The following is a 57671-nucleotide window of genomic DNA, read 5'->3' on the forward strand; positions in this document are numbered from 1 at the left end:
GTTAATTTAAATACTGCAACTCTTGCTGAAATTGAAGCACTACCTGGTATCGGTAAAAAAACAGCACAGCGAATTATTGACGCACGACAACTAAAACCTTTTACATCATTAAAAGATTTGGAACGAGTAAAGGGATTAAATTATAATAAATTACAAAGATTACAAGGTTATGTAAGTTGGTAATCTTTATAGGTACTGTCTTCAGGAACGTGACCCAACAAAAATCCCGCATACGACTTAGAGGATGTTTGAAAAGTTGGCTCAGGTATAAATTGTCATTCTGAGTGGAGTCTTACGGAACGTAATGCGGAGCATTTGCCGCAGGCTAGAATCTAGGGTTTTGAACATATACTGAGATGCTACCCTGCGGGAAAACTGCGTTAACGTTCCTCAGCATGACATTCACGGACACTTTTCAAACAACCTCTTAGAGTCGTATGCTAATAGCTTAAGTCCGTTAAAATGGACTTAGGATAAATTCGGTACAAGTATATTGTTTCATGTTATTAATTTTGTCAGTATAAAAATATCTGTAGGTTATCTGCTCCAAACCGTAATACAAGCAGGAGGGCGCCTATATAGTCATATATAAATTCCTAGAGGATAAATTGAATATAGATATATCCTCTAGGAAAATTTACCAAGCCAATAATTTTCTAGAGAAAATACAATACAAATATATTATTTATTCTGACAAGAAGTAAATATTGCTGCCTGATTTATTCAAAATTACGTATTTATCTCTTTAGGAGCGCCTTTTCATATCTAAAAAATGTCTCCAATAAGTTTTTTTATACATGATTAAGATTAATTACTTATATGAAACAACTCAGAGACTAAATTTCGCTCACAGCCAAATTCCTAGAGGATAAGTTGAATGTAAATATATCCTCTAGGAACTAGCAAGCCAATAATTTTCTAGAGAAAATACAATACAAATATATTGTTTATTCTGACAACAAGTAAATAATGTTGCCTGATTTATTCCAAATTACGTATTTGTCTTTTTAGGAGCGCCTTTTTATATCTAAAAAATGTGTCGAATATTTTTTTTTATACATGATTAAGATTAATTACTTATATGCAACTGCCCAGATACTAAATTTCTAAGCAGCCAAATTCCTAGAGGATAAGTTGAATGTAAATATATCCTCTAGGAAAATCTAGCAAGCCAATAATTTTTTAGAAAAATACAATACAAATATATTGTCGTTCTGACAACTTTTTTGATTTTTTGGATAAAGTTGGATTACAATAATTTTGTACAAGTTGAGTAAATTTGTAGAAAAATAAAAAATGGACTATCGTGCAGAAATACAAAAGGGCGGTAGAGTCACAATACCTTCTGTTCTCCGTAAAAAGTTGAATATGGCAGAAGGCGATATTGTGACTATTCGTGAGGAGAATGGCGATATCAAGCTTATTACGCAGCATCAAGCATTAGCAGAGGCGCGAGCGCTGGCGAATCAATATTTGACGAATGATAATACCGTTGATGATTTTCTGAGATGGCGTAAGGAAGAAGCTATTGCTGAAGAGGATAAAATGAATCGTATCTTTAAAACAAAATGACAGCAATTGTTTTTGATAGTTCGGTTCTTATTGCTATCCTCAAACAAGAAAGAGGATATGAGCAAGGTGAAGCTTTAATAAGTCAGGCTCTCGTGTTGACAATAAATTTGGCGGAGGTTGCAACATATTTAGCAAGGCAAGGGGCGCCGTTTGAAACAATTCAAGCAATCTTAGGAAAATTTCCTTGTCAAATCGTTGATTTTACTAATGAACTAGTTGCGATGTCTGGTTTTTTGTATCATCAGACAAAATCGTTCGGACTTTCGCTGGGAGACCGTTCTTGTCTTGCTTTAGCCATAACAAGAAATCTTCCTGTTCTTACAGCAGATACTGCTTGGACAAATCTATCGTTATCTGTCGATATTCAGACAATTCGTTGACCTTCCCAAAATGTCGGTCAGATAAATCACTCAAGACAATAAAAAATAAATTAATAAAAGCAAATATTTTCTATTCATTTTGCAATCCACTTATCATTTGCAAAATCGGTGTGTTGTAGAGACGCAATTTATTGCGTCTATATTGCGTATATATTGCGTCTCTACGTGAATATAATTTTTACGATTTCTCAAGAACTGCGATAAAAAAGCATAAATATGCTAATTGTGTTTTATTGTTTGAGTGAATCATCAGAGTGTATACTGCCCCCAAATTATTTAGAAACCTTGATATCCGACCAAGACTACTGATTTCTATTGTCGGCGCCGTCTTAGTTGCTACACTACTATTACCATCTTGGCTACATCTGTCTACACGTATTCTTTGTGGTTGGAATGCTGGAGTTGACGTTTTTTTAGTTTCAACTTTGTGGAATATGTTCAGGGCAACTCCAGAAAAAATGCGTCGTTATGCTTTAACTGAATATCAAGGTCGTTTGACACTGTTATTACTAGTCACTGCTGCTGCGAGTGCAAGTATCTTTGCCATTGGGTTTTTACTTTCGGATACCAAAGGACTTTCTATATCAATAGTAGTATTTCACGTTGTAGTCTCAGCTTTGACAATTGTTGGTTCTTGGTTACTGGTGCATACTATGTTTGCCTTAGAATATGCATATAGGTATTACCACGACACGAATATAACAAGCAAGCAATCTCCATGTTTAGATTTTCCTAACGAAACTGACCCAGACTATTGGGACTTTTTATACTTTTCGTTCGTTATTGGTATGACAAGTCAAGTTTCTGATGTTCAAACAACATCGCGCTTAATGCGGCGCCTTGCACTCTTACATGGCATAATATCTTTTTTCTTCAATACTTCTATTTTGGCGATGAGTATAAATATTATCGCTGCTCTGATTTAAAAACAAAATCACTCAGATGGCGCCACCTATTTACAAAAATCAAAATAATACTACTGTTCTTTATCGTCCCGTTGGGCAAAAAGAATTAGATTTGATTCAAGAAAGTGGTTATACAACCTTTCCAGCAAGACTTCCTCATCAACCTATTTTTTATCCTGTACTTAACGAAGAGTACGCTATTCAAATAGCTAGAGATTGGAATACTAAAGATAAAGCATCTGGTTACGTAGGATATGTGACTCGCTTTCAAGTTAAAAGTGATTTTTTACAAAGATATACTGTACAAACTGTAGGTGGTTTGCAACACCAAGAGTATTGGATACCTGCTGAAGATTTAGATAATTTTAATACTCACATTGTCGGTAAAATTGAGGTAATTGCTGAGTTTAGGAATGAAGAGTAGAAGAACGAAATATTTTTTCGTTAAAATAGTTTTTTAGCGTGATGTGATTATTATATGCTGCTAAAAACTGACGAAATTTCGATTCGTCTCATGCAAGATAATATGCATGACTATGAGTTGATGGCAAAGTGGTTAACTGATGAGAAGGTTTTGGAATTTTTTGAAGGTCGAGATAATCCTTTTCCACTTGAACGAGTTATTGAGACCTATCAACCAACTGTTTGTGGTGAAGATGCTGAAGTTGCTTGCTTTATCTACTACCAAAATCAGCCTATTGGTTACTTACAATATTGTGCTTTAGATGAATTAACACAAGCGGATAGGGAAACTTACAACTTGGAAGATACGAGTGGGGTGTATGCGATAGATTTGTTTATTGGCGAAACTGAGTATTGGAATCAAGGCATTGGTAGTAGAGTTATATCAAAGCTTGTTGACTATTTATTTAATGAACTCAACGTGCGAAGAGTTGTCGTAGACCCAGAAACTTGGAACACACGTGCTATTCATTGCTACGAAAAATGTGGGTTTGTAAAAGTGAAACTGCTACCCAAACATGAATTGCATGAAGGTGAGTATCGAGATTGCTGGTTAATGGCAATCAACAGGAATAAATAAGTACACTAAATAGTAGACCCATGCGCGCCCTTAACACCACATTTGACAAATGTCTGAACAATCTGCACGAATTTGTATACTAGGTGGAGGTTTTGGCGGTCTTTATACCGCTTTACGCCTCAGCCAGTTACCTTGGGATAATAACCAAAAGCCTGAAATTATCCTTGTTGACCAAAGCGACCGCTTTTTATTCTCTCCGTTATTGTACGAACTATTGACTGGAGAGTTACAAACTTGGGAAATTGCACCCCCTTTTGCTGAACTACTGCAAAATACAGGTGTACGTTTTTGCCAAGCTGCTGTATCTGGAATTGATGTTGACTCAAAAAGTATTCACTTACATGATGGTCCCGAAATTAAATGTGACCGTTTAGTTTTGGCATTAGGTGGTGAAACTCCGCTTGATATGGTACCAGGAGCAACATCTTATGCCTATTCATTCCGTACAATTACAGATGCATATCGTCTAGAAGAACGTTTACGCATTTTAGAAGAATCTGATAAAGATAAAATTCGTATCGCTATTGTCGGCGCCGGTTATAGCGGTGTGGAGTTAGCGTGTAAATTATCTGATAGACTTGGCGACCGAGGAAGATTTAGATTAGTTGAAGTCAGCGACCAAATTTTACGCACTTCTCCCGAATTTAACCGCGAAGCAGCGCAAAAAGCTTTAGAAAAACATGGAGTCTTTCTCGACCTCGACACCAAGGTAGAGTCTATTAGCCAAGATAGCATCACCCTTGAATATAAAAATCAACTTGATACTATTCCTGTTGATTTGGTAATTTGGACTGTAGGGACAAGAGTGGCGCCTGTAGTTCGTGGTCTTCCTTTAAAGCAAAACCAACGCGGTCAAATTATCGTTGAACCAACTTTACAGGCGCCTGACTATCCTGATATTTTTGCTTTGGGTGATTTAGCTGAATGTCACGATGCTCAAGGACAAAGAGTTCCAAGCACCGCTCAATCTGCTTTCCAACAAGCTGATTATACTGCGTGGAATATTTGGGCAAGTTTAACAAATCGTCCATTGTTACCTTTCCGTTACCAACCATTAGGCGAAATGATGACGTTGGGTGTTGATAATGCTACCCTCACAGGATTAGGTATTAAACTTTCTGGACCACTTGCTAATATTGCCCGTCGTGCAGCTTATTTATATCGAATGCCTACATTAGACCACCAGTTAAAAGTTGGTTTCAACTGGCTCGCTCGTCCTATTATTGAAGTACTTTCAAGTTAATCCCCCAACCTCCCGAATTTCGGGGGGTTATAAGGAGTAAAATTGCTATGCCTTCACCTTTTCCAGGGATGAATCCTTACTTAGAAAATCCCGCATTTTGGTCAGAATTTCATAACCTTTTAATTTCATCGATTTCTCAAACACTAAACCCAATATTAAGACCTAAATATCGAGTTGCTATAGAACAGCGAGTATATCAAACAACTGATGGAGATTCTCTTTTAGTTGGCGTTCCAGATGTAGCGGTGCAAAGTCACCAAACTGCAAATAATCAGGAAACAGGGAATGTTGCTGTTGCTTCTCCTCCTACTCAAGCGGTTACTGTAACTATCCCAATGCCAGAAAGAGTACGAGAGACTTACTTGGAAGTGCGGGATGTTGCAACAAAGGAAGTAGTAACAGTTATTGAAGTATTATCTCGTGACGACTCCACACGCTAACTGCTTGCAGTATAGCGTCGGCTTCTAGAAGGAAACTTTTAGAGGTTCGTCATTAGCCTCAGTATTCCGTAATGCAAGGGATACTACGTTTATTCAGAATGTATAGGCACTCCAGAATGTAAGGGGTAGCGCCCTGTCTTATAGTTTTGGACACTGCGGTTAGCGATTAAACATCCCTACTTGGTAGAGGGGAAGTGTTGCTGACAAGAAACCTGGGTAAACATTGGCGAAGAAGACCACCCACGAGGGATGAACTTTTTATTAGTTCAATTACAAACAACGAAAATGAAAGTATTAGTTATCAACAAACATGGGCAACCCTTAATGCCCACATCACCCCGGAAAGCAAGGTTACTTCTATCTTCAGGAAAAGCCAAAATTGTTGGACGTGACCCTTTTACAATCCAATTAATTTACGGTTCTAGTGGTTACAAGCAAGAAGTAACGCTTGGAATTGATGCTGGTTATCAACATATCGGATTTAGCGCGATTACTGAAAAGGAAGAATTAATCGGCGGAGAATTGGAATTATTAGATGGTGTATCAGAACGTATTACTGAACGTTTTAAGTACCGCAGACAAAGAAGAAATAGATTAAGACATCGCGCACCAAGATTCGATAACCGCACACGGGAGGAAGGATGGTTAACTCCATCAGTCCAACATAAACTTGATACCCACATCAAAATCGTCGAACGTATTAAATCAATATTGCCAGTAACGAAAATTATCATTGAAACAGCAAACTTTGATATTCAAAAAATAAAAAATCCCAAAATAGAAGGTAAGCAATATCAAGAAGGTGAGCAGTTAGGCTACTATAACTTAACATGTTACATTCGACATCGTGATGGTTATAAATGTCAAAATCCAAATTGTAAGGGAAAGTCAGAAGTTTTACAGATTCATCATATTGGTTACTGGAAAATTCCGCCAGACAGAAGTGATAGACCTGGCAATCTAATTACCCTATGTGAGAAATGCCATACACCTGCAAATCATGAAAAAGGTAAATTATTGTTTGGTTGGGAACCAAAAGTTAAATCATTTAAACCTGAAACTTTTATGTCTACGATTTATGGTAAACTTTTAAACATCCTAAATGCGGAACAAGCATATGGTTATGAAACCAAATTTAATCGCGAGCAATTACAATTACCAAAGACTCATCATAATGATGCCTTTGTAATAGCAGGTGGAAGTACTCAAATTAGAAGTACGCCATTAATACTAGAACAAATACGTCGGAATAAACGGTCGATGGAACAATTCTACGACGCGAAATATATTGATACCAAAACAAAAGAAAAAACATCAGGAAGCATCTTATCTTCTGGTAGACGCACTAGAAATAAAAATTTGAATAGTGAGAATTTAAGAGTTTATCGAGGTCACAAAGTGTCAAAAGGGCAGAGACGTATCAAGAAACAAAGATACCCCTATAATCCGAACGATTATATTGAGTTTGAAAACAACAAGTATAGAGTTATCGGTATGCAAAATCTTGGTACTGGTGTCAAGATAGCAAATTATCCGGGTGTAAATAATAAAGTAGTGAGCGTTTCCAAGGTTAAACCAATTAAACGAAGGTCTGGAATATGCACATCCACGTAATTCATCCCAACACCAACTACCTTGTGTATGGTGTGGGGCTTCTTACTGATTAAGCTAAAAATAAACGTGCTGGGGATGGGCGTCAAACTTATAACAAAAAACGCTTACGAGTACTAGGTAGTCTAAGTCACTTAGTTGAAATTGATTTATTGCGTCACGGCAAACCAATGGCAATTGTTCAAAATGATATTCAAAGTAGTTACCGTATATTAGTCAGTCGCAGTGACTTCCGTCCAAAGGCAGATTTATACGCTTTTAATCTTCAAAATTCAATCCCATCTTTTCCATTGCCTTTACGTGAGAAAGACTCGGAACCGATATTTGATTTACAAAATATATTGCACGATTTATATGACCGTGCTAGCTATGACTTAGTAATTGATTATACAAAAGACCCTGTACCTGCATTATCAAACACTGATAAAGATTGGCTTAATACCTTTTTGCGAGAAAATGGATTAAGATAAACGATTATTTTTTACATTTCCTTCATAATATTGGGTTTTATTTTTGATTCGCGTGTAAATACTTATGGAGAGCGTTTATTTATTGGGAAAGGCAGAATATAATAATCAGTATTTACTCTGACCATAAGAAAAAACTTTATATGCCGAAACCGAGAGTTTTATTTCTCGATGCTGTTGGTACCTTATTCTCTGTCAAAGGCAGCGTTGGTGAAGTATATAGCCAAATAGCTAGTGAGTTTGGGGTTCATATATCATCGTCCGCTTTAAACCAAGCGTTTCTCCAAAGCTTCAAAGCTTCACCATCTCCCACATTCCCAGATGCGGAAGTTCACGATGTGCCCGACCTTGAGTATAAATGGTGGTTTGCTATTGTGCGCGAAACGTTTAACAAAGCAGGCGCCTTACACAAATTTACAGACTTTGATACATTCTTTGGCGAATTATATATCCATTTTGGTACTGCTCAACCTTGGTTTGTTTACCCTGATGTTATTCCAGCTTTAAAAAATTGGCGCAGCAAAGGAATAGAGCTAGGTATAATATCTAATTTCGACTCCCGTATTTTCTCGGTACTACGAGCTTTAGAACTACAAGATTATTTTGATTCTATAACCATTTCTACTCAAGTCGGCGCCGCGAAACCTGAAGCCAAAATATTTGGTATAGCTTTAGCCAAGCACAACTGCCCTGCAGAGGAAGCTTGGCATGTTGGTGATAGTAAAAACGATGATTATTATGGTGCTTCTTCTGTTGGAATGCGCGGTGTACTAATAACACGACCAAGTGAGCAAAAAGTCTTAGTTGGCGCCAATTGATGCTTCATTTATACAATTTTTGAACAGTAATACCCGTAAGGATATAGGATAAGGAAAGGTAAAGAATCGGAATCTCAATTATGCTCTCTGACTCTTCTTCGCCGATTCTGTGTCATTCACCGCGCGTTAGTATTATTGGCGCTGGTCGGGTAGGTAGTACGCTTGCTCAAAGAATCGTTGAGAAAAACCTTGCGGATGTGGTATTGCTTGACATTATTCCGAAAATGCCGCAAGCGATAGCGCTGGATTTGATGGAAGCACGCGCTTTAGAAAACCACACCCGCAGGATTATTGGTACCAACGATTATGCTGATATATATGGCTCAGAAATAGTAGTTATCGCAGCAGGTTTTCCGCGCAAAGCTGGTATGAGTCGCGATGACTTGCTGCAAAAAAATGCCGAAATAGTGAGAGAAGCTGCCACAAACGCAATTACTCACTCTCCACAAGCTATTTTTATTGTTGTCACAAATCCTTTGGATGTAATGACATATTTAGTTTGGCAAGCCACTAGTTTGTCAAGAGATAGAATTATGGGTATGGCTGGTGTGTTAGACTCTGCCCGCTTTGAAACTTATATTGCAATGGAATTAGGTGTTTCACCTCAAGATGTTAGCGCGATGGTTTTGGGAAGTCATGGTGATTCAATGCTACCTTTGCCCCGTTACTCTACAGTTAACGGTATTCCAATTACAGAATTAATGAATGCAGAAACTATTGAGCGTTTAGTAAACCGTACCCGTAAAGGTGGTACAGAAATAGTTGATTCTATTCAAACCGGTGGCGCCTTCTTTGCACCTGCTTCGGCTACTTGTATGATGATAGAAACAATACTGCGTAACCACTCACGAATGTTACCTGTATCAGCACTCCTACAAGGGGAATATGGTCTGAATGATTTATTTATTGGTGTACCTTGCCGTTTAGGTTGCGGGGGAATTGAGAAAGTTATTGAATTGAATTTAACTGACACAGAATTAGACACTTTGCGTATTTCCGCTACCTCTGTACGTCATAATATTGACAAAGTAAAAGATATATTAAACTTTGTTCAATAGATACATACATCTTGTGGAGCGGGCATCCCTGCCCGCCCTTCATAAAAATTAAATTCAAAAACTTATCTTCTTTTACCTTTAATAAACGGACGGGCAAGGATGCCCATCCCACAAGATGTATAATTTAATTTTTCAAAATTCCTAGAGGATAAATTAAATATTTCTACTAACGATAACCTTCGTCATCGGCAGGGTCGCCATATGGGTCTTCACTAGCTGGACGAACATCACCATATTGTCCATAACCAGCACTACCATATTGGTCACCGGGGTCGCCATATGGGTCTTCACTAGCTGGACGAAGATCACCATATTGTCCATAACCAGCACTGCCATATTGGTCGGCAGGGTCGCCATATGGGTCTTCACTAGCTGGACGAACGTCTCCATATTGTTCGTAACCCGCGCGCTCACCATAATATTGTTGGTCGGCAGGGTCGCCATATGGGTCTTCACTAGCTGGACGAACGTTTTCACCGTACTCGCGTTCCTCATCCCTGTCGCTTTCAACACCGCTTGCTAAAAAATCTTTCGCTTTGCGGAAAAAATCGCCTACCATAACTTCTCTCCTTATTAAATTAGCCTTAAAAACTTTGGTTAAAACGTAGACCCTTGTGGCGCCAGTTCTCTTAAATCACGTCCTGTAGAGCGTCCGTTGTATCCTTGAAAATCACGGTATCTTTCTGCTTCTTCCGCTGGTACTTGAATACCTCCAGATGGTGGTGTTACCCATACTGGACGACCTTGGGCATCACGATAATAAACTCTTCCATTTTTAGAAAGATAATGTTTTCCCTGTGCCCCCTCACCTTTGGCATTTTTGCGCTGGTTGTAGAGATAGTAAAGTGCTGCGGCGCCTGCTAAGGTAATTAATACTTTATTGCGCGTTGAAAGTCCCGGTTTATTTTGAGCTTGTTGGTTCGCATTCGTTGGATAATTTACCTGTCTACCTGCTGCATCATTTATAGGAGGAGCTTCGGTTCGTGTCCCACCACCACAACCATGTAACACTGGTGCTGCTAGTAAAGCTGAAAGAAAAATCGCTATCGGTAACGAGGCTCTTTTATTGTGTGTAATTATTTGGCTCATCACATTCCACTACCCTGAAAAGCTTTATGCGCTGTAGTTATGCTCCAGCACAAGTCTTACAAAGGTAATAATGATTGAATACCTGCTTCTGTTACATCTTGCCTTTGAAGGAAACGCACTCTTTCTTTGGTGATATATATTAAAACCCAGAAACCGGGTTTCTGGGTTTTTGATTTTACTTACGTAATGGAATTCCTGGTGCGTAAGCTTCTATGACTCTGGCAGTACGAGTACACATAATCATTAAATAATCACAAGCTGGACACTGCGTCCTTTGTATTTGACTTTCTGAAATATAATGTCTTTCACCTTCACTACCGCAGTTAGGACAGCGTACTTTTTGTATAATTTGCATCTTAAAGCCCCTTTTAATAATCGTTTTAGTTTCTTAAAGTTTTACAAATTCGGTAGTTTTCAGGCAAGCAATTACGTAAATTAAGTGCGGAATTAGATTCTATTTATCGAGTTTTATTATCTAAGTCGTATTCATCAAATTCACTAAGTTAATAGGATGACTTCTCAATAAAGGAGTAAGCAAATTATCCTAACTTACCTAGCTTTCAAATCAGTTTCTTGCGATATTGCATTGAAACAAGTCAATCAACGCAAGTCGCTTTACATAAATACACAATCGGTGCCAACTGTTTTCCTGATACCTGCCTTCTGTAAAACTTATAGATATGTTTTTCTATTATGCTCAATAAAATTACAATTGCCTATATAACTTCAGACATATTAACTAATCATTGTTACTTATGACCTCAAAGGTTTTACGATGATCCCTAATGCGTAACCCTTGAGAACAACCTATTTTCAATCGCACCTCTACCTGTGAAATATTATACTTTATATGAGTTTAGTTAAAAAAACAACTGATATTTTGTATCAAAATTTACTATTTATCCAGTTTACATAGCTGACATGGGAGATATCGGGACTATTTTCACAAAAAAATAGATTCTGACTTGAAATACGTACTGAAAGCTTCAATACATTACAAGAAAGAATCATTATGCGTTAAAAAGCTAAAATATTGTAAAAATCAGTACAGAAATTTTTAATAAACTTAAAAAAAGCAAGCTTAACCTAGGTATATTTTATCGATGCGACTATACAAAACTTAATAATTAATTAATATTTTGTTAATTATGAGTAAAAATATTATTTTGTAAGAAAATTTAATCAAAAATTCCAATGTTAGACATTAACAGTCTTTGAGAGATTTGCTAAGGTAGTGGTTGGTAATGGGTAATGGGTAATCGGTAATGGGTAATCGAGAGTGGAATTTTCCAACTGTCAATTACCCATCATTTCTTTTGTGAAAGCTGCATTTTTAAATACTATCCATCAATTTGACGGGTGGAAATAATCGTAAATTTCTTGAGCTAAACGCTGACCAATACCTGGAACTTCACCCAGTTGTGCTGGTGTTGCTAAACGAATATAATCTACCGAGCGGAAGTGAGCCAACAGTTGTTTTTGACGGTGACTTCCTAAACCTGGTATTTCGTCTAAACGTGACCGCTTCAATTTATCACTTCGTTGTTGACGGTGGAAGGTAACGGCAAAACGGTGTGCTTCATCGCGTAAGCGTCGTAAAAGTTGCACTCCTGGTTGTTCCGCGTCGGTTTCTACTGGTAAACTGGCGCCAGGTAAAAATATTTCTTCACGCTTTTTCGCCAAACTGACAACACGCACGTCTTCCATTAAATTCATTTCTTCTAAAACAGCGACAACGGCAGAAAGTTGTCCTTTACCACCATCTATCATTACTAAGTCAGGAAAATCAGGATTTCCCAAACGCTGTAATTGTGGGTCTTCGATGAATTTACGAAATCTTCGCTGTATAACCTCCGCAAGTGAGGCAAAGTCATCTGAGTGACCTGCTGTAACTGTAGGATTTTTAATTTTGTAATGACGGTAATGCTGTTTTGCAGGTAAACCATCGATAAATACCACCTGCGAAGCAACTGCATTAGAACCTTGAATATGGGAAATATCGTAACCTTCGATGCGGTGGGGTAAGTCGGGTAAGTCTATTATTGCCGCTAAATCTTGCATTGCCTCCGAATTACGGTCTCCCAATTTTTGCATTCGTTCTAACTCGTACTGAGCATTACGCTCTACCATATCGAGTAATTCTGCTTTGAGTTGACGTTGTGGCGCCACAATAGTAACTTTACGACCTTTACGTTGACTCAAAGCCGCAGCCAATATATCAGTATCGGGTAACTCGTGCTGTACCAATATTTCGGTAGGAATTTCTACATCATCAGCAGTTTGATAATGCTCTTCTAACACCCGTTGTATTATAGCTCCCGATTCTGCACTTCCATCCGCAACAAATGCTAGGCGCCCAACAAGCTGACCTGCACGAATCTGAAATAATTGAATACAAGCATGACTATCATTTTTGGCCAAAGCAATGGCATCACGGGAAACAGTATCATCGGGAAGCGATACCTTTTGGTCTGCTGTTAACGACTTTAACCCATTAATTTGGTCGCGATAACGTGCGGCAGATTCAAAGTTTAACGCTTCTGCCTGCTTACACATCGCCTCAGTTAATATATCTACCAACTCATGTCCACGTCCCTGAAACACCATCGCGACTTTTTGCACTGTCTTACGATATTCTTCTGGAGTCTCAAGTTTTTGACATACCCCAGGACAACGACCTAAATCGTAATTCAAACAAGGACGGTCTTTAAATAAAGGTTGCGGACGCTGACGTAAAGGAAAAATACGCTTACAAATGCGTAATATCTCTCTTAACAACCGCGAATCTGTGTAAGGTCCATAAAATTTATCTTTCCCCTTACCAAGCTGTCGTTTGCGTGTGATAAAAATACGCGGATAATCTTCTGACCAAGTAATACAAACGTATGGATACTTTTTATCGTCTTTGAGCAGAACGTTAAAATAAGGCAAATGCTGCTTAATTAAGTTTGCTTCGAGTGCGAGTGCTTCGGTTTCGGTATCGGTGACAATAAACTCAATATCAGTTACTTGCTTAACCATTGTCGCGATGCGCTCAGTCAAACGCTGCGAGTCACGAAAATACGAACGAACTCTAGACCGCAGCTTGCGAGACTTACCAATGTACATAATGCGGTCACTAGCATCGCGCATGAAATATACCCCAGGTTGCGGGGGAATTTCTTTGAGGCGATTTTCTAACCGTTCGGGGTCTTTTACGAGCGGTAATACTTTACCAGATATTGTCACAGTTAAAATTGCTTATTTTATAATATATCTATATATATTTTAATTTTTTGATGAACTATGGCGTATAGCGATACTACCCAATTAGATGTAGAGACGTTACATGTAACGTCTCTACATAAATCGTTTTAAAATAGCTATACTCCAAAGTGATACTCTATTGTACTGATTTATTCTGGGGCTGGATATATGACATCCTATGCAACCTCTTCTGCGAAGGCAGAAATGAGCGAATTACGTCGATTAAAAGGTTTATTGCCACCTGAATTACAAAGTTGGGTCACGGTCGAAGGAACGACAGAAGTCAATCCACCCCTTGTTAGATGCGAAGAAATTGGTAAAGACCAAGTTGAAATTCAAATCGATTTGGTGAAATGGGATTCTCTCGCTATCGACCAACGCAACTTGTTATTCTGGCATGAAGTCGCTCGCGTTCAAAATGATACTATTCCCAAAGATGGGTGGGAAATGGCGGCACTTGCTATTGGTTTAGGTGGCGCCGTTGGTGAACTTTGGGTACAAGATGGATTATTATTAATCCTCGCTTTAGCATTATGCGGTGTTTCTGGTTGGCGCCTGTATCAAAAAAATAGTGGCGAAAAAATCGCACGCGAACTAATTGAAGCAGATGAAAAGGCAATTGGACTTGCACAGCGTTTCGGTTACACTGTTCCCAACGCTTATAAAAGTCTTGGTAGTGCCCTAAAAACTTTGATTGATACCACTAACAGTAAGCGTGAACGCTCTAAATATGAAGCGCGTCTTTCAGCACTAAAACGCAGTGCCAATAAAGTTCGTGGCAAATCCCCTAGAAACGCCGATGACGATATGTAAAAACGTGATAAATCTGTAGAGACGTGATTCATCACGTCTACAAATATCACGTCTCTACAAAAGTTTTGTGGTGTAGTTTTGAAAATACTGTAAAGCTGTAGAGACTTAGCGAGAAAGTCTCTACAATATGGAAAATTCGCTCGATATCGAGTAAATCTAGCTTTACAACTGGTTTAACATCTTATGGGTTTGAGGAACTACTCGCACATGCTTAACTATTCGCTTCATCATGGCTTGCCATACCAAAACTTGGTCGGGTTCTGGCGCCATTATTTCTTTTTCCGCATGTGTTGGCGATATTAACGGTGTTACAGGCTGCAAAAATATTGGAATTGATGGATTTATGTCCGCGACTATTTGCGCTGCTTGCTTTAACTCCTCTACATCCGTCGAACTTGAAACAATAATCTTGACAAAAACTTCTACTTGTGAATCATAACAAAGTTGTAAAAAGCGTGCGTGTTCAACTAAACGCTTTTCACCACTGACGCTTTCAAGTTTAAAATCCATACCCACTGAGTCAAGATATGGTAACACCATTGCGAGTTGTTCGCTTCGATGTCCACCAGTCTCTAAATATATGGGTAATTTAGTTGCACTACGGACTTGCGGTAAAAATTCAACAAGGAAAGAGGCATGAAGAAGTGGTTCGCCACCTGTCAAGCTAATGCTATCGTGTAGCTGAGGTATATTTTGTCGCTCAACCCATTCGACTAACATAGATAATGTTACAGGGTTTGAATATACTTCAAAATCGCGTAAACCAGGGTAGCGTTCAATTCGACATGTTGTTGGTGCATTCCATGTATTGGAGCTATCGCAAAAGTGACAGCGCAGGTCACACAGTGCGAACCGGATAAAAATCTGACGAGTTCCAACGTTTAGTCCTTCCCCTTGGATGGCTGAAAACACCTCAACTAAGCGTGCATTAGTTGTAGCAGTTGTGACAGTTGTTTTTGCGGTCATACTATCGATATATCAAAGAACGTGACTAAAAACACAGCTAAGATAAGACTGTAATAAAATTGACATTGTAGTATCGAATATGTTTTAACTTTGAGCAAAACTACATGAACCAATATTAAGTACAGGAGGCGCCATAGTAAAAAAACTATAGTTATAGACAAGAGCATGTGAACGAATGATTATGATGCCATCGTAGTAGTTATATATTAAGTACACTAAGAACGGTAAAGTATTTATTACAACATAATCATGTTTAGGAAAATTAATAATTACAGCAAGTTTCAGTACAAAGTTTCATGACAAGCCAACCCACAGAGGCAGATTTTTCCGTTAAATACCAAGCGGATACCGCAATAATTCAGGTTCCTGCAAGGTTGAGCGTACTTGAAGCTATAGCTTTCAAGCAAACCTGCCAAGACCTAACCCAAAAAGATAACGTATTGAAACAAATTATTATTGCTTTTGACAATACTATTTTTATGGATAGTAGTGGGTTAGGTGCTTTGGTGAGTAATTTCAAAATTGCTCAACAACAAGGAATTTCGATGACGTTGCGGAATGTCACACCACAGGTGATGGCAGTATTAAATTTGACCGGATTAGATCAAGTTTTCCCAATTGAATCAAAGTCCGAACCTGTATCGCGAGTAGATCAGTTAGAAGAAAACTTACCCACAACTCATCTAAGCGTCAAATCTTGGATGAAGCGCTTTATCGATATCGTTGGAGCTATTGTAGGTTTGGTAATTACCGCTATCTTGGCAATTCCCATTATAATTGCTATCCAAATCGATGACCCAGGTCCAATTTTCTTTGCTCAAACGCGCTGTGGTTGGATGGGTAAACATTTCCGAATGTGGAAATTTCGTTCGATGTGCGTTGATGCAGAAGCCAAAAAGGCTGAACTACTAAAGCAAAACCAAGTCCAAGGTGCATTTTTTAAAATTGATAACGACCCGCGAGTTACAAGAGTCGGACGTTTTTTACGACGAACTTCGCTTGACGAACTGCCACAATTTTTAAATGTACTCAAAGGCGAAATGAGTTTGGTTGGTACTAGACCTCCTACACCCGATGAAGTTGCACGTTACGAAGTGCCCGAATGGCAACGTTTAGACGTGAAACCAGGGATGACTGGAGAGTGGCAAGTAAACGGTCGCTCTAGTATACGCAGTTTCGAGGATGTAATTCGTCTCGACTTGCAATACCAAAAAAATTGGACTTTGCTATACGACCTCAAGCTGATTTTCAGAACCATCACAATTTTGTTCAAGAAAAACAGCGGCGCCGTCTAAAATACAACTAATCATCACTCAAAAACCTGGTTTCGTAGAAGTTACCAGGTTTTTTTTTACGTAGAAACCTTAAAGTCATTTTAGCTTGTTAATGGGGGAATTTGTTAAAGATGTCTCGGTTAATACCAATAATTTAGATTCGATTTGCAATTTGCAATTACTAATTTAAACAGCAAATAATGACGATTACAAGCGTAAATACTGAATATTATGTTTGTATAGCTTAGTTATATAAATATTTTCGCCTCTAAAAGCGAGGGTATTCACGGAGATAAATTACTCTAAGTAAACATAAAATAAACAAGTGCAAGTAAAAAAAGTATTACGCACTATGTAAAGAGTTGACTTCAAGTTTACTCAATCTTCAACGAAAAAAAACGGACATTAATAAACTCTGAAGAGAAAATTAATAGTAACCAGCGTTTTTTAGGTAAGGGATAACAAAATAAAACTTGCCTTTAAATCACCGACCAGGGCTGTTCAAACTTACTATATTTATGAGAATTTTAATTTACTCTTACAACTATCACCCCGAACCCATTGGTATTGCTCCGCTAATGACCGAGCTAGCAGAGGGTTTAGTAAAGCGTGGACATGAGGTGCGTGTAGTTACAGCAATGCCTAATTATCCTCAGCGTCAAATTTATAAAGAGTATCGTGGTAAATTTTTTGTTACAGAAGAGAAAAACGGCGTTAAGATTCAACGTAGTTTCGTTTGGATACGTCCTCAGCCAAACTTACTCGACCGGATTTTGCTCGACGCTAGTTTTGCACTTACCAGTTTTGTCCCAGCATTATCTGGCTGGCGCCCAGATGTTATACTAACAACCTCACCATCGCTTCCCTGCTGTGTACCCGCTGCTTTATTAGGATGGTGGAACCGTTGCCCAGTAGTTTTAAACCTTCAAGATATTCTTCCAGACGCTGCAATTCACGTTGGTTTACTCAAGAACAAATATTTAATCAAAGTTTTTCAGACGCTGGAAAAATTTGCTTACCGCACCGCAACCAAAATCAGCGTCATTGCTGATGGATTCGTTGATAATTTATTACAAAAGGGCGTTGCAGCCGATAAAATGGTCAAAATACCCAATTGGGTAGATGTAAATTTTATTCGTTCCTTGTCTAAAGAAGATAATGAATTTCGTCGTACCCACAACCTCAACGGTAAGTTTGTGGTGATGTACTCAGGGAATATTGCTTTAACTCAAGGTTTAGAGACTGTCGTCAAAGCCGCAAGTCAGGTGCGGCACATCCGTGATATTGTCGTAGTAATTGTTGGAGAAGCAAAAGGTTTACAGCGCTTGCAACTTGAATGCGACAAATACGGCGCCGACAATGTGATATTGCTACCATTTCAAAAACGTGAAACTTTACCAACAATGTTGGCTGCTGCAGATGTAAGCTTGGTAGTACAAAAGAAAAATGTTATTTCGTTCAATATGCCGTCTAAAATTCAGGTAGCGCTAGCAAGTGGACGTGCCATTATAGCATCAGTACCCGATACAGGCACAGCGGCAAAGGCAATATCTAGTAGTGGTGGTGGTATTGTCGTTCCTCCAGAAGACCCCGACGCATTAGCCAACTCTATTTTGCAATTGTACTCGGCGCCAGAACTTGTTAACTCACTTGGCTACAACAGTCGAAAGTACGCAGTAGAAAACTACTCGTTTGATAACGCCTTGAATCAATACGAGAACTTATTTTACGCAATTACAGAGCCAGCCACAAGCCCAGCTGTTCAAGCAGTTATTGATAAGAGCGTTCAACCAATAGTCCAACCTGTTGTGATTCAGCCAAGATACGAGCCTATATTTTATACCGTTAGTGAAAATGAAGTGACTCGAAAACCAAAAACAGTTTCTAAACGAACACTCACAGAGTAATTTAATCGACTTTAACAACGCGAAACCCCATCGCACACTGATACTGTTCGGGCTGCTCTGTTGTAATTTTATCAATAGCCCGACCACAGTACAGTTGTCCTTCGCGCCAACGCGGTTGACCACTTGCATCTGCCAGCATACATGACTGACAAACTTTAGACGGCGCCAAAATTTGGTTTTCTGTTAAAATCGCTGCTAACATACCATTCCCCTATTTTGAAATATCTTAGAAACCGGGTTTCTTTACCGATAACTTGTAATAAAAATCACGATTTGTCTGCGACAATGAACGGGTAGAAACCCGGTTTCTTTGCGATGATAAATTTTTCAAAAAACATTCCTAATTCTTACCCAGTAAGAATTAGTAGTATTCGTTATAACACATAGGTTATTATTTGTAATCATTTAATAATAAAAATTATTCTTAACAATCTTCTAATGTTAAATATATTAAGAATCTAATCCCTTTGTGACAATGAATACAGAAATTAATTAAACACATCAATACTTGACAACTCGATTTCACACCTAGTGGTTTGTGTCATTAAATTTGGTGTGATATATTTTTTACCACAGAGGCACAGAGAGACAGAGGTAAGAGTTAAGAGAGTGAGAGTTCGGCGCCTACACCCCAAAACTATTGACATGAACCACTAGGGTAGCAAAAGAACGTTATCATAGTTTACGCAATTGTAGATGGCTCGAATCCCTAGGATTTATAGTAGGGAGTCGAATAAAATAGCTACATGCTCAACTTAAAGACTATGACTAAGACAAATTCTGATTTTTTGGCAACTTCTGACCCAGCCGTTGCGGAGTTAATAGGTGACGAACTGCAACGTCAGCGTGACCACTTAGAGTTAATCGCAAGTGAGAACTTTACTTCAGCTGCGGTACTTGCTGCTCAAGGTTCGGTACTAACAAACAAATACGCTGAAGGTTTACCCGGCAAACGCTACTACGGTGGCTGTGAATATGTGGATAAAATTGAACAGTTAGCTATTGACCGCGTTAAAGAATTATTCGGCGCCGCACATGCTAACGTTCAACCTCACTCAGGCGCCCAAGCGAACTTTGCTGTTTTTCTAACTCTACTATCTCCTGGTGACAAAATCATGGGGATGGATTTATCGCATGGTGGACACCTAACTCATGGTTCACCAGTAAACGTCTCAGGTAAATGGTTTGAAGTTTCCCATTATGGTGTAGACCAACAAACCGAACAGTTGAACTACGACGCTATCCGTGAGCAGGCGCTTAGGGAGCGTCCTAAGCTCATCATTTGCGGTTATTCAGCATATCCAAGAATTATAGACTTTGAAAAATTCCGTAGCATTGCTTCGGAAGTCGGCGCCTACTTGCTAGCAGATATTGCTCATATCGCCGGATTAGTAGCAACTGGACACCACCCCAACCCTATCCCTTATTGTGATGTTGTCACAACAACAACTCACAAAACCTTACGCGGACCTCGTGGTGGTTTAATTATGACCCGTGACGCGGAACTAGGTAAAAAACTCGACAAATCAGTTTTTCCAGGTACCCAAGGCGGTCCATTAGAACATGTAATTGCGGGTAAAGCTGTTGCCTTTGGCGAAGCACTCAAACCTGAATTTAAAGCTTATTCTGCCCAAGTTATCGAAAACGCCCGTGCAATGGCTAACCAATTGCAACAGCGTGGTTTAAAAATTGTCTCCAATGGCACAGATAATCACTTAATGTTAGTAGATTTGCGTAGCGTTGGAATGACAGGAAAACAGGCAGACCAACTAGTTAGTACAGTGAATATAACTGCTAACAAAAATACAGTGCCATTTGACCCAGAGTCACCATTTGTAACCAGTGGTTTACGACTAGGTTCACCAGCAATGACGACACGTGGAATGGGAGCAGCAGAATTTGTTGAAATTGCCAATATTATTGCTGACTGCTTGACTAACCCTGAGTCTAATAGTGTAGCTGATGATTGTCGGCGCCGAGTAGCTTCTTTGTGCGCGCGCTTCCCATTGTATCCACATATTCAAATTCCTGTACCAGCTTTGGTATAAAAAGTCTTGTGGAATGGGCATCCTTGCCCGTTATAAATATAGAGGGAATATAGAGGGCGGGCAGGGATGCCCGCTCCACAAGACACAAGACAACAGGAAAAATTAAATTCTTTTAGTTTAAATATTAAGCCCAATATTATATCTAAATTAAGATTACGTAGATTAAAAACACTATACTGATTAGCATTTAAAGTTTAGTATATATATAAAGTTAAGAGTGTATCTGAAATAAAATTCAATTGAAAACTGTTGTATACATTACTAGTTAAATATACTAATGCTTGCCCAGATATATCATCTGATTGCTTTTCTTGTTGCCGCAGTAGTCGTTCTCTGGACTACACCAGATGTTAGAAATATTGGTATCAAAAGCGGAAAACTTGATAAGCCTGGAGAAAGAAAAGTCCATCAACGTCCAATGGTTCGTCTTGGAGGTGTGAGCATTTTTGCTGGCGCCATGCTTTCATTAATTATTGTGTGGTGGTTAGGTGGATTTGGAAATTTGCCTCCAGACAAAGAATGGCAAGTTATTGGTGTAATTTTAGGAGGAATAGGCTTTTTCTCAATTGGCTTTGCAGATGACTTATTAAACTTGTCACCATTTATACGTTTATTATTACAAGTAATTGTAGCTTCCTGTGTTTGGAAAGCTGGTGTAAGTATAGATTTTGTTACGATTCCAATGTTTGGTATCGTTCATCTTGGGTGGTTAAGTTTACCAATCACGGTTATTTGGCTGGCTGGAATGGTAAACGCCATTAACTGGATTGACGGATTAGATGGATTAGCAGCAGGTGTATCGGGAATTGCCGCTGTTGTACTACTTGTCGTTTCGTTATATATGAAGCAACCTGCTGCCGCATTAATTGCTGCCGCACTTGCTGGAGCTTCATTAGGATTTTTACGATATAACTTTAACCCGGCTCAAATTTTTATGGGTGACGGTGGCTCATATTTTATGGGCTTTACTCTTGCTGCCGTTAGTATTATTGGTCTAGTAAAAATTCCTGCTGTGACTGCGGTATTGCTGCCGTATGTAATTTTAGCAGTACCCATTTTTGATATGTCCGCTGTAATTCTTTTGCGTTTACGTCAAGGTAAATCACCTTTCAGTGCCGATAAACGTCATTTACATCACCGCTTACTCAATGCTGGACTCTCTCATCGCTGGGCAGTTTTATTTATTTACTCCTTAACATTGTGGTTGGGTAGTTTGGCGGTGGCAATTGTTGGAATTCCTAGTGGCGCCATTTTTGCCTGTGCTGCGACATCTTTACTCAGTTATACTTCTTGGAAAGTCTGGAAAAGATCAAGAGTTAGGAGTTAGGAGTTAGGAGAGGCGGGTTTACGAAATTTTTCTTTATAACTAGGATATGGGTTAACCCGCCCGTACTTAGGAGTTAATTTTTTAAAATGAGCGCAGAAATTATTTGTGTTGGTACTGAGCTATTACTAGGGGATATTCTTAATAGTAATTCTCAATACCTTGCCCAGGAATTAGCAAAATTAGGTATTCCTCATTACTATCAAACTGTTGTTGGTGACAATACAGAACGTTTACTTGATGTAATTAAAATTGCTTGTTCTCGTTCGCAAATTCTAATATTTACAGGTGGTTTAGGACCGACACCTGATGATTTAACGTGTGAAACAATTGCACATTATTTTGGCGCCCCCCTGATCGAACGGGCTGATATAATTGAGGACATAACCAAAAAATATACTGCTCGTAACCGGGTGATGACACCCAGCAACCGTAAGCAAGCTTTAATTCCCCAAGGTGCCGATATTCTACCAAATCCAACAGGCACGGCGCCTGGTATTATATGGCAGCCTAAACCAGGTTTAATAATTCTGACTTTTCCTGGTGTTCCGTATGAGATGCATCGAATGTGGCTTCAAAGTGCTGTTCCATACTTAAAAAGCCAAGGTTGGGGTCAAGAAATTATTTATAGTCGAATGTTAAGGTTTTGGGGTGTTGCAGAATCTGCTTTAGCCGAAAAAGTTAGTTCGTATTTGAACTTGCCCAACCCAACAGTGGCGCCATATGCTTCTAAAGGCGAAGTGAAATTAAGAGTTGCAGCAAAAGCAACATCTAATATCGAAGCACAAAAAATTATTGCTCCAGTCGAAAAACAACTCAAAGAAATCGCTGGACTTGATTATTACGGCGCCGATGATGATACCTTAGCTTCTGTAGTTGGTGAATTATTACGAACCACAAATCAAACCGTTTCTGTGGCAGAATCGTGTACTGGTGGCATGTTAGGACAAATGCTAACAGAAATGTCAGGAAGCTCTGACTATTTTTGGGGTGGTGTAATATCATACGACAACTCAGCAAAAATTAATTTACTAGGTGTTAATGCTTCTGACTTAGACAAGTATGGTGCAGTAAGTGCAATAGTTGCCGAACAAATGGCCCTTGGTGTCAAAGACCGTTTGGGGACAACTTGGGGAATAAGTATAACAGGTATTGCTGGGCCAACAGGCTCTACTGAGACCAAACCAGTAGGGTTGGTTTATATTGGAATTGCAGGGTCAAATGGCGTTGATGTTACTGAAAATAAATTTGGCGTCACACGTGGACGTAGTTTAATTCGTCATGTTAGTGCTTGTACAGCATTAGACCAGCTACGGCGTAAATTGCTTGCCCAATAATATTGTCGTTCGGCAATGTTGTATTGTATGTGCCTGCATTGAACCGCATATCGAGTTAGAATTAAATATTGAAAATGGTATCACCCGTTTCAAAATGAATCGCTTCATATCCTTGCCTACTCAAAACGAAAGTACAGTTACGATTTGTGTAACTGACATCCTCGGAGATAGATTCTGTGTAGTGTGTGAAGACGGAAAGCGGGTTTACGAACACGTAGCCACAGCTTTAAGAGCGGGTAAAAAGGTTCATCTCTCCTTTAGAGGTGGCGAAGACATTACCTCAGCGTTTTTGGCTGAAGCTTTTTCTCGGTTATACACAAATTTCTCAGAAGAATATATAGAGAACAGTTTAACTTTTACCGACATCGACCCTGATGATGCAGCCGATATTGAATGTGTCATCAAAGATGTGAAAGACTACCTTAATAATCCGCAACAATTTAAAAATGCGATTATTCAAGCTATGGGTGAAGATAGTATATGACCAAACAAGTGTACCCCATTGATACATATCATTTTAAATCCCATGATGGGGTACTGTTTGACGCGAATATTTGGATGTATATATATGGTCCTCCCAGTCATATATCGTCACAGTATAGATACGCTTATACTTCTGCCTTACGTCGAATACGTGGCGCCGGATGTCAAATTGTGTTAGATGCTTTAGTACTATCAGAATTTATAAACGCTTACGCCAGATTTTTTTATAATAAACTGCCATCTGAATTAAAACCGGGTGATTTTAAATTGTTCCGTAACAGTTCTAGTTTTAAACCTGTTGCCGAACAAATTGCTCGACGTGCGCGTAAAATTCTTGAAAAATCTGAACCAGCTAAAACCCGATTTGAATCAGCAGAAATTGTTTCAATACTAAGTGAATATGCAGGTGGAGAAGCTGATTTTAATGACCAAGTATTAGCAGAATTATGTCGGGTAAACAATTTAAAGTTAGTTACTCATGATGCTGATTTTAGCGGCACAAATTTAACTATTTTGACCGCAAATCCGAAATTATTACTATTAAAACAAGGACTACTGGCAACGGATGATGAACGGATGTAACGGATGGCTGATTTTATTTAACAAGTTTTCCCTTGTAAAAATAACTTATCCGTTACATCCGTTGCATCCGTTGCCAGCCAGCTAACCCTTAATAAGGAGGATACCCGAATTCATCATCATCCGCGTAGACGTAAGAAGCGCTTGCAACTCCTGCCATTGCCATTTTGTTGTTATGATTTTCTTTTTCTGCACGAACTTGTTCTTTACCGAACTCTTTATACTCTTCAAATGTTTTATTAATAATTTGAGATTCGGGAGAATCAGAGGCGATTAAGAATTGCGTTAAATTGGAAACTGTGGGATGTTTATAATCTATTGTGGAGGAAACTAGAACTGTATTTGGTTGAATTCCTCGTTCTTCACAGTCGATAATTGGGCAGAAAATGCCATGAGCGTGAAATAAAGGTCCTTTGGGTGTAAAAGGTAGTTTCCGAAAAGCTGCATATGACCGTTCGAGTTCTACTACAAACCCACCAGATGCTCTTCCTTGTTGATATTCGCAGTAAGTTTTACTAAAACTTGCACCTGCGGCGCCGTGAAGTGTTAATTGTAAGGGTTTTTCGTGCAAGAATTGTTTATTCTCACCGACTAAAAAAACAAGATAGCGGATAAAGGTTTTAAATTTTAGTTTATCTGCTAAAAATGCATCATAATTATCACGAAGTGTACCAAGCTTGTTTCCTGTTTCTCGGTCTTTAACCGACAACGGTCCGCGACGCACTATCACTATTTTTGGAGTTGTGGTTAGATACACCGTTTCGACCCCAGAAGTGAATTCATGTTCAATTTGCTGCCAATTTGAATCAGGTTCAAAGCCTACAGCTTGGGCATTATCGAGCTTTACTGCTAACCCATAGGCTTGCATACCATCGGTGCCATAGCGTGGATTTATCATTTGGCACCAAGGAATGACCTGAGACGGTGGTGCATTAAACTTCTCGTCTTCAAAGTCGAATTTTGCTGAAGCTTTCATTTTTAAGAGCTTTGGAAGGGTTGGATGAAAGGACTGTGCATTTTGGATGATAGATTAGGCGCCTCAGATACGTTGGCTGTTTGTTTTTGCTCCACATGTGAGATGCCCCATCAAAAAAATGCTGTTAGGTTTTTGTATTGAATAATAACTTTTTTACCACTTTGATTGGGCAATGAGTGTGACACTTAAGTACTTTTAACATCTTAAGTTTTACAAATTAAATTTTGTTCATTTAACCAATACTAGTTTACTATTATAAATTATTTATGGTTAGATTGTACTATGAAATATAGAATATATAGAATAAATATATAAATGTTAATGTAGGTGAGCTAGAATTTACCAACTCACCCCAGCCGACCGATAAATTTGTCAATAACGCTGCTACCGTAATTAAGCTAGTTACTCCTGCGGCGATAAGCGCTGCTCATAACAATCGATAATTTTGGCTGTGACATCAGAAATATCTAAACCATCGGTTTGAATTTCGACGGCATCGGGGGCTTTGCGTAGTGGAGAAACCTTACGGGTACTGTCTTTCCAGTCGCGTTCGGCAATGTCTTTTTCTAACTGCTCTAGGTTTATTTGTGGTAAACCTTGCTTTGTAAAGTCAGATTGGCGCCGACGTGCGCGCTCACTGACAGATGCAGTTAGGTAAATTTTGACTTCAGCATCAGGAAAAACTTGGGTACCAATATCACGACCTTCAGCGACTAACCCACCTTTTTTGCCCCAAACTTGTTGCTGTTTGACTAACGAAAGACGAACAGCAGTTTGTGCGGCAATCGCTGATACGTTTGACGTTACATCAGGAGTTCTGATTTTTTGGGTAACATCATGGCCATTGATGCATACCTGAACTGGGGAACTTAGATTTTGGCTTGGCGCCAGCTCAATAACGCACTGACTAACCAACTCAGCAATAGCGCATTCGTCCGAAATAGAAATACCTGATTGCTGCACTAACCATGTAACTGCTCGATACATAGCTCCAGTATCTAAATAAATCAAACCGAGATTAGCTGCCACTTGACGAGCAACAGTCGATTTTCCAGCACCAGCAGGACCATCGATAGCAATAATCGGTTTGCGATCGCGTAGTATGGTGTTGTCGATTAAGCGTGTAGAACCAAGACGAGCAGCGATCGCGAGCATTCCTTCCTCCTGAATTAATTCCAATGGCATCAAAGTAGTCGGTTCAACCAATTCAATATATTCGACTTTTACAGAACTAACTACCGCCAAACATTGCTTAACTAAAGCAATTAATTTGTTGGCGTCGCGAGTTCCTGCTTTAAATGCAGTTTGAGCGCGCTGTAAACTTTGGTATAAGATGGCAGCTTGTTCTTTTTCAGGTTCGCTCAAATATTTGTTGCGCGAACTCATCGCAAGACCAGATGCTTCTCGTACCGTAGAACAGGTAACAATCTCAACCGGCAAGTTCAGGTCACACGCGAGCTTTTTAATAACAGCTAACTGTTGACCGTCTTTTTGACCGAAATAAGCTCGGTCGGGCTGTACCAAATTAAAAAGTTTGGTAACAATTGTTGTCACACCCTGAAAGTGACCAAGCCGAGAACGACCACACAAGCCAGATATCATAGCAGATGGAGGGATAACCTGTGTTACTTTTGACTCTTGTATATTCTTCCCGATTATTCCCATCTGTTCCGGAGTTGGTGCAAAAATTGCATCGACTCCAGCCTCCTCGCACAATTTTCGGTCTTGGTCTAACGTCCGAGGATAGTGTTGGTAATCTTCCTCTGGACCAAATTGTAAGGGATTGACGAAAATGCTTACTATTACAGTGGCATTTTCCGCCCGTGCCCGTTGAATTAAGCTGAGATGCCCTTGATGTAAAGCTCCCATCGTTGGCACTAAACCTACTGCTGTTCGATGAGAGCTTGTTACTTCAAATTGTAGCGGCTCTGAATGGTTCAAATCATCTTGTTTATCACCGCATTTCTTTATATAGCAGCGCAAAGCTGCAATTGTCGTGATACAACGCACACAATACCCCTAATTTTATCAGTTCCCTGCCTACGTTAGTTTATCGTTCTTATTCGATGACGAGAAACCAGGTTTTTTGAAAAAACCTGGTTTCTATTAAAAATGATAAAGAGACCGTACATGTATGTACGGTCTCTACATTGTCGAATAAGTATTTATACTGATTCGATTGAAGTGAAAGCGGATGAAGTAAATTAAGATTTTATTGATGCGTGTAATAAGAAAGTTTTATGTTTTTCCAGCATCAACTTATTTGTTATTGGTGCGAAGGTAACTATCTGCCTAGTACCTCAATTTTGACAGGCGCCAAACCTTTGCCAAGCATACCAATAACACGAGCGGCGCCGTAGGAGAGGTCAATAACTCGACCGCGAATAAATGGTCCTCGGTCGTTGATTCGCACGACTACAGAACGACCATTACGAGTGTTAGTGACACGTACTCGTGTTCCAAACGGCAAACTGCGGTGGGCAGCGGTCATATGTTCAGGGTTAAACCGTTGTCCCGATGCGGTACGAGTGCCCGAACCATCGTAGCCATAGAACGAAGCTATTCCACGCATCGCTACTTTGACTGGCTCTACAATTTCGTTGGGCAATTTGGGTATTGACAATGATGGCGTACTGAGCGGGAAATTTGCGATTTCGTCTATTGGCGCCGCATTTCCGATTAGTCTCCGCAAACGATTAGTTGCCATCAGTGCATCAGCAGCGCGATTTTTTGTTGCATCTGGCGCCTGGGTTTCATTATCAATCGCTACAAGTTCTCGACCGTCAACTTTGATGACGTAGCGACCGTTGGATTCATTGTTAGACAAGCTTTTAGTTTGGGCAGTATCCGCACTCGCATCAACGGCTTGTTGCCAGCTTACCGTAATCTTCGACGCATCAACTTTTTGCCGAATTAAATCGTTCACGCGAGCAGCTACTACACTTGCTCTTTGAACTGGGTCGTTGCTTTTAACCTGGTTATCAGTAATGACAGTGGATTGTGGGTTGCTAGTAGCAATTGCACCAACTTTAGTTTCAGTACTAACGTTTGCTTGTTGACCCACAAAAGTCAAAACCGGAATATTACGAATGTAAAGCGTTGCTGCTTGTCGTCCAGATACATTATGGGTATGTATTTCTGTAGCCGCAGTTGTTTCTGGGTTACTTGTTTGATACTCTCCCACTTTCGTCACGGATGGTAATGTCCGTGAAGTTGTTTCTGGAGCTACTTGGTTGTTCGTTTGACTTCGAGCAATCGAAGGTGTGCTTAAAACAGCACAGAACATTGCAACAACGGTCAATATATATCTATGGTTCATGTTGTCCGAATTTAAAGCGACATAAGATAGAGTCAGAAACTGACATCTGGTACTGCACGAAGGCAGCGCAAAAAGCAGAGCATATCGAACTCATTCCGCTTTCACTTTTTGATTGTGACTGCAACAGACTAACACGAAATTTTGCACTTGGGGATCAGGGTTTTATCGTAAACTTTGGTAAATTTGGTAATTTCAAAAAAAAATGACAAAGGTCTAACTTAAGCACAAAGCGACTTTGGGCTATGTAACAATTTTTTTGCAAAGTCGTAAAATTTTTTTTCAAAACTTAACAGCTTTTGGGAACTAAAACAACACTCGCATCATCAATAATTATCCACTCTTCAAAGTCTCAAATCCTTTTCATTCATACACTTCAGTACACATCACCCAGTTAGTTATTTTGGCAAGATGGCTTGTAACAACCCTCTAAAACCAGAGGTGCCCAAGTGGGTTAAGTATGTGACACGGCGCCACAATAAACACAAGGCAAGCTGTAAACAATCATGTTAAGGGTAACACACACTTACGTAAGTGATATTACTAATACTTAAGTATATTTACTAACGAGAAAATAAATAATGTTTGATACTTAAGTTTATTTTATATAAGTAAAAATAATAAGCTCTAAAAAGTTAGTATTGAACGAGAATTTTTTGGCGCCAAGTGTGCATATAAATAGTAATAAAAGTATTGGCGCGCTTTGTATGTTTACCGTTCGAGCAGATAGTAAGGATACGTTAGATTCATAAATTGGCATCCAAACAGCCCGAATAATGGGACAATTGAATATCACATTTTTATGTTGTGAGTTTCCCGTTTTTCCTTTCGCCTTTTCCCTTCCAATAATGACAGACACGAAAAACACCGACATAAGTGCATCTTCGCTATCGGAATTTATGAATGATTTATATTCCAAATACAAATCATTGCGAACTGGTGCGGTAGCAGATTATATTCCAGAACTGGCAAAAGTAAACCCTGACTTATTTAGTATTTGCACCGTTACCGTTAACGGTGACGTGTTACAAGTGGGTGACTTTGAGCATTTATTTACAATTCAATCAATATCGAAAGTGTTTGTTCATGGACTTGCATTAGAAGACCACGGCAGGGACTATGTGTTAAAGCGGGTTGGAGTCGAGCCAACAGGAGATGCATTTAACTCAATTATTTTAGACGAGCAATCGAAGCGACCTTATAACCCGATGGTAAACGCAGGCGCCATTGCCACTACAGGTTTAATCAAAGGTAAAGGCGCCACCGAACGTTTGAACAGATTACTCGAAATGTTCCAACGTTATGTAGGTAAAGATGTATTTGTTGATATATCTGTATTTACATCAGAACGCAGCACAGGACATCGCAACAGAGCAATGGCGTATTTAATGCTCAACTTTGGCATGATAGATGGACAAATTGACGAATCATTAGATTTATATTTTCAACAATGTGCAGTCATGGTCAACTGTCGTGACTTAGCAGTAATGGCAGCAGCATTAGCAAACAAAGGTGTTAACCCACTCACAAAAGAGCAAGCAGTCGATAGTCAATATATAAAAGATATTTTAAGTGTGATGTACACCTGCGGAATGTATAACTTTGCCGGAGAATGGGCATATAAAGTTGGACTACCAGCAAAAAGTGGTGTTAGTGGTGGAATTATTGCCGTAGTTCCCGGTCAAATGGGAATAGCAGTGTTTTCTCCTTTATTAGACGCACGAGGTAACAGCATTCGTGGCGTCAAAGTTTGCGAAGAATTATCACAACAATTTGGTTTACATTTATTCGACTGCGTTGACAGGCGCCTTCCCCATGCCATGCTGAGGAACGAAGCATCTTAAAAACCCCCATTGTCATGCTGAGGAACGAAGCATCTTAAAAATCCCCCATGTCATGCTGAGGAACGAAGCATCTCAATAATTTTCACGCTCACAAATAAAGTTGAATGGCACAAACTTTGCGTAACTGTAGGTTGGGTGGAGGCTTTGCGTTTACGTAGTATGCCGAAGGCACAACCCAACGCAACGTTAAAATTTGTTGGGTTCCTTTAATTTTATTTACCAATTCTACAATTATGCCCATACCCGCCGTGCGTGTTAAAACCCGTAGGCGTTGGGGCTTAAGTTCATTTAAAATGAACTAAATTAATCAGTAATATAGTATTGTTCAACCAAGTAAGCTACAAATGAAGTTAATAAAACTCTTGTGGAACGGGCATCCCTGCCCGTCCGAAGTGTATTTAATTTGAATAAAAACCGCTATATTAAAAACATGCTTATATAAAATAAAGAATTTGGGTGCGGCTCTTTTAAGAAGACAATTTTTATCTTTGTATAAAGCCTAAACTTGATACAGGCTAATACTTATAGGTTTTAAGCATTCTTCAAATAGGTTGGCTAAAATTTCAAAAACGAAATCATAACTTTTCTGTAGTATTGTATTACATCTTGAAAGGGGGTTTTTACGTTTATTTTTTCTGCGACCACTTGATTATAACTTTTTAAGCTAGAAAATAAAGAAAACAGAAATCTAGATATAGCTTGAGTTCTAAGCATGTAATACGAATGCTACATTCTGTCTTTTGAGAAGAGCTGCACCCAAAGAATTTATACGTAGAGGCGCCTTATATGAGCTAGAGCGCGGAAAATAACGTAAAAAAATGCTCAAAACAAAGTAAAAACGACTAAGAGGCTAGATAGCTTATGACTCAAGCCCCACCGAAACTAGTAACCTTTGAACAATTTGCTGCATGGCGCCCAGAATTTCCGCGTTCTTGACCTAGTTTATTTGTCCATTGACCGTTAGGCAATTGCCTTGCAACATGTTTTGGTATTTTATTTGAATCAGTATATATATGATGGGTTCGCCAGAGAATGAGGATGAAGGAAGTGAAACAGAGCGTCCACAGCACCAAGTTACTGTTCCAAGCTTTTTTATTGGTAAGTTCGCCATTACTCAAGAACAATACCAAGTAATAACGGGCGAAAGTCCTTCTAAATTTTCAGGCATCAAACGACCCGTAGAAAGAGTAAGTTGGCATGATGCCTCTAACTTTTGCGCTAAAATTTCTCAAAAAACTGGCAAAAATTATCGTTTGCCAAGTGAAGCAGAGTGGGAATATGCTTGTAGGGCTGGGACAGTAACTCCATTTCACTTTGGCGAGACAATCACCACAGAGCTTGTAAATTATGACAGTAATTATACATATGGTTCCGCTCCCAAAGGAGAGTATTTTCAACAAACCACAAGAGTAGGAAGTTACCCTGCTAATCAATTTGGTTTATATGACATGCACGGTAATGTTTGGGAATGGTGCCAAGATTATTGGCATGAGAATTATAAGGGGGTGCCTTCAGATGGTAATGTATGCCTAAATAATGATAATCCTTATCGACTGCCGCGCGGTGGTGCGTGGAACAGTCTTTCGCAATAATATAGAATATATGTATATTTTACTTTTATATTATCTTAAAACGCCATGACCGAACTTCTTCAGCAAGTTATTACAGAAATTCAAAAACTTCCTGCCGACCAGCAAGATGCGATTGCTTCCCGTCTAATGGCTGAATTAAAAGATGAACAAAGATGGACGCAGCAGTTTGAATCAACGACTGATAAGCAATGGGATGATATAGCAAACATGGTGCGACAAGAAATCACTAGTGGCGAAACGGTTCCATTAGATGAGGTTTTCCCAATTAAGCCATGAAATCCAGTGTTACAAAAACATTCCGTAAAAAACTCGAAGAGCTTCCAGCATCAGTTCAAGAGCAGGCTGAAAAAGCCTATCAACTTTGGCGTGAAGATCCTTACCATAATAGTTTACAGTTTAAACAAGTGAGTCAACGTCAACCAATTTATTCTGCTCGTGTCAGCCTAAATTATAGAGTTTTGGGATTACTTGAGTCAGATAACCATATTTATTGGTTTTGGATTGGGGGACATGATGAATATGATGAGTTATTGAAAAGACTATAATTACGATTGCAATTTTTGTTAACATATATAACCTTTTGCTCTTCCCCATTCCAACCAAGCTTTAATCATCTCCGAAGTTTTTCCTCTATGTTCTAGGGGAACGGGATCTTCTCTTGTAATCGACTTTAGTGCCCAAAACCATTGTCCTGATTTTTTTTCAAGTTCTCTGAGTAATAAAGGTATTGCAGCTTCACCCATACCAATAATTTGTTGATACGCAGGGTGCATTGACATTTGATTAGTAGAAGAGACTCCATGATTTTCCTCACGCCACTGTTTAACCAGTTTTGTAAAAGTCGCTGTCTTATCCAACTGCTTTAAAGCAGGAGCTAATTTACTTTCTATATCCAATTTTTCTGACAAAAGAAAGCGCTCATCTTCAGAAAGAGATAAAATAGCTTGTGCTAAAGAATCAACTAATTTAGTATTCATAAATATTGATAAATCTTAAATTAGATGTAACGTACTTTAATTCAATTGTATCAGTTTAGGTGGAAGAAGAGGTGCCTCTTACATACCATTCTCGCGCTTTAGGGGTTAGATAGACTAATAGTCATTAACAACCAGTACCTAGAAATACGTGCGAAAAATATGCTACAACCAAACTAAAGTAATTATTATTATCAAAACTCCTCTAATTTCAAACTGCAAGCTTAAAAATGAAACTTTGGCAACCCGACCAACCACTTGATAATGGCAGGTTCATAGTTCAAAAATTCATTGCTCGCGGTGGTTATGGTGCTACCTATAGTGCAATCGAACTACGTACAAATAAATTAGTTGTAATCAAAACGCTTAACCTTGAACTACAAAGTAAACCAGATTTCCCACAGCAGCAGGTAAAGTTTGTCAACGAAGGACTGCGGTTAGCACAATGCAGTCACCCCAATGTTGTAAAAGTTCATGAACTGATACAGGAAGATGGACTTTGGGGAATGGTAATGGAATATATAGATGGGGAAGATTTAGGCAATTATGTCTCAGAACATGGAAAATTGCCTGAAGATGAAGCTTTGCAGTATATAACCCAAGTTGGGCAAGCGTTAGAATACGTTCATTCCAAAGGATTTTTACATCGCGATGTCAAACCGAATAACATTATTCTACGTCAGGAAACCAAAGAAGCTGTCTTAATTGATTTTGGTTTAACGAGAGAATATAGTATTGGTCAACTCGGAAGCATGACGAACGCGAAAACAGATGGTTATGCACCGATTGAACAGTATGAACGAAAGGGAGAATTTGCTCCTTATACTGATGTTTACGCTTTAGCTGCAACGTTATATAGTTTGCTAACTCAAGAAATACCATTCCCAGCAAATTTTAGAAAGACTGGTATTCCTTTACCACCACCGAAGCAATTTAATGACAAGATTAGCGATAGGGTGAATGATGCAATATTAGCAGGAATGGCACTGGAACCAAGTGGGCGCCCGCAAACTGTGCGTGAATGGTTAGAATTACTGTTAGCAATTATTGACAAGCCAACGCCAGACCTTGTTGAGGAAGAAAGCTCGCAGGAAAACTTAGAACCTACCATATTTGTTTCTCCTTCGGGCGGAATTGGTATAGGTGAATCAAAAAATTCAATTGTTTCAAAAAATTTATTTGTATTTGAATCTGTAAATTTAACGATTACAGCTAAAGGAAAAAGTTCGATTAAGCGTTATAAATGACAAGCAGAGTTTTTCAAAGAGCATCTGGGCAATAGCATAGTTTTAGAGATGGTAAAAATTCCAGGTGGTGTATTTATGATGGGTTCACCAGAAAATGAAGGAGAAAATAGTGAACGTCCACAACATCAAGTTACTGTTCCAGCTTTTTTCATGGCAAAGTTCCCCATCACCCAAGAACAATATCAAGCAGTTATGGGTAGTAATCCTTCGTGCTTCATAGGCGCCAAACGACCTGTAGAAAGTGTTATTTGGAATAATGCGGTAAACTTTTGTACGAAAATTTCCCGCATATCTGGGAAAAGCTATCGACTACCAACTGAAGCAGAATGGGAATATGCTTGCAGGGCTGGAACTATTACCCCATTTAACTTTGGCAAGACCATAACTACTGACTTAGTAAATTATGATGGTAATTATGTTTATGCATCTATTTTTAAAGGTCGTTATCGCCAACAAACTACAGATGTAGGTAGCTTTCCTGCTAATGACTTTGGTTTATATGACATGCATGGTAATGTTTGGGAATGGTGTCAAGATAAACGTCATGATAATTATGATGGGGTGCCTACCGATGGCAGTGCTTGGTTAGATTCAAATGCTTCATATGCCAACGAATATTCTCAAATACTGCGCGGTGGTTCGTGGAACAATAATCCTGGACTTTGCCGTTCTGCATATCGCAATTGGAACCACCCAGGCAACGACCTTAGCACTCTTGGTTTTCGGGTTGTGTGTAATATTTAGGAATATAAGCGACATTAAGCACCTAGTACCATATTGAAATGAAACTTTGGCAACCCAATCAACCACTTGATAATGGCAGGTTTGTAATTCAAAAATTTATTGCCCGTGGTGGTTATGGTGCTACCTACAGTGCAATTGAACTACGTACAAATAAATTAGTTGTTATCAAAACTCTCAACCTTGAGCAGCAAGGTAAACCAAATTTTAAGCAACACGAGGTAAAATTTGTCAACGAAGGGCTACGTTTAGCACAATGCAGTCACCCCCATGTAGTTAAAGTTCATGAACTGATACAAGAAGATGAACTGTGGGGAATGGTAATGGAATATATAGATGGACAAGACTTAGGCAGTTATGTCTCAGAACATGGGCAACTACCAGAAGATGAAGCTCTACAATACATAACCCAAGTTGGGCAAGCATTAGAATACGTTCATTCCAAGGGATTTTTACATCGCGATGTCAAGCCAAATAATATTATTCTACGCGCGGCAACAAAAGAAGGATTTTGCTGGTTTAAGCGGTCAAACTCTCAGTGGTACTCAAGCTGGTACTCCTGTTTTTATTCCTCGTCAACAACTATTAGATTTTAAATATACTCAACCTGATGTAGATATTTGGGCTATTGCGGCTTGTCTATATAATATGCTCACAGGGTGTTACCCACGGAATTTTATGGGTGGGGATCAATTTTTAGCAGTTTTACAAAATGACCCTGTACCCATTCGTCAGCGCGATTCAAGTATATCTCAAAGGTTGGCTGAGGTGATTGATTTGGCGTTGGTGGAGAAACCAGAGATTTATTTTAAGAGTGCGGCAGAGTTTAAGAAAGCTTTGTTGAGTGTTGTTTAAAGTTAGACTCTGTTTTTACATAGCTCACCGGAATGCTCCAACGTATTAATAGTTAATTTTTACATTTTCAATAAACATGCATTTTTATCAAAAATATGAAAAATTAGCGTTTTTAGCCTGCGTAGGCAGGCTTTGTTCGTATAGTCTCACCCTTCTAGGGTGTAGGTGTAAAATATAAGATAGGTCGCATTCTTAATTTTATCAAAAAGTTTCATGATTTCCTCAGTTAAGCATCTCGTAAATATTGAAATTTATCAGATTCTTCGCTGCGCTCAGAATGACAATTTATATTTTCGCTTATATGTACTATGTTTTAGGTATTGATGGTGGTGGGACTAAGACTATTTGTCTTGTCATGAATGAGCAAAGGCAAATATTGGGTCGCGGTGAAGCAGGCGCCTCAAATTACCAAAGTATCGGCGCTAATGCTGCTTTAATATCTATTGAGTCAGCAATTAAAGCAGCTATTGAACAAACAGGAAAAATTCAAGTTCAAGCAATATGTTTAGGATTAGCAGGCGCCGGACGTTCTAAGGATATCGAAGTTATACAAGGTATAATTAGAGATTTACAACAAAGTCCTAATTTACCGATTGAGTGGATATTACCTAATAATATAATTATTTGCCATGATGCTTTAACTGCATTGGTTGGTGGTATTGGTAATGATGTTGGTGTTGTTGTTGCTGCGGGTACTGGAACAATTGTATTTGGACGTAATCAACAAGGACAAACTAAGCGTGTTGGTGGATGGGGTTATATTTTAGGTGATGAAGGTGGCGCCTATAATATTGCTGTTGCTGGAATGAAAGCTGCGATGCGTGCGTATGATGGACGCGAACTCTCAACTTGTTTGGTTGAAGATTTTAAAAATCAACTTGGGTTAGAAAGTATTGAGGATTTAATTGAAGTTGTTTATCGACGTGGGTGGGGTGTAAGGGAAATTGCTAGTTTGGCGCCTGTCGTTGATAATGCAGCAGTAAATGGTGATGAGGTTGCAAGGGAAATTATTGATGAGGGTGTGCGAGAGTTGGTAAAGGCAACAAGAGTGGTGGTTACAGAATTAGTAGGCGATGATTTTGAAATTGTGACTGTGGGTAGTGTTTGGAAAGCAAAGTCTAATATACGTAAGAAGTTTATGGAATCTATTTGTGCTGAGTTTGGTAATGTAAGAGTTATTTTGCCACGGTATGAGCCTGCTTATGGCGCCTGTTTGTTAGCATTAAAACAACTGCATTTCTCATAAACTACTATATGAAAACTATATTTCATCTGGCTTTTCCAATTACTGATGTTGCCCAGGCTAAAGCTTACTATGTGGATGGTTTGGGCTGTATTCCTGGTCGCGAAAATAGACATGCGCTTATTCTTAATTTGTATGGTCATCAATTAGTGGCGCATACTACTAAGGAACCTTTAGAACCTCAACGCGGTATTTACCCAAGACATTTTGGGCTTGTGTTTACTGAGGAGAAGGATTGGGAAGAGTTGTTAGATAGGGCACTTCGGCGCCAGCTTTTGTTTCGAGAGGAGGCTAAGGAGCGTTTTGTTGGTAGTCCTTTGGAACACAAAACTTTCTTTTTGGAAGACCCTTTTTATAATTTGATGGAGTTTAAATTTTATCGTGACTCGGAGGCGATTTTTGGTAGTCCTGAGTTTGGTTTGATTGGTGAGAGGGGTTTGTAAGCACTGAAGTGCTTATTACGAGGTGCTGGGGGTGCTGGGGGTGTTGGGGGTGCTGGGGGTGTTGGGGGTGTTGGGGCGTTTGTAGTGCTTCGGCTACTGTTTTAATTGTTCGGATGTCGGTTAATATCCACGGGTGAGTTAATGCGGGTATTATTACTTCGTTTCCAAATGGCAGCACTGAACTGTTGGGTGGCACTATCATTAGGTCGTATGGTGTCCAGATGGAAGTGAAGCTGAGTTGTTTCAATATTTCAACGTCGCTGTTCAGGTCTTTGAGAAATAAAGTATCTGGACGCATTTGCACGCAACCAGGACGTTCTGACGCATAAGCAACTACGGTTCCGTTGTGTGGTGAGGAGATAGTTATAAACCTTTGTGTGCGAAAAATTCCTCCTAGTCGCTGGATGTAGTATCTGCTAACTAGTCCTCCCATACTAAAGCCAACTATATCTATGGGTTGGTCTGGTGCAAAGGTTGTTGATATGTATTTGGCTACTTGCCTAGCTAGGTTTTCTAGTACGACATCCCCGTTATTGGGAATCATATCGAGTGTGTATACTGACCACCCCTCTTTTTTCAGAAAGGTCGCCATTTTATTAAACACGGCGCCTGTATCATTGATTCCGTGTACTAGTATTACTGGGTTGCGTTTCATGTCAATAATTTTACTGCTGTTGCTAGGTAAAAAAGATAACACACTGGCTTATATAATATCTCAAGCGTAACTGGAAACTAATGTCTAAGAGCACTTTTGCTTGAGATATCATTAGATTCTCATGCTAATTCGAGGATAGAAATCGATTTACAGGATAAACTTATGTAAATTTTTGTAAAGAATAATGATAAAAATGATTGCCTTAAACAGAAATAAATCTCATAATAATCTCGTAGGGTATTGCGTATTTTGTGGAGGTTATATTCTGGTATTATTTTTAGTGTGAACTTTTTAGTGAAGAAACACTGTGCTTTTAAGAACTGGAGTTAACTAAGTACCTAGTTATAGGAAGTAAACTTAAGTCAAAGAGCAGTAACAATTTAACGAGCAAATTAAAAGTTAGGTAATTCCCCTAGTTTTATGAGTTAATTTTTATTAGAATAGAGGCAAAGTTGGTCAAATTAAATTTTGCCTGTTGTTTGTTAAGCTGAAGCTAGCAACATCAATTAATTATTCAAAAGGGTAAGAATTTACCTGATTTTTTACGGTTTTAATCGATTAGCAAATAGAGCAAACGGAGAGTTAATAATCATGTTCGGATTTATCAAAAATTTAGCAAAAAGAAGCGACAACAACTTTTTTCTAGAACTCAAGGAAGAAGTAGAAGAGAAAATTGCTGACGTAAAGGAAGAGGTAGGAAACAAAATTTCTGATGTCAAAGAAGATATCGGGAACAAAAAAGAAAAGGTTGCTGCAAAAGTAAAAGAAGTAAAACAAGAAACAAAACAAGAAGCAAAACAAGCAGCGACGAAACAAGAACCAAAACCCGCACCCGAAATGGCGCCTGCCGCTGCTTCATCAAATGGTAAAATGAGCAGAAAAGAAACAACGGCAGCAGCAGCTAAACCGAAAGACCCATCAGAACTAGCAGCAGCAGCAGTAGCGAAAAAGGCTGAAGTACAATTACCTAAAGAAACCAACTTTGCGACAAAATATTTGATGACTCCAAGTTCTAATGGTCGTCGTCGTCCAGGTCCAAACATGAACTCATTCTTGGAAATGGCAAGCAAAGTCAAAACACCAACCGAGAAGAAGTAATTAAAAGTTAGGAGTTAGGAGTTAGGAGTTAGGAGTTAGGACTCAGCACTCAGCACTCATCACTCAGCACTTTTAAAAAAACTAATCCACTATATAACTGAAATGCTGAGTCCCAGTTACTTGCTTCTTTACGAAAGAGATGCACATTAGACTGAATATGACTCAGCATTTCGTTTTGGTCTAACGCTGTTTCAGCAAATGGAGTAAAATCAGACCAAATTTTTACTTGTGGTAATTGTTCATCAAGCCAACTAGACAAATTATTCCAATTGATACGAACAGTATTTTGACTATTTGGTAGAGTAATTTCGATTCCTTTCTTCCACTCGTATCCACCATCAAAAATTCTTAAAATACATTTTCTACCAGGAATATGTAAATCAGAAAATTGTGCATAGTCTAGAGTTTGAGTTTTACGCTCAAGTTTTCCTCGTGCATTACGGTCTACAACTTCTTCAAATATAGGTAGTAACCCGGTAACACGTGCTTTTACTTCGTTCCATTCAAACGTCAGGGAACCAAGTTGTTTACTTTGGTTATGACAAACAACGGTAACTTCCCTACTATTTGACTCACTCTTCTGAAAATAATCTACTTGAAAAACCTGAATTTGCTGTAATGCTGCGAGCGTTGACCAAAAACAAGGAATCTCAGCTTGCTGTAATTGCTCCCCATAATATTTTAACTCCCCTATTGCCCCAGTTCGATACAGGCGCCAACCCCGACTAGGCAATAACAACCTCGCACTATAAGCATCCATCTGAGTAACTTTAGCAAATCTTTGTGCAGCTTGTGTTTTTAACTCGTTACTTATAGGTTCTAAAATCAACACACCAGCTTCATTACCGTGAGTATCTCCCATCGCTTCAGAAATACCGCGTTTACGTTCTTCCTCCTCAAACTCGCGCAGTCGCTGTAAACCTTGACGTGCTTGAGCCACTATTTTACTATTCGTTTCGTCGCGAAGCAGGCGCCGATAAATTTTTTCAGCATCTTGATATTTTCTCGATACCTCTTGGAGTCTTCCTACATAAAACTTAACCCAAGGGTCTTTTGGTGATTCTTGTAAAAGCTGTTTAAGTAATTTACCAGCAGTTTTATAATCTTGTTGTTCAAAGGCAGCTGCAACAGATTCAATCATATATATAGTATGTTACGTTACATCACGTTGTAAGCACTTTAGTGCTTTTCCCCCCAAAACTAAAACGTAGAAATTTCGGATATTTATTTAGAGGTGCTGATGGTAAGGACTGAAGTCCTTATTACGAGTTGTTTTCCATCTCGGCAGCCAAAATAGACAAAACAACAAAAGGCGCCGTTACAGCACGTAAAATTCTTCTACCTAGCGAAACCATTTTAAATCCAGCATTCACAGCATTTTCTAACTCTTCCTGACTCCACCCACCTTCGGGCCCAATGGCAATAACAATCTTTAGCTGACCTTCACCAACTTGGCGCCAACACTTTAATAAATGTGGATTATCACCACGTCCCTCGCAAATGTACTTTTGTTCAGCTTCAAATAAATTCAACCCCTGAGTAAAACTAACTGGTTCATAAATAGTTGGAACAAACGCACGTTCGGATTGCTCTGCCGCTTCTGCTGCTATTCGGCGCCAACGCTCAAGTTTTTGCGAACTAGGGTTTAAAAGAGTACGCTCACTTATTATCGGAACAATAGTATCAACTCCTAACTCAGTGCAAATACGTACTACGTCATCAAATCCGTTACCTTTGGGCAGTGCTAACAATAAGCTGATAGATACTTTTAACTCTGTCTGTACCTCTAAAGCTTCTAATATCTCACCGTACTCAGACTGTAAGGAAGTTAACCACCATTTTCCCACCCCATCCATGACAATGAATTTATCACCATCAGATAACCGTAGAACCCTGGTTAGGTAATGAAGCTGTTCTTTTTCCAATACAACCTGATTATCTCTAATTTGCTGCGGAGAAATAGTAATACGTTGTAGTTGCGCCATAAAAATTTATTTAGTCCAGTATAATATCTGACACATACGTCAATACATTACCCTCAAGAACAAATTACAGTAGTTATGACAGAGCAAAATAATTATCCTTTATATACAATCTATGTTTAGCCAAGTATTAGAAATAGAATATTTATCACATCAGCAAAAAGATGCCATGTATTTGTTGCTTGGCAACCATTTTGATGGGGTAAGGCGAGATGTGTTTGAATCAGATTTGAGTAAGAAAAATTGGGTTATTTTGCTTGAAGACGAGAAAACTCAACAACTCAAAGGTTTTTCGACATTATTAATATACACTACGCAATTTAATAATGAAAATATTAATATAGTTTATTCTGGAGATACGATTGTAGACCCTAGTGCTTGGTCGAGTTCCACACTGTCTCGCACTTGGATAACTTCTGTTCAGAAAATTAGGCGCCATTACCCAGAAGGTAAATTATACTGGTTGTTAATTTCAGGTGGTTTTCGTACCTATAGATTTTTACCGATATTTTGGCAGGAGTTTTATCCGCGATATGATAAAGCTACACCAGAAAATATCTCTGACTTAATGCACTTTTTAGGTTATCAGCGCTTTGGTGAGTCTTATAAACATATAGCAGGAATAGTTCGTTTTCCACATCCTCATGTACTTCGCGACGAGTTAAAAGAAATTCCATTAGAACGTTTACAAGACCCACATATCGAATTCTTTGCCAAATATAACCCAGGTTATATACGAGGTGATGAGTTAGTTTGTTTAGCTGAAATTAGCGAAGAAAATTTAACAAAAGCTGGTAGAAGAATTTGGTTTTCTAGAAACCTGGTTTCTTCTCAAAAATTCTAATAAAAATTAATTTATCGAATAGAAACCAGGTTTCTTATGTTTAATAAAATATTTAATAGCCCAGAATATTTTATCGAAGGGTGGTACTGGGCATTACCTTCACATCATCTCAAAAAAGGTCAAGTTAAACCTGTAACTCTTATGGGTCGAGACTTAGCAATATTTCGAGGACAAGACAGCTCAGTTACTGCTGTTGATGCATATTGTCCACATATGGGCGCCCATTTAGCAGAAGGAAAAGTAGAAGGTAACGCACTGCGCTGTTTTTTCCACAACTGGAAATTTGATGTTGACGGGACATGTATAGAAGTACCTTGTATGGGTGAAGCATTACCCGTCAAAATAAATACTTGGCAAACAGCAGAAAAGTACGGGATGATTTGGGTGTGGACAGGAAAAACGGCGCCCCCTGAGCGCTTACCCTTACCTTTCGTTCCTGAGTTAGAACACGAAGAATGTGATAGTGTTCTAGCAAAAAGATTTATCAAGAACTGTCACCCAAATGTTGTCATGGTGAATGCTATAGATGCTCACCATTTCAACACAGTTCACAACTTTCCTGTAAAAATAGTATTTGAAAAAAACGAAATACAAAACGCTATCACTTTTAGCAATATTACACGAGGAGGAGAAAATTCATTATTCCTGAAATTAATTCGTCCCTTTTATAAAAAAGCTGTGACATATAATATGTGTTACTGGTATGGAAGTACAGGTGTAGTTACAGTTGGTCCCGACTTCTTGCACTTCCATATTATGTTTACGTTGCGACTATTAGAAGGAGGAAAAACTGAAGGGCAAACAATTCTAATTACTAAAAAGCGCGCGGGAATACTTGGTTGGATTTTTAATAGAATAATATTGGCTTTAACTAATGCAGTCGGTAATTACTTTGCTAAAGGTGATACTAAAATCTTCCAAACGATTAAATTCGATTTGAAAACACCAACCAAAGCTGATAACTCCATCATGCAATTTATTCACCACGCAGAAAAACAAAAACCGCGAGTATGGTCAACATGGGAAAAAAGTATTTAATATTAAAAGTATGAATTATAAAATTACTGGTTTTGATATTCCTCATACTCACAAAGAAGATAAGCTGCGTCGAATATTAGACTCTGCGCTTCAAAGTAAAATAGGGAAAATAAAATCTTCTACAGACTTAATTTACTGGGATGCAGAACATTTTGATTTACACAAAGTCGATATTTTCGCAGATAGTACTTTAGAAGAACAAACCCAAATTTTACACCTTTGTAACCAAACACTGTTGGAAGAAGCTTACTTTATTGAAAAAGCTGGTATTGGTTACATGTCAAAAATGGTTATGCTCGCAGAAACCACTGAAGAACGAATGCTCTACGCATTATTTAGCGCAGATGAAGTAACTCACCTTGCTAAAATAAGTTCTTTTTTACCAAACCCCGAATTAGTTTCTACAAATAACCCTTTCTTACATTTACTTGCTGATGTCGCAGAAACTTCTGACAAAGCTGTACTAATATTTGTACTGCAAATAATACTCGAAGGATGGGGGTTAACGCATTACCGAAACTTGGCAAAAAATTGTATAAGTACAGAACTCAAAGCAGTATTACAAAGCTTTTTAGAAGACGAAAGTCGTCACCATGCAACTGGTGTTAGGTTATGCGAGCAAGTTTTGATAGAACATCAAAGTGAAAAAACCATTATTGAAGTACTCGCATCTTTTCTACAAATGGTACAAGTCGGACCACAGGGAGTTGTCGCAGCAGTCGAGCAAGTTAAAGGTAGTTTATCACGACAGCAGAAAATAACCGTATTTCAACAATTAGGCGCCGAATATCATAGTAGCAGTCGTTTGAACTTACTACGTGGCTTAATGACAAACCCGCAAACACTCTCAATAGTTCAACAACTAGACGAACACAACGCTTTTACACCTTTTTCAGTAGAACAGTGTGCAAGCTTATAAATAAAACATTATGAATACAATTATAGAAAATCAAAAAGTCAACCGTAGGCTAGAAATAAACCACAAACGTAACAAACAGCAAGACCACACCGCACTACTCGATGCTGCATCTGCTGCTTTCAATTACGAAGACTGTAAAAACGAATACTGGAACCCTGAAGAATTTTCCTTAATGTATGGCACTCCCTTATGGGAACAAGCGACTCCTAGCCAACGCATTATTTTAAATCAACTTTACTGGGTAGCATATTACTCGCAAATCATCTCCGCAGAAATTGCTACCATTTATTTTAACCAAACTAGTGCAGCAGGACTTTACGCCCAAGAAGATTTTCGCATAGTTTGCGACACGCTTGATTTAGAATCGAGTCAAGAGCGCGCGCACATCAATGCTTTTAAAACGGTAGCGAACGAAGTTGAAACAGCATTATTTGGTAAACGTATATTTAGCTATCCTATGCGTAGTCCGTTTGCCGAAACAATGGTTTTTGCCGACACCAACTACTTCAAGCGCAAATGGAAAGAACTACAGTTAAAAGCTTTTGGGTTACTTTCAGCAGATAACACCTTTTTGGCTTGTCAGTATTTTACAGTACGGGGAGTTAGAACACTCAACGGTAAACTCGTACAGCACAAGCTAAGTAACTACTACCAAAAACATCCCCACCAAGAACAGGCGCCTATACCAGCCAAAATATCTTACTATCACTTCATGGACGAGAGTTTTCATTTTAACAGTTCGACAATTATCTCCCATGATGTGATTGATTGTCTCAAACCACCAACAGAATTTGAAAAGTTAGTAGCAAACCTCGGTTTACAAGGTTGTCAAAAAGACCATTATCACTTTTCTTGTGTTATCAACGGCATTTTTTGGTATGACCCCGCTTTATATAGTGCAGTTTACCAAATGTTGTGTTCACCTGTGTTTAGTATGGATGGCGCCGAAGCAAAAGAAATGATGCGACGCTGTTTCACCGAAGAAAGCGAAGGACTACATCGTAGCTACAACACACATACCGAAGCAATGGAATCTTATAAAGTTTACCTAGAAAAACTCGATTATGTATGGAAAAGTAACAAAGAAATGACGTTGATGGGGTCTAACAACATTTCTAAATATTTAGCACATCAAACTAAAAAATTCAAACAGTTCGCATCATCATGAAAATATTCAATAACCCCAACATCATAGCTAAAGGATGGTATATAGCTTGCCCAAGTAAAGACATCCCAAAAGGCAGAGTAAAATCTTTAACATTATGCGGGCAAAAAATCGTCATCTTTCGTACAGCAAACGGACAACTCCACGCACTTGATGCATATTGTCCACACTTAGGAACCGACCTAGGAATAGGAAAAGTAGAAGGTAACTTTATTCGCTGTTACTTTCATCATTGGGCATTTGACGGTGAAGGAACTTGTCAAGATATTCCCTGTCAAAAAGAAATTCCTGCAAAAGCTAAATTACAAGCTTACAGTACAGATGAAAAATATGGCTTTATTTGGGTTTATCCTGATGCCAAGGCGCCAGAAGGTGTAGTAGAATTTGACGAACTCAAAGGTAAAACATTAATGGCAATGTTCGATAAACCCTTTGAACGAGGTTGTCATCACCACATTTGTATGATGAACGGTATCGATGCTCAACATTTACAAACCGTGCATAAATTAAACATCGATATGAAATTATCCTTACAAGCAAATGCCAGAGGTGACATTATAGATTTTACTTTAAATGGTGAATTTCCTAATACAACCCCTAGAGAAAGACTCGCACGGCAAATTTTAGGAAACTATTACGAATACACCATGAGGTACGCACACGGATGTATAGGACTTTTAACAATTATGAAGAAAGTCAAATTTGTGGCGCCATTACACATGATTTATGCTTACACCCTTATAGATAAAGGAACGCGCATTCAACCTATATATATAGCAGAAAAAAGAAAAGGAATATTAGGCGCCTTCAAAACAAAAATATTACTATTACTAACAAAAGCCGCTTACTACTTCCTAAGAGACGAAGACGGCATGATTTACGACAATATAAATTATAACCCTAACGCCCTCTTAAGCATAGATGAACCATTAGTAAAATACATGCACTACGTAGACCAACTTCAACCCTCAATATGGTCGAAAGAAAGCCCAGAAACCCGGTTTCCCCATCACTGAATAAAACAACCCAACACTAAGTACCAAAGGAAACCGGGTTTCTCAACAGCAACGAAAAATTATCAAAAACCAAAAGGCGCCAATTTAAAGATAACTCCTCTGTGAACTAGTTAGGCTCTGTGGTGAAAATAAAAAAATTAAATTAGTAGAGGCGGGCAGGGATGCCCGCTCCACAAGAGATATAACAATGAATAAAAAACTTTGTAAAATTAGTTTTGAACAAAATTATCCTGATATACATCTGAACAAAAACGATAATCTTTCTGAATACCTAACCATCCAAAACTCTCCTATATTATTTGGATGTCGAACAGGAATTTGCGGAACCTGCCTTGTATCTATAAAAGGAGATATACCTCCCCCAAGTGAAGAAGAAAAAGAAATCTTAGAAATCTTCGCACCAGAAAATCCACAAGCGAGACTAGCTTGTCAAATACAACTTACAAATGATATTGAAATATCCCCCTTAACATAAACATGAAATTCGAGGATTTTTGGTACATAGTTTGTGAAAGCAAACAACTCAAAACAAATACCGTTCTTTCACGTACAATCTTAAACGAGTGGTTAGTAATATTCCGAGACCCAGACGGAAAACCTGTGGCACTACGAGATAAATGTATGCACAGAAACAGTCGTCTATCCAAAGGAAAAGTTCATCAAGGACAAATACACTGTCCATACCACGGTTGGGTATATGACAAAAACGGCAAAGTCGTAACCATCCCCTCCGAAGCGAACAACCCCCGTATATGTAACGCACGTCAAACACTCACCTACAACACCACAGAACAAGATGGTTTTGTATACGTCAAACTATCACGCAACTCATCTGAAGATTTTAAACCTTTTGTGATGCCCAACTACCAAAAACCAGGATGGGAAACAGTGCGTGTAATAAACCGTTTTCAAAACAACGTCACCAACTGCGCTGAAAATTTTATTGATATCCCCCATACAGTTAGCGTTCACCCAGGAGTCTTTCGCACACCTCGTCAACAAAAACTAGAAATGTTGGTAGAAAGAAAAAACGGTACAGTTATTGCCCAATACCAAAACGAAACCAATAACCTAGGATGGTTCGCGCGCTTTCTCAACCGCAAAGCATCACAAATACATCATATAGATACATTTCATATGCCCAATATTACCAGCGTTGAATACGATATGGGCAAACACCGAAAACTTTTTATAACGAGTCAGTCAATACCAGAAACCGAAAACTCAACGTTAGTATACACCGATGTCACATATAACTACGGCATTTGGAACAAACTCGCACGTCCCTTTGTACATTGGACAGCTCAATATATTATCCATCAAGATATAAAAGCATTAAAAATACAATCAGAAGTCATAGAAAAATATGGCGCCCAATTTGCCAACACACCCGCTGATACCATTCATGTATTCGTCGAATCAATACGTAATACTATCACAGCAGGAGAAGACCCTCGTAAATTACCGAATAAATCAGTAAGCGTAGAATTTTGGGTATAAAAAATCTAAATATAATTTGTCATTCTGAGCGTAGCGAAGAATCTCGATTATATTTAAACTTTTCAAGATGCTTCGTTCCTCAGCATGACAAGAGAGATTGTAAGATGCTACCCTGCGGGAAAACTGCGTTAACGTTCCTCAGCATGACAAGAGAGGATGACAAGATACACAAAGAATAAACCTTATATTTAATTTTATGATAGTTTTTCCTGCTTTTATAATTTTGTTATCTCTAACCTTTGCTAATCAAAATATTATAACTCTGCTGGTTAGCAAAAATCGTCAAGATTGGCTTGTGGATATTATTGGTTTATTTTTTCAAGGAATAATTATCCCTATATTACAAATCACGATTGTTTTTCAATTTTATCATTACTTATTCCCTAGCTTAAAATCCACACTTACATTACATCCATTAATAGTATTTAGTCTTAGCTTTATTTGTGTAGACTACCTGTACTACTGGAATCATCGTTTATTCCACACACCTTGGTTATGGTCGGTGCATAAAGTTCACCACACAGTAACAACAATGGACGTAGTAGGAACTTCGCGCAATACATTATGGACAAGCTTTTTGATTATATACCTATGGGTTCACTCTTTGTTTATATACTTACTCCAAGACCCAACTTGGTATATTTTTGGCGCCAGTTTAACCTCTGCTTTAGATTTATGGCGCCATAGTAAATTTACACCAAAACCAACATCTATAATTTACCATTTACTTGCACCTTGGTTAATTTTACCGCAAGACCATGCATGGCATCACGCGCGTAATTATAAAGGTGGTAACTATGGAGCAAACTTTAAAATATGGGATAAAATGCATGGTACTTATTCAGATAATGAAAAACAACCAGAAAATTTAGGTGCCGTATCAAATCTAAGTTTATCACAAAAACTTTTCTTTCCTTTTATATGACTTTACTAAGTACAGTACTTTCTTTTTTTCCAACTTTAGTTATGCTAATGATATTCGGTTCATTTCTAGGAATTTGCTATCAACCTGGAATTATTAGTGTACTAAGTTTATTCTTTTCTATTTATATCTTCCCTTTACTTATTTATCAAATACATAATTACTTTTTACCGATAAAAGAAGATATTAGTTATCTTTGTGGCAAAGAATATTCACCTTGGTGGGGAAGTCATCAAATTCAATCTATTTATATAACGTTTCCTGTGTTTGAAGCCATATTGCGCTTAATACCAGGAGCATTTTCTCTATGGTTAAGATTATGGGGTTCAACAGTTGGTAAAAAAGTTTATTGGACACCAAAATTAGAAATCGCTGACAGAGGATTATTAGAAATAGGTGATAATGTTATTTTTGGATATGGTGTTGGAATTTATTCCCATATAATTAAACCCAAAAAACAAGATTTATTACTATACGTCAAAAAAGTAAAAATTGGTAGCAATGTATTTGTAGGCGCCGGAAATAATATTGCACCAGGGGTAAATATTAACGATAACACATACATACCTATATCTACCACACTTCCAGTAGTAAAATAATTATGAATATATTTATACAAATTTTTGGGAAAATTATTGCACCTGCTGCAAATAGATTTAATCGCGCGCTGAAAAAACCAGAAATCACGCAAAAAAATCTCCAAAAAGAACTTTTTCGACGTTTTACTCAAAGTGAATATGGAAAATCTTTAAATATTATACACTGGCGCCAAATACCTATTGTTGAGTACCAAGATATTGAAAGCTGTATAAACAACCTGACTTCTGAACCAATTATTTTTTACGAAAAAACATCAGGAAGTCGGAGTGCAGCAAAATTAATACCTTATACAAAAGCTTTGCGTCGTTCGTTTAATCATATGTTCTGTGTTTGGGCACATGACTTAATTGTCAATGGTCCAAAATTCTCAACAGGAAGAATTTACTTTTGTATATCACCACAGTTAACTCCACCCGCAGATGTTACAACTTTACAAGATGACTCTCAATATCTTGATGGTTGGTTACGCGCTATTCTCAGCCATTTTTTAGTGTCACCTCCTGGAATACAGCATATACACAATGCTGAAGAATTTAAACACAAACTTTCTCAAGCGCTACTACTCGCAGAAGACTTAGAAATTATCTCAATATGGAGTCCTAGTTTTCTCAAAGTCATTCTTGACTATATATACTCTCATCACAAACAACTCGCTGAGTCGTTAAAAACTAAAATATCAGCCGAACGCTACAACTTACTATTGGCGCCACCAGAATATAGTAAACTCTGGCGCCATCTCAAACTAATTTCATGTTGGGACAGTGCAAACGCTGCGGATGGCGCCCAAACATTACGAAAGCTTTTCCCAGGTGTATTAGTACAGGGTAAAGGACTTTTAGCAACTGAGGCGCCAATGACTATTCCCCTGATACCAGCGAAAGGATGTGTACCAATGTTGGATGAAGTATTTTTCGAGTTTGAAGACGAAAAAGGTAATATACATCTTCTCCACGAACTTAAAAAAGCAGAAGTATACGAAATTATTATTTCTCAAAAAGGTGGGTTATACCGTTACCGTATTAAAGACCGAGTTCGCGTTACCCACTTTTATCACGCTACTCCTTGTCTAGAATTTATAGGACGTACACAAGAAATTAGTGATTTAGTTGGAGAAAAACTGCACTCTGAGTTCGTCCGTCAAGTACTTGATAATTTACCTTTGGCTGAAACCAACTTTAAAACTTTCATACCTACACACATCCCAACAGCCAGATATATCCTTTTACTAGATACAGCGAATACAGATACGTTGGAACTTGCAGAAAAATTAGATACACTGCTGCAACAGTCTCCTCAATATCGTCATGCAAGACTTTTGGATCAACTGGCGCCAGCTTCCATAATAGTAAATCCTCATGCGGCTGAAATTCTCAGTTTACATAAAACACGCGAAGGAAAAAAATGGGGTGACTTGAAACATGATATTTTGAATACGGTGCCTATTAATAGAGAATTATTAAGCGAATTGAGTAATGTTTTTTAGAATACTTGTTATAAGTACAAGAATTTAAGACACTAGCCTGTAACGTTTAATTAGTTACATATGAATTTGTTGAAGAATACAGGCGTTGCTTTAGGCTTGTCACTTATTACAGGCACCAGTCAAGTTACAGAAAGCACATTCGCTATACCAACCAAACCTCAGCAAACGGCACAATCAACATCAAAAATTAAATCTAACGCAGTTTTTGCGCCTATATTGCCTAAATTAAAGAAAAATAGCAAAATTGCAATCTTACTACCTAAGCAAATTCCTGGCTCAGAAAGCGAAAATAAATTATACGCAGTTGTTGAAACCGCAACACCTAACAAGTATGGAATAATACTTGGATTTACTCCAGATTGTAATGGTGGAACAGCCTGCCGTTATGGTTTTGTCGGTGCTGAATCTGTTACAAATAAAACACCACGTCAAAGAGGTAAAGTTGTATCGTTACAAAATCGCACAACTGCTTATTTTACAGAATCACAATGTGGCGCCAATTGTTCTGATGGAATATTAACTTGGCGCCGAAGGGGTGTTCAATATAGTGCTGGTTTAAAAGCTGGTAAATTAAACGATGTGTTACAAATGGCTAATTCTTTTGTGGCGCCGTGATGTAGAGGCGGATTAACTTGCTCTGACTGCGGTTATAACAGACTCTATCAGTAAGTCTCCTGTTTTAACACGTAAATCTTAAATTGCTTGGTTAAAAATTGTAACAGCATGGATTTTTAGAATTATAATTAATGTCTCTATCTATATAGTGACATTATATTTATATTAATAATATGACGCATTAGAAGACAGTTCTAATACCTAGCAAAAAATATACTTAAATTTCATTAATTTTGTAATATTAAACTTAACGACTTTTTAGTACATACATATTTAAATAATAAGGCAATGGCGCCTAAGAATCAATATGCCATAGAAAATTTCACTTATCTTGTGAAATGTATCTTGTGGGATGGGCATCCTCGCCCGTCCGAAAAAGTCCGGACTCAAAAACTCCCAAAAAGTCCTAAAATTGAAAGAACAGGCAGGGATGCCTGTTCCACAAGAGTTTTTCAACCTGACCTTACTCTTCGTATTCGGGTTGTTTTTGTCTGACTTTTTCGGGGATGTTCAGGGGGGTTGGCGCCTCGTCGTCATCCCAGGCATCACGGTCTAGGTCTTCGTCTTCGTATTGTATGACTGGTTTTGGTAGTTCGTAACTGGCTGATTTTTCGTATTTATCTTTGCCAGATGCTTCACTCCAGTTATCGTCTTCGTCGTCGTCATCGTAGCGGGGTGCTGGCTCATAACTGGCGCGCGCTTCCATGACTTGGCGCCTTGGTGCTGGTATCGGTTCGTAGTCGTCTTCGTCCCATGCTGGTTCTTCGACTCTTTCGGGAGCGCGAACTTTTGCCATTGGTGCTTCGAGTGGTATACCGCTGGGAAGTTGTTTGTCTGCGGCAACTGTACGAGGTTGAGCGTAGTATTCTTCGTCACCGCTTCTATCCCAAGGCGCCCGACCAATACCCAAGCGTTCGAGTAAACCTACAGATAATTGTGTGAGACGTTCTTCGGCGCCTTCAAATACAATTAAACGGTTTGGGCCTGTGCTGACAATTTCTTCGATTGATAGTTCGTATGTGCTTAAAACTTGTTCGGGTAGTTGAGGTAGTCCTACTGATGCAATAACTATTGTTAATAGTTTGCCGTTTGCTGTATCAAATTTAAAGCCGCGTACTCGACCCAAAGCTTCACCTGTTTCGGTGATAACTTCCCAGTTGACGAGATTACTATAAGCTTCAACGTCAATATCTTCGATTGCGTCTTCGTTCTCTACTAAGATGACGTCAGCGATTTTTCTGATGCTATCTAAGTACATGTAACGGGGCACACCGGAAACGGAAATCAGGCTATCTCGTAGGCTAAATGCCACAACCTCGCGTTGGTCAACGTCTACCCATACCTGACTAATAATACCGAGTCGCCTAGCGTCGCTGGTGACTACCTGTGTGTTTAAAATATCCGAGCGTCTAATAGTTTGTTCTGAGGTCATTCTAATACCGAGTCCTGAATCTCGAATCCGGTTAATCTATACACTATTATTAACAAAAACTCAAGCCGATGTATGTTCCGATTTGAGCTTGATTCCCAAAACTTGAGTATAAGCTCCTCTCGCTTGAGTTACGCCGATTGTGCGTTCGGCTGATTCTATCATTGGGCGCCGTAAACTAACAACTATAAATTGTGCAGATTGCGCCTGTTGTTTAACCATTTTAGCTAATCGTTCTACATTTGCTCCATCTAAAAACATATCTACTTCGTCAAAAGCATAAAAAGGTGATGGACGGTACTTTTGCAGGGCGAAAATAAAGCTTAATGCTGTTAAAGATTTTTCTCCCCCCGACATTGAAGCTAGACGCTGTACAGGTTTACCTTTGGGATGTGCCACAAGGTTCAAACCGCTGATGAATGGGTCTTCGGGGTTATCTAATTGTAAATAACCATCACCATCTGAGAGTGTTGCGAAAATTGATTGAAAGTTTTCATTTACAGCATCGAATGATTCTTTAAACGCACGCTGACGCAATGTAGTGAAATTTTCAATTCTAAATAGTAGTTCTGTACGTTCACCTTCTAAAGTTTCGAGTTTTTGCGTTAATTCCTGCAAGCGGTTTTGGGTACGGTCGTATTGTTCGAGCGCGAGCATGTTAACTGGTTCCATTGCTTGCATTCGCTTGCTGAGACTTTTGAGTTCTTTTTGCAGTTCCTCTAAATCGACCGTTACCGGTACTTCGGGTAATGGGTTAGGTAAATCTGGGGCAATCGTTCGCAACTGCTCTTGAACATTAGTTAGTTCTTCTCGACGTGCGAGTTGAGACTCCTGTAATTTTTGGACTTCCCACTCAAGTTGCTGCTGACGTAATAAATGCGCGCGTAGTTCTGCTTCGAGTGCATCGCGTTTTTTCTTCTCTTCCCCTAGGTTTGCTTCTAATTCAGTTAATTTAGCGCGTGTTTGTTCTATAGAAGTGCTGAGTGCGGTTAATTCTGTAGAGACGCGATTAATCGCGTCTCTACAATTGGTTTGGTCTTGTTGGTATTGGGTTATACGTGTTTCTGATTCCTGAATACGTTCTGTTAAACGAGTAAACTGTGATTCCAAATTAGTTAAGCGCTGTTCGGCTTCACGTAGTGCGGTTTCCCGTTGTTTTAATTGTTGCTCGTTATTTTTGATGACTGCTTGGACTTGCTGCCATTCGCTTGGTGTTTGTTCTGCTTCTAATGTTGCTAAAGTTTGCCGTAACTGTGCTAATTGTTCTTCTTGACCAGGTAATGAGTTATTTAATATTTCTAAGCGCGATTGAGCAGTGGTAAATTTGTTTTGGTTTTGTGAGAGTTGAGATTTTGTACTTTCTACTTGTGCTGTTAAGGTTTTAACTTCACGCTGTAGCTGTTCTAACCGCAATTGTTGTTCACGTTTGGCTTGACGACTTTCTGTTAATTCTTGTGACAATTGCTTGACGCGGGCGCCCATTGATAAAATTGCATCGCTACATCTTTCTAAAACGCGCTCAATCTCTGTTAAACGTTGCTTTAATAATCTTACTTCTTCGGTTTCTCCTGTTTCTGGCGCCCCAAATCGTAATTGCGAACGTTGTCCAGTACTACCCCCGGTCATCGCTCCACTGGGTTCGAGCAATTCTCCATCAAGAGTAACTATACGATATCTACCTAAATGCGCGCGGGCTTGGTTTAAAGTTTCAAAAATCACCGTTCCACCAAACACATAACCAAAAACATCGCGGTAACGGTTCTCTGTCTCAACTAAATTAACTGCTAAATCAATAAAACCGTTTGCATTCCGTAAATCACTAACAGATGGTGTTCTTGCTGCTTGAATTTTATTCAATGGTAGAAAAGTTGCCCTTCCTGCACGACGCTGTTTGAGTAATTCAATCCCAGCGGCGCCTACAGAGTCATCTTCTACTACAATATTAGCCAATCTGGCGCCAGCAGCTATTTCTAAAGCAAGCTGATACTGTGGTTCTACTCGTCCTAACTCGGCAACCAGACCGCAAACCCCAGGTAAACCCGATTGTAATATTAACTTACTGGCGCCTGTTCCTTGGGCATCTTGTTGTGCTTGTGCTTGCGCTTCTAGTTTATCTAATTGCCTGGTTTTATCACGCTGTTCTGCTAAAAGACGCTTTTGTGTTTCCTGCTGTAACTGTAATTCCTGCTCTGTTGCGCTAAGGTTTTGTGCTAATTCTTGAATTGGTTGATTTGAACTATTAAATTCTTCTTGAATTGAATTTAACTGACTTTGTTTTTCAGCTAATTCTGGCTCAATACGCTGTAATAAATCGCTTTGTTCTTGAATTTGTGTTCTTAGCTGTGAATTACGCTCGCTTAACTGCGCTTGTTCTGTACGCTGCGGTTCGAGAGTTTGTAGCAAAGTCTCTACTTGACGGTTAAGTGCAGTTTGCTGTTGTACCCAAGCTTCAGAAGCTTCGGCAACTTGAGCAGCAGTTTCGCGAGATTCTTCTAAAGCTGTTTGAACTAACGCGCGTTGCTGCTGACAATATAATATAGATTGTTGCTCTACAGTTTGCGCTTCGGTAATTTGCTGCAAGTTTTTTCTATGCTGCTCAATTTCTAACTGTGTAGTTTGTAACTTTCTAGAAGTTTCTTGCTGTGCTGCGTTTAACTCACTAGCTCTGCGAGTTAGCTGTTTTCGTTCAGCTTCCTGGTTTGCTAGCTGTGACTGTGCAGCTAATAACTCTTCACCACCCAAAGTTTTGAGGAGTAAGTTGAGTTCTTCGAGTTCAATATTTTTTGCAGCAATTTGATTATTTACATTGGTCAACTGCTCAGTTAGCTCTAAACTTTGCTTATCTCCAGCTTGAATTTGTGTTTGTAAGCGTTCCTGCTGATTTTGTAACGTTCGCCATGATAATACAGCTTCCCACTTTTGCTTTTCCAGAAATTCTACACGAAATTTTTGATATCTTTCGGCTTTAGCTTTATCTTGCGCTAACCTTTCGCACTGCGCTACTAACTCCGACTCAATAATGCGGCAATTATCTTCTTTTTCTTTAACTTCCTCTAAAGTCTTTTTCGCTTGGTTAATTTTTCTATCGAATGCTCCCACACCCGCTAACTCATCAATAATTTCTCGACGCTCGCGTGCGTTCATCGAGATAATACTCGTAACGTCCCCTTGGAGTACAACATTATAACCTTCAGGGTGAACCCGCAGCCGTTCCAGTTCTTCATGTAACTCAGTTAAAGTACAAGAAATACCATTTATATAATAGTTAGAAGTATAAGTACCTTGCTGCGTTACACGTAATCTTCGCGTCACACACCAATCTTCACCCGGTTTCGCGCGAATTTTTTCCTTACGGTTTTTATCGTCTTCGCTAACTTCTTCTTCCTCTGGTTCCTCTTCTTCCGGAGGCAGCAAGTCGTCTTCAATAACCGTAACAGTTAAATCTTCATCTAAAACAGCATCCGGTTCATGGTCAGAAAGGTCAAAGGTAACGGTAACACTAGCTTCAACCGTCGAACGTCCTTTTGACACTTGTGTTGTATTAACCAAATCAGGAAGTCTATCTGCACGCATCCCTTTAGAACCTGCCAAACCAAGGCAAAACAGTAGCGCGTCCAGAATGTTCGACTTACCAGAACCATTGGGCCCAGATATGACGGTAAAACCTGTCAATAGAGGAACTGAAGTTGTGCCGCCGAACGATTTAAAATTTGTAAGTTCAACGCGCTTGATGTGAACCATAAGCGGGTATTTGTCTTGGGTAGGTGTGTGAGGAACGTGTTTTAGTGGCGCCGCTTCCAAATAAAATTTATTCAAGCGAGCCAATAAGGTATAAGTGTACCAACTATAGTGATATTTGCAACAGGGAAATATTATAATCAAAGAAAAATTTTTGTGAAGCTCCAACCCCTCCCCGTAATAAGGACTTCAGTCCTTACCCTGACTGCCTCAAACTTTAAACCATAGCACAAAGCCTTGTAAATACTACAATATTATTCAACCCATAGGAAATTTCCAATAATTAAATTAATCATCTTGTGGAACAGGCATCACGAACTGTTCTTCATTTAGGGCGGGCATTTATCAGTCAGGGCGGGCAAGGATGCCCACCCCACAAGATATTCCTATAATTATGTTAAGATTTATGTATAAAGTAAAAATAAACCTTAAGACTTCTCCGTCATTTAGTACTATTTAAGTCTATTTATAGAATTAAAATAATCAGTGGTGCTGTGACCTCAGAAGCATTAATCCAAGCCAAAGACTCGGAATCAGCAATTAATAAGCCTTATAACTTTTTGAATAAAAAAACACGCAAACAAATCAAGGAAACAATAAGGTTAGCGTCGGAATTAGGAAAGCGTGCGGAATTTTGGTTCCAAAATAAACCACATCCTGAAGTTCGTAAATATATAGAAGATAGGTAAGGAATCGTTATTGTATGGAGTAAGGAGTAGTATTATGTCATACTTTTTTTCCCTACGTGGTTGGTTAGAAGCCGAACCAGAAAAGTTTGATAAAGCAACTCAACTAATAGAGTCATTACAGCGTACTTATGAGCAAGATAGTAAA

59 protein-coding genes and 1 pseudogene (2 of these 60 cut by a window edge) are annotated in these 57671 nt (G+C 38.8%); 44 read left to right on the forward strand and 16 right to left on the reverse strand.

The genetic code is table 11. From position 1 onward, the window contains the following. The 12 genes and pseudogenes from DSM106972_RS39640 to mdh form a co-directional block, all read left to right on the forward strand. A protein-coding gene (locus DSM106972_RS39640; RefSeq protein WP_127085845.1) for a DUF655 domain-containing protein crosses the window boundary here: on the forward strand, positions 1–183 show its end. Its footprint begins 1446 nt before the window's first position; the window shows 183 of its 1629 coding nt (coding positions 1447–1629); the start codon falls outside the window, past its left edge; its stop codon occupies positions 181–183. Between the two features lie 1113 nt (positions 184–1296). Continuing rightward, positions 1297–1572 (forward strand): AbrB/MazE/SpoVT family DNA-binding domain-containing protein, encoded by a 276-nt coding sequence (locus DSM106972_RS39645; RefSeq protein ID WP_127085846.1) that lies wholly within the window; start codon positions 1297–1299, stop codon positions 1570–1572. Next, complete coding sequence (locus DSM106972_RS39650) at positions 1569–1952, forward strand: type II toxin-antitoxin system VapC family toxin (protein ID WP_127085847.1); 384 nt, start codon at positions 1569–1571, stop codon at positions 1950–1952. The genes DSM106972_RS39645 and DSM106972_RS39650 overlap by 4 nt, the downstream gene beginning before the upstream one ends. A gap of 254 nt (positions 1953–2206) precedes the next feature. Continuing rightward, positions 2207–2878 carry a DUF1345 domain-containing protein gene (locus tag DSM106972_RS39655; protein WP_127085848.1) on the forward strand — a complete coding sequence of 224 codons (672 nt, stop codon included), beginning with the start codon at positions 2207–2209 and terminating at the stop codon, positions 2876–2878. A gap of 16 nt (positions 2879–2894) precedes the next feature. Further along, positions 2895–3281, forward strand: a complete 387-nt coding sequence (locus DSM106972_RS39660) for a hypothetical protein (protein ID WP_127085849.1) — start codon at positions 2895–2897, stop codon at positions 3279–3281. A 54-nt stretch (positions 3282–3335) separates the two neighbouring features. After that, the gene (locus tag DSM106972_RS39665; RefSeq protein WP_127085850.1) at positions 3336–3899 is read left to right on the forward strand and encodes a GNAT family N-acetyltransferase; all 564 of its coding nucleotides are present in this window, start codon (positions 3336–3338) and stop codon (positions 3897–3899) included. Positions 3900–3948: 49 nt separating this feature from the next. Further along, positions 3949–5142 (forward strand): NAD(P)/FAD-dependent oxidoreductase, encoded by a 1194-nt coding sequence (locus tag DSM106972_RS39670; RefSeq protein WP_127085851.1) that lies wholly within the window; start codon positions 3949–3951, stop codon positions 5140–5142. A gap of 47 nt (positions 5143–5189) precedes the next feature. After that, complete coding sequence (locus tag DSM106972_RS39675; RefSeq protein WP_127085852.1) at positions 5190–5582, forward strand: DUF4058 family protein; 393 nt, start codon at positions 5190–5192, stop codon at positions 5580–5582. 285 nt (positions 5583–5867) lie between these two features. Then, positions 5868–7196 (forward strand): RNA-guided endonuclease IscB, encoded by a 1329-nt coding sequence (iscB, locus tag DSM106972_RS39680; protein WP_127085853.1) that lies wholly within the window; start codon positions 5868–5870, stop codon positions 7194–7196. Between the two features lie 68 nt (positions 7197–7264). Continuing rightward, positions 7265–7663 (forward strand): annotated as a pseudogene (locus DSM106972_RS39685) (DUF4058 family protein); the annotation flags it as partial. A gap of 140 nt (positions 7664–7803) precedes the next feature. Next, positions 7804–8478: an HAD-IA family hydrolase gene (locus DSM106972_RS39690; RefSeq protein ID WP_127085854.1), complete on the forward strand. Its 675-nt coding sequence runs from the start codon at positions 7804–7806 to the stop codon at positions 8476–8478. Positions 8479–8558: 80 nt separating this feature from the next. Beyond that, the gene (mdh, locus tag DSM106972_RS39695) at positions 8559–9536 is read left to right on the forward strand and encodes a malate dehydrogenase (RefSeq protein ID WP_127085855.1); all 978 of its coding nucleotides are present in this window, start codon (positions 8559–8561) and stop codon (positions 9534–9536) included. Positions 9537–9702: 166 nt separating this feature from the next. Here the strand turns inward: mdh and DSM106972_RS39700 are convergent, their stop codons facing one another. The 4 genes from DSM106972_RS39700 to uvrC all read right to left on the reverse strand — a co-directional run bounded on the left by DSM106972_RS39700 (position 9703) and on the right by uvrC (position 13853). Next, on the reverse strand, positions 9703–10095 hold the full coding sequence (locus DSM106972_RS39700; protein ID WP_127085856.1) for a translation initiation factor: 393 nt from the start codon (positions 10093–10095) through the stop codon (positions 9703–9705). Between the two features lie 38 nt (positions 10096–10133). Further along, entirely contained in the window at positions 10134–10625 is a 492-nt protein-coding gene (locus DSM106972_RS39705; protein ID WP_127085857.1) for a hypothetical protein, read from the reverse strand. Between the two features lie 175 nt (positions 10626–10800). Beyond that, on the reverse strand, positions 10801–10980 hold the full coding sequence (locus DSM106972_RS39710; RefSeq protein WP_127085858.1) for a replication restart DNA helicase PriA: 180 nt from the start codon (positions 10978–10980) through the stop codon (positions 10801–10803). A gap of 992 nt (positions 10981–11972) precedes the next feature. Next, positions 11973–13853: an excinuclease ABC subunit UvrC gene (gene uvrC, locus DSM106972_RS39715; protein WP_127085859.1), complete on the reverse strand. Its 1881-nt coding sequence runs from the start codon at positions 13851–13853 to the stop codon at positions 11973–11975. Positions 13854–14039: 186 nt separating this feature from the next. On the opposite strand from uvrC, the gene DSM106972_RS39720 reads away from it, so the two are divergent. After that, a complete protein-coding gene (locus DSM106972_RS39720) occupies positions 14040–14684 on the forward strand; it encodes a DUF3318 domain-containing protein (RefSeq protein ID WP_127085860.1) in 645 nt (214 codons plus the stop codon). 162 nt (positions 14685–14846) lie between these two features. On the opposite strand, the gene DSM106972_RS39725 is transcribed toward DSM106972_RS39720, so the two are convergent. Beyond that, on the reverse strand, positions 14847–15650 hold the full coding sequence (locus tag DSM106972_RS39725; RefSeq protein WP_127085861.1) for a 7-carboxy-7-deazaguanine synthase QueE: 804 nt from the start codon (positions 15648–15650) through the stop codon (positions 14847–14849). Positions 15651–15946: 296 nt separating this feature from the next. Between DSM106972_RS39725 and DSM106972_RS39730 the strand changes: the two genes are divergently transcribed. Further along, positions 15947–16945 (forward strand): anti-sigma factor antagonist, encoded by a 999-nt coding sequence (locus tag DSM106972_RS39730; RefSeq protein WP_127085862.1) that lies wholly within the window; start codon positions 15947–15949, stop codon positions 16943–16945. A 497-nt stretch (positions 16946–17442) separates the two neighbouring features. Then, entirely contained in the window at positions 17443–18831 is a 1389-nt protein-coding gene (locus DSM106972_RS39735; protein WP_127085863.1) for a glycosyltransferase family 4 protein, read from the forward strand. 1 nt (position 18832) lies between these two features. On the opposite strand, the gene DSM106972_RS39740 is transcribed toward DSM106972_RS39735, so the two are convergent. Continuing rightward, complete coding sequence (locus tag DSM106972_RS39740; protein ID WP_019492798.1) at positions 18833–19033, reverse strand: hypothetical protein; 201 nt, start codon at positions 19031–19033, stop codon at positions 18833–18835. Between the two features lie 562 nt (positions 19034–19595). On the opposite strand from DSM106972_RS39740, the gene glyA reads away from it, so the two are divergent. The 5 genes from glyA (at position 19596) to DSM106972_RS39765 (ending at position 24605) form a co-directional block, all read left to right on the forward strand. Further along, positions 19596–20879, forward strand: coding sequence for a serine hydroxymethyltransferase (glyA, locus tag DSM106972_RS39745; protein ID WP_127085864.1), 1284 nt, complete (start codon positions 19596–19598; stop codon positions 20877–20879). Positions 20880–21156: 277 nt separating this feature from the next. Next, positions 21157–22206, forward strand: a complete 1050-nt coding sequence (locus DSM106972_RS39750) for a glycosyltransferase family 4 protein (protein WP_127085865.1) — start codon at positions 21157–21159, stop codon at positions 22204–22206. 86 nt (positions 22207–22292) lie between these two features. After that, positions 22293–23540, forward strand: coding sequence for a competence/damage-inducible protein A (locus tag DSM106972_RS39755; RefSeq protein ID WP_127085866.1), 1248 nt, complete (start codon positions 22293–22295; stop codon positions 23538–23540). Positions 23541–23634: 94 nt separating this feature from the next. Further along, entirely contained in the window at positions 23635–24024 is a 390-nt protein-coding gene (locus DSM106972_RS39760; RefSeq protein WP_127085911.1) for an STAS-like domain-containing protein, read from the forward strand. Next, on the forward strand, positions 24021–24605 hold the full coding sequence (locus DSM106972_RS39765; RefSeq protein ID WP_127085867.1) for a type II toxin-antitoxin system VapC family toxin: 585 nt from the start codon (positions 24021–24023) through the stop codon (positions 24603–24605). Before DSM106972_RS39760 ends, DSM106972_RS39765 begins: the two co-directional genes overlap by 4 nt. Positions 24606–24693: 88 nt before the next feature. Here the strand turns inward: DSM106972_RS39765 and DSM106972_RS39770 are convergent, their stop codons facing one another. From DSM106972_RS39770 to DSM106972_RS39780, 3 genes are all read right to left on the reverse strand, one after another. Next, entirely contained in the window at positions 24694–25578 is an 885-nt protein-coding gene (locus DSM106972_RS39770; protein WP_127085868.1) for a DUF5895 domain-containing protein, read from the reverse strand. Between the two features lie 402 nt (positions 25579–25980). Then, the gene (locus DSM106972_RS39775; RefSeq protein ID WP_127085869.1) at positions 25981–27588 is read right to left on the reverse strand and encodes a bifunctional pantoate--beta-alanine ligase/(d)CMP kinase; all 1608 of its coding nucleotides are present in this window, start codon (positions 27586–27588) and stop codon (positions 25981–25983) included. A gap of 274 nt (positions 27589–27862) precedes the next feature. Beyond that, a complete protein-coding gene (locus DSM106972_RS39780; RefSeq protein ID WP_127085870.1) occupies positions 27863–28897 on the reverse strand; it encodes a septal ring lytic transglycosylase RlpA family protein in 1035 nt (344 codons plus the stop codon). 845 nt (positions 28898–29742) lie between these two features. Here DSM106972_RS39780 and glsA point away from each other — a divergent pair. Next, on the forward strand, positions 29743–30738 hold the full coding sequence (gene glsA / locus DSM106972_RS39785; protein WP_127085871.1) for a glutaminase A: 996 nt from the start codon (positions 29743–29745) through the stop codon (positions 30736–30738). Between the two features lie 866 nt (positions 30739–31604). Here the strand turns inward: glsA and DSM106972_RS56165 are convergent. Then, entirely contained in the window at positions 31605–31808 is a 204-nt protein-coding gene (locus DSM106972_RS56165; protein ID WP_127085872.1) for a DUF7689 domain-containing protein, read from the reverse strand. Here DSM106972_RS56165 and DSM106972_RS39795 point away from each other — a divergent pair. Genes DSM106972_RS39795 through DSM106972_RS39805 form a run of 3 tightly spaced genes read left to right on the forward strand, consistent with a single transcriptional unit; the run spans position 31752 to position 32875 of the window. Next, the gene (locus tag DSM106972_RS39795; protein WP_127085873.1) at positions 31752–32330 is read left to right on the forward strand and encodes a formylglycine-generating enzyme family protein; all 579 of its coding nucleotides are present in this window, start codon (positions 31752–31754) and stop codon (positions 32328–32330) included. The two genes, DSM106972_RS56165 and DSM106972_RS39795, sit on opposite strands and share 57 nt — an antisense overlap. A gap of 45 nt (positions 32331–32375) precedes the next feature. Further along, positions 32376–32606 (forward strand): hypothetical protein, encoded by a 231-nt coding sequence (locus DSM106972_RS39800; protein ID WP_127085874.1) that lies wholly within the window; start codon positions 32376–32378, stop codon positions 32604–32606. Continuing rightward, a complete protein-coding gene (locus tag DSM106972_RS39805) occupies positions 32603–32875 on the forward strand; it encodes a type II toxin-antitoxin system RelE family toxin (RefSeq protein ID WP_127085875.1) in 273 nt (90 codons plus the stop codon). The genes DSM106972_RS39800 and DSM106972_RS39805 overlap by 4 nt, the downstream gene beginning before the upstream one ends. Before the next feature lie 18 nt (positions 32876–32893). On the opposite strand, the gene DSM106972_RS39810 is transcribed toward DSM106972_RS39805, so the two are convergent. Beyond that, on the reverse strand, positions 32894–33307 hold the full coding sequence (locus tag DSM106972_RS39810) for a hypothetical protein (RefSeq protein WP_201800845.1): 414 nt from the start codon (positions 33305–33307) through the stop codon (positions 32894–32896). A gap of 227 nt (positions 33308–33534) precedes the next feature. Here DSM106972_RS39810 and DSM106972_RS52815 point away from each other — a divergent pair, with 227 nt between their 5' ends. From DSM106972_RS52815 to DSM106972_RS39830, 6 genes are all read left to right on the forward strand, one after another. Next, positions 33535–34551: a serine/threonine protein kinase gene (locus DSM106972_RS52815; RefSeq protein WP_325052264.1), complete on the forward strand. Its 1017-nt coding sequence runs from the start codon at positions 33535–33537 to the stop codon at positions 34549–34551. Between the two features lie 48 nt (positions 34552–34599). Next, positions 34600–35295, forward strand: coding sequence for a formylglycine-generating enzyme family protein (locus DSM106972_RS52820; RefSeq protein ID WP_186538652.1), 696 nt, complete (start codon positions 34600–34602; stop codon positions 35293–35295). 38 nt (positions 35296–35333) lie between these two features. Then, positions 35334–35888: a serine/threonine protein kinase gene (locus tag DSM106972_RS52825; protein WP_325052265.1), complete on the forward strand. Its 555-nt coding sequence runs from the start codon at positions 35334–35336 to the stop codon at positions 35886–35888. A gap of 82 nt (positions 35889–35970) precedes the next feature. Next, entirely contained in the window at positions 35971–36147 is a 177-nt protein-coding gene (locus DSM106972_RS52830; protein WP_186538654.1) for a hypothetical protein, read from the forward strand. A 301-nt stretch (positions 36148–36448) separates the two neighbouring features. After that, entirely contained in the window at positions 36449–37393 is a 945-nt protein-coding gene (locus DSM106972_RS39825) for an N-acetylglucosamine kinase (RefSeq protein WP_127085913.1), read from the forward strand. An 8-nt stretch (positions 37394–37401) separates the two neighbouring features. After that, positions 37402–37833, forward strand: a complete 432-nt coding sequence (locus DSM106972_RS39830; RefSeq protein ID WP_127085876.1) for a VOC family protein — start codon at positions 37402–37404, stop codon at positions 37831–37833. On the opposite strand, the gene DSM106972_RS39835 is transcribed toward DSM106972_RS39830, so the two are convergent. Beyond that, positions 37760–38488, reverse strand: a complete 729-nt coding sequence (locus tag DSM106972_RS39835; protein WP_127085877.1) for an esterase/lipase family protein — start codon at positions 38486–38488, stop codon at positions 37760–37762. The genes DSM106972_RS39830 and DSM106972_RS39835 overlap by 74 nt on opposite strands. Before the next feature lie 591 nt (positions 38489–39079). Here DSM106972_RS39835 and DSM106972_RS39840 point away from each other — a divergent pair. Further along, a complete protein-coding gene (locus DSM106972_RS39840) occupies positions 39080–39586 on the forward strand; it encodes a hypothetical protein (protein ID WP_127085878.1) in 507 nt (168 codons plus the stop codon). Between the two features lie 49 nt (positions 39587–39635). On the opposite strand, the gene DSM106972_RS39845 is transcribed toward DSM106972_RS39840, so the two are convergent. Continuing rightward, entirely contained in the window at positions 39636–40727 is a 1092-nt protein-coding gene (locus tag DSM106972_RS39845; protein WP_127085879.1) for a tetratricopeptide repeat protein, read from the reverse strand. Positions 40728–40848: 121 nt separating this feature from the next. Further along, the gene (locus DSM106972_RS39850) at positions 40849–41571 is read right to left on the reverse strand and encodes a 16S rRNA (uracil(1498)-N(3))-methyltransferase (RefSeq protein WP_127085880.1); all 723 of its coding nucleotides are present in this window, start codon (positions 41569–41571) and stop codon (positions 40849–40851) included. Between the two features lie 112 nt (positions 41572–41683). Between DSM106972_RS39850 and DSM106972_RS39855 the strand changes: the two genes are divergently transcribed. The 11 genes from DSM106972_RS39855 (at position 41684) to DSM106972_RS39910 (ending at position 51670) form a co-directional block, all read left to right on the forward strand. Beyond that, complete coding sequence (locus tag DSM106972_RS39855) at positions 41684–42412, forward strand: hypothetical protein (protein WP_127085881.1); 729 nt, start codon at positions 41684–41686, stop codon at positions 42410–42412. A 36-nt stretch (positions 42413–42448) separates the two neighbouring features. Then, positions 42449–43450, forward strand: a complete 1002-nt coding sequence (locus DSM106972_RS39860; RefSeq protein ID WP_127085882.1) for an aromatic ring-hydroxylating dioxygenase subunit alpha — start codon at positions 42449–42451, stop codon at positions 43448–43450. Positions 43451–43460: 10 nt separating this feature from the next. Continuing rightward, on the forward strand, positions 43461–44369 hold the full coding sequence (locus DSM106972_RS39865; protein WP_127085883.1) for a ferritin-like domain-containing protein: 909 nt from the start codon (positions 43461–43463) through the stop codon (positions 44367–44369). A gap of 10 nt (positions 44370–44379) precedes the next feature. Then, positions 44380–45537 (forward strand): P-aminobenzoate N-oxygenase AurF, encoded by a 1158-nt coding sequence (locus DSM106972_RS39870; RefSeq protein WP_127085884.1) that lies wholly within the window; start codon positions 44380–44382, stop codon positions 45535–45537. After that, positions 45534–46550, forward strand: a complete 1017-nt coding sequence (locus DSM106972_RS39875) for a Rieske 2Fe-2S domain-containing protein (protein ID WP_127085885.1) — start codon at positions 45534–45536, stop codon at positions 46548–46550. The genes DSM106972_RS39870 and DSM106972_RS39875 overlap by 4 nt, the downstream gene beginning before the upstream one ends. Positions 46551–46737: 187 nt before the next feature. Further along, a complete protein-coding gene (locus DSM106972_RS39880; protein WP_127085886.1) occupies positions 46738–47025 on the forward strand; it encodes a 2Fe-2S iron-sulfur cluster-binding protein in 288 nt (95 codons plus the stop codon). A 2-nt stretch (positions 47026–47027) separates the two neighbouring features. Next, on the forward strand, positions 47028–48050 hold the full coding sequence (locus DSM106972_RS39885; protein ID WP_127085887.1) for an aromatic ring-hydroxylating dioxygenase subunit alpha: 1023 nt from the start codon (positions 47028–47030) through the stop codon (positions 48048–48050). Between the two features lie 196 nt (positions 48051–48246). Next, positions 48247–48975, forward strand: coding sequence for a sterol desaturase family protein (locus DSM106972_RS39895; RefSeq protein ID WP_127085889.1), 729 nt, complete (start codon positions 48247–48249; stop codon positions 48973–48975). Next, the gene (locus DSM106972_RS39900; RefSeq protein ID WP_127085890.1) at positions 48972–49571 is read left to right on the forward strand and encodes an LbetaH domain-containing protein; all 600 of its coding nucleotides are present in this window, start codon (positions 48972–48974) and stop codon (positions 49569–49571) included. The genes DSM106972_RS39895 and DSM106972_RS39900 overlap by 4 nt, the downstream gene beginning before the upstream one ends. A gap of 2 nt (positions 49572–49573) precedes the next feature. After that, positions 49574–51055 (forward strand): GH3 family acyl-acid amido synthetase, encoded by a 1482-nt coding sequence (locus DSM106972_RS39905; protein ID WP_127085891.1) that lies wholly within the window; start codon positions 49574–49576, stop codon positions 51053–51055. Positions 51056–51115: 60 nt separating this feature from the next. Beyond that, positions 51116–51670: a hypothetical protein gene (locus tag DSM106972_RS39910; RefSeq protein WP_127085892.1), complete on the forward strand. Its 555-nt coding sequence runs from the start codon at positions 51116–51118 to the stop codon at positions 51668–51670. 463 nt (positions 51671–52133) lie between these two features. Here DSM106972_RS39910 and DSM106972_RS39915 read toward each other — a convergent pair whose 3' ends face one another. Further along, positions 52134–53102 (reverse strand): PRC-barrel domain-containing protein, encoded by a 969-nt coding sequence (locus DSM106972_RS39915; protein ID WP_127085893.1) that lies wholly within the window; start codon positions 53100–53102, stop codon positions 52134–52136. Positions 53103–53162: 60 nt separating this feature from the next. Further along, positions 53163–56840 (reverse strand): chromosome segregation protein SMC, encoded by a 3678-nt coding sequence (smc, locus tag DSM106972_RS39920; protein WP_127085914.1) that lies wholly within the window; start codon positions 56838–56840, stop codon positions 53163–53165. Positions 56841–57331: 491 nt separating this feature from the next. Between smc and DSM106972_RS39925 the strand changes: the two genes are divergently transcribed. Both DSM106972_RS39925 and DSM106972_RS39930 read left to right on the forward strand, forming a co-directional pair. Beyond that, a complete protein-coding gene (locus tag DSM106972_RS39925; protein ID WP_272954048.1) occupies positions 57332–57526 on the forward strand; it encodes a restriction endonuclease fold toxin in 195 nt (64 codons plus the stop codon). Positions 57527–57560: 34 nt separating this feature from the next. Further along, on the forward strand, positions 57561–57671 hold the beginning of the coding sequence (locus tag DSM106972_RS39930; RefSeq protein ID WP_127085895.1) for a hypothetical protein. 258 nt of this gene lie beyond the right edge of the window; only the first 111 of its 369 coding nucleotides appear in the window; its start codon is at positions 57561–57563; the stop codon falls past the right edge of the window.

It is taken from the genome of Dulcicalothrix desertica PCC 7102, assembly GCF_003991905.1.
GTDB classification, from domain to species: Bacteria; Cyanobacteriota; Cyanobacteriia; order Cyanobacteriales; family Nostocaceae; genus Dulcicalothrix; species Dulcicalothrix desertica.

Bases quoted from the DNA above. Each gene is read 5' to 3' on its own strand.
- DSM106972_RS39645 (WP_127085846.1), top strand. From the start codon at position 1,297: ATGGACTATCGTGCAGAAATACAAAAGGGCGGTAGAGTCACAATACCT.
- DSM106972_RS39650 (WP_127085847.1), top strand. From the start codon at position 1,569: ATGACAGCAATTGTTTTTGATAGTTCGGTTCTTATTGCTATCCTCAAA.
- DSM106972_RS39660 (WP_127085849.1), top strand. From the start codon at position 2,895: ATGGCGCCACCTATTTACAAAAATCAAAATAATACTACTGTTCTTTAT.
- DSM106972_RS39665 (WP_127085850.1), top strand. From the start codon at position 3,336: ATGCTGCTAAAAACTGACGAAATTTCGATTCGTCTCATGCAAGATAAT.
- DSM106972_RS39670 (WP_127085851.1), top strand. From the start codon at position 3,949: ATGTCTGAACAATCTGCACGAATTTGTATACTAGGTGGAGGTTTTGGC.
- DSM106972_RS39675 (WP_127085852.1), top strand. From the start codon at position 5,190: ATGCCTTCACCTTTTCCAGGGATGAATCCTTACTTAGAAAATCCCGCA.
- iscB (WP_127085853.1), top strand. From the start codon at position 5,868: ATGAAAGTATTAGTTATCAACAAACATGGGCAACCCTTAATGCCCACA.
- DSM106972_RS39690 (WP_127085854.1), top strand. From the start codon at position 7,804: ATGCCGAAACCGAGAGTTTTATTTCTCGATGCTGTTGGTACCTTATTC.
- mdh (WP_127085855.1), top strand. From the start codon at position 8,559: ATGCTCTCTGACTCTTCTTCGCCGATTCTGTGTCATTCACCGCGCGTT.
- DSM106972_RS39700 (WP_127085856.1), bottom strand. From the start codon at position 10,095: ATGGTAGGCGATTTTTTCCGCAAAGCGAAAGATTTTTTAGCAAGCGGT.
- DSM106972_RS39705 (WP_127085857.1), bottom strand. From the start codon at position 10,625: ATGAGCCAAATAATTACACACAATAAAAGAGCCTCGTTACCGATAGCG.
- DSM106972_RS39710 (WP_127085858.1), bottom strand. From the start codon at position 10,980: ATGCAAATTATACAAAAAGTACGCTGTCCTAACTGCGGTAGTGAAGGT.
- DSM106972_RS39720 (WP_127085860.1), top strand. From the start codon at position 14,040: ATGACATCCTATGCAACCTCTTCTGCGAAGGCAGAAATGAGCGAATTA.
- DSM106972_RS39725 (WP_127085861.1), bottom strand. From the start codon at position 15,650: ATGACCGCAAAAACAACTGTCACAACTGCTACAACTAATGCACGCTTA.
- DSM106972_RS39730 (WP_127085862.1), top strand. From the start codon at position 15,947: ATGACAAGCCAACCCACAGAGGCAGATTTTTCCGTTAAATACCAAGCG.
- DSM106972_RS39735 (WP_127085863.1), top strand. From the start codon at position 17,443: ATGAGAATTTTAATTTACTCTTACAACTATCACCCCGAACCCATTGGT.
- DSM106972_RS39740 (WP_019492798.1), bottom strand. From the start codon at position 19,033: ATGTTAGCAGCGATTTTAACAGAAAACCAAATTTTGGCGCCGTCTAAA.
- glyA (WP_127085864.1), top strand. From the start codon at position 19,596: ATGACTAAGACAAATTCTGATTTTTTGGCAACTTCTGACCCAGCCGTT.
- DSM106972_RS39750 (WP_127085865.1), top strand. From the start codon at position 21,157: ATGCTTGCCCAGATATATCATCTGATTGCTTTTCTTGTTGCCGCAGTA.
- DSM106972_RS39755 (WP_127085866.1), top strand. From the start codon at position 22,293: ATGAGCGCAGAAATTATTTGTGTTGGTACTGAGCTATTACTAGGGGAT.
- DSM106972_RS39760 (WP_127085911.1), top strand. From the start codon at position 23,635: ATGAATCGCTTCATATCCTTGCCTACTCAAAACGAAAGTACAGTTACG.
- DSM106972_RS39765 (WP_127085867.1), top strand. From the start codon at position 24,021: ATGACCAAACAAGTGTACCCCATTGATACATATCATTTTAAATCCCAT.
- DSM106972_RS39770 (WP_127085868.1), bottom strand. From the start codon at position 25,578: ATGAAAGCTTCAGCAAAATTCGACTTTGAAGACGAGAAGTTTAATGCA.
- DSM106972_RS39780 (WP_127085870.1), bottom strand. From the start codon at position 28,897: ATGAACCATAGATATATATTGACCGTTGTTGCAATGTTCTGTGCTGTT.
- glsA (WP_127085871.1), top strand. From the start codon at position 29,743: ATGACAGACACGAAAAACACCGACATAAGTGCATCTTCGCTATCGGAA.
- DSM106972_RS39795 (WP_127085873.1), top strand. From the start codon at position 31,752: ATGATGGGTTCGCCAGAGAATGAGGATGAAGGAAGTGAAACAGAGCGT.
- DSM106972_RS39800 (WP_127085874.1), top strand. From the start codon at position 32,376: ATGACCGAACTTCTTCAGCAAGTTATTACAGAAATTCAAAAACTTCCT.
- DSM106972_RS39805 (WP_127085875.1), top strand. From the start codon at position 32,603: ATGAAATCCAGTGTTACAAAAACATTCCGTAAAAAACTCGAAGAGCTT.
- DSM106972_RS39810 (WP_201800845.1), bottom strand. From the start codon at position 33,307: ATGAATACTAAATTAGTTGATTCTTTAGCACAAGCTATTTTATCTCTT.
- DSM106972_RS52815 (WP_325052264.1), top strand. From the start codon at position 33,535: ATGAAACTTTGGCAACCCGACCAACCACTTGATAATGGCAGGTTCATA.
- DSM106972_RS52820 (WP_186538652.1), top strand. From the start codon at position 34,600: ATGGTAAAAATTCCAGGTGGTGTATTTATGATGGGTTCACCAGAAAAT.
- DSM106972_RS52825 (WP_325052265.1), top strand. From the start codon at position 35,334: ATGAAACTTTGGCAACCCAATCAACCACTTGATAATGGCAGGTTTGTA.
- DSM106972_RS52830 (WP_186538654.1), top strand. From the start codon at position 35,971: ATGGGTGGGGATCAATTTTTAGCAGTTTTACAAAATGACCCTGTACCC.
- DSM106972_RS39825 (WP_127085913.1), top strand. From the start codon at position 36,449: ATGTACTATGTTTTAGGTATTGATGGTGGTGGGACTAAGACTATTTGT.
- DSM106972_RS39830 (WP_127085876.1), top strand. From the start codon at position 37,402: ATGAAAACTATATTTCATCTGGCTTTTCCAATTACTGATGTTGCCCAG.
- DSM106972_RS39835 (WP_127085877.1), bottom strand. From the start codon at position 38,488: ATGAAACGCAACCCAGTAATACTAGTACACGGAATCAATGATACAGGC.
- DSM106972_RS39840 (WP_127085878.1), top strand. From the start codon at position 39,080: ATGTTCGGATTTATCAAAAATTTAGCAAAAAGAAGCGACAACAACTTT.
- DSM106972_RS39845 (WP_127085879.1), bottom strand. From the start codon at position 40,727: ATGATTGAATCTGTTGCAGCTGCCTTTGAACAACAAGATTATAAAACT.
- DSM106972_RS39850 (WP_127085880.1), bottom strand. From the start codon at position 41,571: ATGGCGCAACTACAACGTATTACTATTTCTCCGCAGCAAATTAGAGAT.
- DSM106972_RS39855 (WP_127085881.1), top strand. From the start codon at position 41,684: ATGTTTAGCCAAGTATTAGAAATAGAATATTTATCACATCAGCAAAAA.
- DSM106972_RS39860 (WP_127085882.1), top strand. From the start codon at position 42,449: ATGTTTAATAAAATATTTAATAGCCCAGAATATTTTATCGAAGGGTGG.
- DSM106972_RS39865 (WP_127085883.1), top strand. From the start codon at position 43,461: ATGAATTATAAAATTACTGGTTTTGATATTCCTCATACTCACAAAGAA.
- DSM106972_RS39870 (WP_127085884.1), top strand. From the start codon at position 44,380: ATGAATACAATTATAGAAAATCAAAAAGTCAACCGTAGGCTAGAAATA.
- DSM106972_RS39875 (WP_127085885.1), top strand. From the start codon at position 45,534: ATGAAAATATTCAATAACCCCAACATCATAGCTAAAGGATGGTATATA.
- DSM106972_RS39880 (WP_127085886.1), top strand. From the start codon at position 46,738: ATGAATAAAAAACTTTGTAAAATTAGTTTTGAACAAAATTATCCTGAT.
- DSM106972_RS39885 (WP_127085887.1), top strand. From the start codon at position 47,028: ATGAAATTCGAGGATTTTTGGTACATAGTTTGTGAAAGCAAACAACTC.
- DSM106972_RS39895 (WP_127085889.1), top strand. From the start codon at position 48,247: ATGATAGTTTTTCCTGCTTTTATAATTTTGTTATCTCTAACCTTTGCT.
- DSM106972_RS39900 (WP_127085890.1), top strand. From the start codon at position 48,972: ATGACTTTACTAAGTACAGTACTTTCTTTTTTTCCAACTTTAGTTATG.
- DSM106972_RS39905 (WP_127085891.1), top strand. From the start codon at position 49,574: ATGAATATATTTATACAAATTTTTGGGAAAATTATTGCACCTGCTGCA.
- DSM106972_RS39910 (WP_127085892.1), top strand. From the start codon at position 51,116: ATGAATTTGTTGAAGAATACAGGCGTTGCTTTAGGCTTGTCACTTATT.
- DSM106972_RS39915 (WP_127085893.1), bottom strand. From the start codon at position 53,102: ATGACCTCAGAACAAACTATTAGACGCTCGGATATTTTAAACACACAG.
- smc (WP_127085914.1), bottom strand. From the start codon at position 56,840: ATGGTTCACATCAAGCGCGTTGAACTTACAAATTTTAAATCGTTCGGC.